Source organism: Arthrobacter sp. P4_H3 (assembly GCF_056400885.1).
Genome location: NZ_JBFUKK010000021.1, coordinates 1 through 57,054, shown reverse-complemented (window position 1 = coordinate 57,054; position 57,054 = coordinate 1). Strand labels below are relative to the sequence as shown.

The 57,054-nt window shown below is 63.1% G+C and carries 52 protein-coding genes and 4 pseudogenes (1 of these 56 only partly in view); 30 read left to right on the top strand and 26 right to left on the bottom strand.

The genetic code is table 11. The annotated features are described in order from the left end of the window. From AC1DRE_RS21195 to pntB, 13 genes are all read left to right on the top strand, one after another. Positions 1-170: the 3' portion of a LysR family transcriptional regulator gene (locus AC1DRE_RS21195; protein WP_476986474.1), read on the top strand. 733 nt of this gene lie to the left of the window's left edge; 170 of the gene's 903 nt are visible here — the last part of the coding sequence; its start codon lies beyond the left edge, outside the window; it ends in the stop codon at positions 168-170. Between the two features lie 286 nt (positions 171-456). After that, positions 457-2,679, top strand: a complete 2,223-nt coding sequence (locus tag AC1DRE_RS21190) for an acetate--CoA ligase family protein (RefSeq protein WP_476986473.1) — start codon at positions 457-459, stop codon at positions 2,677-2,679. Positions 2,680-2,681: 2 nt separating this feature from the next. Further along, on the top strand, positions 2,682-4,256 hold the full coding sequence (locus AC1DRE_RS21185; RefSeq protein WP_476986472.1) for an acyl-CoA carboxylase subunit beta: 1,575 nt from the start codon (positions 2,682-2,684) through the stop codon (positions 4,254-4,256). Positions 4,257-4,268: 12 nt separating this feature from the next. Beyond that, on the top strand, positions 4,269-5,654 hold the full coding sequence (locus tag AC1DRE_RS21180) for an acetyl-CoA carboxylase biotin carboxylase subunit (protein WP_476986471.1): 1,386 nt from the start codon (positions 4,269-4,271) through the stop codon (positions 5,652-5,654). A 2-nt stretch (positions 5,655-5,656) separates the two neighbouring features. Continuing rightward, complete coding sequence (locus tag AC1DRE_RS21175; RefSeq protein WP_248760868.1) at positions 5,657-5,878, top strand: biotin/lipoyl-binding carrier protein; 222 nt, start codon at positions 5,657-5,659, stop codon at positions 5,876-5,878. Between the two features lie 4 nt (positions 5,879-5,882). Next, positions 5,883-6,899 (top strand): NADPH:quinone oxidoreductase family protein, encoded by a 1,017-nt coding sequence (locus tag AC1DRE_RS21170; RefSeq protein WP_476986470.1) that lies wholly within the window; start codon positions 5,883-5,885, stop codon positions 6,897-6,899. Between the two features lie 72 nt (positions 6,900-6,971). Next, positions 6,972-8,093: an ABC transporter substrate-binding protein gene (locus AC1DRE_RS21165; protein ID WP_476986469.1), complete on the top strand. Its 1,122-nt coding sequence runs from the start codon at positions 6,972-6,974 to the stop codon at positions 8,091-8,093. 8 nt (positions 8,094-8,101) lie between these two features. Beyond that, entirely contained in the window at positions 8,102-9,175 is a 1,074-nt protein-coding gene (locus AC1DRE_RS21160) for a phosphotransferase family protein (RefSeq protein ID WP_476986468.1), read from the top strand. Continuing rightward, complete coding sequence (locus AC1DRE_RS21155; protein ID WP_476986467.1) at positions 9,176-10,417, top strand: acyl-CoA dehydrogenase family protein; 1,242 nt, start codon at positions 9,176-9,178, stop codon at positions 10,415-10,417. A 176-nt stretch (positions 10,418-10,593) separates the two neighbouring features. Further along, a complete protein-coding gene (locus tag AC1DRE_RS21150; RefSeq protein ID WP_476986466.1) occupies positions 10,594-11,610 on the top strand; it encodes a PDR/VanB family oxidoreductase in 1,017 nt (338 codons plus the stop codon). A gap of 12 nt (positions 11,611-11,622) precedes the next feature. After that, positions 11,623-12,840: a cytochrome P450 gene (locus AC1DRE_RS21145; RefSeq protein WP_476986465.1), complete on the top strand. Its 1,218-nt coding sequence runs from the start codon at positions 11,623-11,625 to the stop codon at positions 12,838-12,840. A 659-nt stretch (positions 12,841-13,499) separates the two neighbouring features. After that, on the top strand, positions 13,500-15,056 hold the full coding sequence (locus AC1DRE_RS21140; protein ID WP_476986464.1) for a Re/Si-specific NAD(P)(+) transhydrogenase subunit alpha: 1,557 nt from the start codon (positions 13,500-13,502) through the stop codon (positions 15,054-15,056). Continuing rightward, positions 15,053-16,525 carry a Re/Si-specific NAD(P)(+) transhydrogenase subunit beta gene (pntB, locus tag AC1DRE_RS21135; RefSeq protein ID WP_476986463.1) on the top strand — a complete coding sequence of 491 codons (1,473 nt, stop codon included), beginning with the start codon at positions 15,053-15,055 and terminating at the stop codon, positions 16,523-16,525. The genes AC1DRE_RS21140 and pntB overlap by 4 nt, the downstream gene beginning before the upstream one ends. A gap of 475 nt (positions 16,526-17,000) precedes the next feature. Here the strand turns inward: pntB and AC1DRE_RS21130 are convergent, their stop codons facing one another. Continuing rightward, a complete protein-coding gene (locus tag AC1DRE_RS21130) occupies positions 17,001-19,190 on the bottom strand; it encodes an amylo-alpha-1,6-glucosidase (RefSeq protein ID WP_476986462.1) in 2,190 nt (729 codons plus the stop codon). Between the two features lie 653 nt (positions 19,191-19,843). Between AC1DRE_RS21130 and AC1DRE_RS21125 the strand changes: the two genes are divergently transcribed. Beyond that, entirely contained in the window at positions 19,844-20,128 is a 285-nt protein-coding gene (locus tag AC1DRE_RS21125; RefSeq protein ID WP_476986461.1) for an antibiotic biosynthesis monooxygenase family protein, read from the top strand. Between the two features lie 512 nt (positions 20,129-20,640). Next, a pseudogene (locus AC1DRE_RS21120) lies at positions 20,641-21,435 on the top strand (DDE-type integrase/transposase/recombinase); the annotation flags it as partial. Between the two features lie 50 nt (positions 21,436-21,485). Here AC1DRE_RS21120 and AC1DRE_RS21115 read toward each other — a convergent pair. Beyond that, a pseudogene (locus AC1DRE_RS21115) lies at positions 21,486-22,430 on the bottom strand (thiamine pyrophosphate-binding protein); the annotation flags it as partial. Positions 22,431-22,528: 98 nt separating this feature from the next. Next, entirely contained in the window at positions 22,529-23,047 is a 519-nt protein-coding gene (locus tag AC1DRE_RS21110) for a cupin domain-containing protein (RefSeq protein ID WP_476986460.1), read from the bottom strand. 198 nt (positions 23,048-23,245) lie between these two features. Between AC1DRE_RS21110 and AC1DRE_RS21105 the strand changes: the two genes are divergently transcribed. Then, positions 23,246-23,791: a MarR family winged helix-turn-helix transcriptional regulator gene (locus AC1DRE_RS21105; RefSeq protein WP_476986459.1), complete on the top strand. Its 546-nt coding sequence runs from the start codon at positions 23,246-23,248 to the stop codon at positions 23,789-23,791. Between the two features lie 211 nt (positions 23,792-24,002). On the opposite strand, the gene AC1DRE_RS21100 is transcribed toward AC1DRE_RS21105, so the two are convergent. From AC1DRE_RS21100 to AC1DRE_RS21035, 14 genes and pseudogenes are all read right to left on the bottom strand, one after another. Then, on the bottom strand, positions 24,003-24,803 hold the full coding sequence (locus tag AC1DRE_RS21100) for an aspartate dehydrogenase domain-containing protein (RefSeq protein WP_476986458.1): 801 nt from the start codon (positions 24,801-24,803) through the stop codon (positions 24,003-24,005). Positions 24,804-25,061: 258 nt separating this feature from the next. Beyond that, positions 25,062-25,379, bottom strand: a pseudogene (locus AC1DRE_RS21095) (RidA family protein); the annotation flags it as partial. Positions 25,380-25,455: 76 nt separating this feature from the next. Continuing rightward, a complete protein-coding gene (locus AC1DRE_RS21090) occupies positions 25,456-25,764 on the bottom strand; it encodes a hypothetical protein (protein WP_476986457.1) in 309 nt (102 codons plus the stop codon). 11 nt (positions 25,765-25,775) lie between these two features. Next, on the bottom strand, positions 25,776-26,864 hold the full coding sequence (locus AC1DRE_RS21085) for a Rieske 2Fe-2S domain-containing protein (RefSeq protein WP_476986456.1): 1,089 nt from the start codon (positions 26,862-26,864) through the stop codon (positions 25,776-25,778). A gap of 3 nt (positions 26,865-26,867) precedes the next feature. Continuing rightward, a complete protein-coding gene (locus AC1DRE_RS21080) occupies positions 26,868-27,086 on the bottom strand; it encodes a recombinase-like helix-turn-helix domain-containing protein (RefSeq protein ID WP_476986455.1) in 219 nt (72 codons plus the stop codon). Continuing rightward, positions 27,079-27,606, bottom strand: a complete 528-nt coding sequence (locus AC1DRE_RS21075; protein WP_476986454.1) for an alpha/beta fold hydrolase — start codon at positions 27,604-27,606, stop codon at positions 27,079-27,081. The genes AC1DRE_RS21080 and AC1DRE_RS21075 overlap by 8 nt, the downstream gene beginning before the upstream one ends. Positions 27,607-27,698: 92 nt before the next feature. Next, positions 27,699-29,363 (bottom strand): thiamine pyrophosphate-binding protein, encoded by a 1,665-nt coding sequence (locus AC1DRE_RS21070; RefSeq protein WP_476986453.1) that lies wholly within the window; start codon positions 29,361-29,363, stop codon positions 27,699-27,701. 88 nt (positions 29,364-29,451) lie between these two features. Continuing rightward, positions 29,452-30,240 carry an SDR family oxidoreductase gene (locus AC1DRE_RS21065; protein ID WP_476986452.1) on the bottom strand — a complete coding sequence of 263 codons (789 nt, stop codon included), beginning with the start codon at positions 30,238-30,240 and terminating at the stop codon, positions 29,452-29,454. A gap of 87 nt (positions 30,241-30,327) precedes the next feature. Next, positions 30,328-31,071 (bottom strand): SDR family oxidoreductase, encoded by a 744-nt coding sequence (locus tag AC1DRE_RS21060; RefSeq protein WP_476986451.1) that lies wholly within the window; start codon positions 31,069-31,071, stop codon positions 30,328-30,330. Next, on the bottom strand, positions 31,068-31,883 hold the full coding sequence (locus AC1DRE_RS21055; RefSeq protein WP_476986450.1) for an alpha/beta fold hydrolase: 816 nt from the start codon (positions 31,881-31,883) through the stop codon (positions 31,068-31,070). Before AC1DRE_RS21055 ends, AC1DRE_RS21060 begins: the two co-directional genes overlap by 4 nt. Beyond that, on the bottom strand, positions 31,867-32,862 hold the full coding sequence (locus tag AC1DRE_RS21050) for a VOC family protein (protein WP_476986449.1): 996 nt from the start codon (positions 32,860-32,862) through the stop codon (positions 31,867-31,869). The genes AC1DRE_RS21055 and AC1DRE_RS21050 overlap by 17 nt, the downstream gene beginning before the upstream one ends. A 27-nt stretch (positions 32,863-32,889) precedes the next feature. Continuing rightward, positions 32,890-33,924, bottom strand: a complete 1,035-nt coding sequence (locus AC1DRE_RS21045; RefSeq protein ID WP_476986448.1) for a PDR/VanB family oxidoreductase — start codon at positions 33,922-33,924, stop codon at positions 32,890-32,892. Positions 33,925-33,927: 3 nt separating this feature from the next. Continuing rightward, the gene (locus AC1DRE_RS21040; RefSeq protein WP_476986447.1) at positions 33,928-34,275 is read right to left on the bottom strand and encodes a RidA family protein; all 348 of its coding nucleotides are present in this window, start codon (positions 34,273-34,275) and stop codon (positions 33,928-33,930) included. Positions 34,276-34,319: 44 nt separating this feature from the next. Further along, on the bottom strand, positions 34,320-35,882 hold the full coding sequence (locus AC1DRE_RS21035) for an aldehyde dehydrogenase (protein WP_476986446.1): 1,563 nt from the start codon (positions 35,880-35,882) through the stop codon (positions 34,320-34,322). Between the two features lie 415 nt (positions 35,883-36,297). Between AC1DRE_RS21035 and AC1DRE_RS21030 the strand changes: the two genes are divergently transcribed. Continuing rightward, the gene (locus tag AC1DRE_RS21030) at positions 36,298-37,578 is read left to right on the top strand and encodes an MFS transporter (RefSeq protein ID WP_476986445.1); all 1,281 of its coding nucleotides are present in this window, start codon (positions 36,298-36,300) and stop codon (positions 37,576-37,578) included. A 371-nt stretch (positions 37,579-37,949) separates the two neighbouring features. Further along, positions 37,950-38,237 (top strand): SRPBCC family protein, encoded by a 288-nt coding sequence (locus AC1DRE_RS21025; protein ID WP_476986444.1) that lies wholly within the window; start codon positions 37,950-37,952, stop codon positions 38,235-38,237. Between the two features lie 447 nt (positions 38,238-38,684). Here the strand turns inward: AC1DRE_RS21025 and AC1DRE_RS21020 are convergent, their stop codons facing one another. Continuing rightward, positions 38,685-38,978 carry a nuclear transport factor 2 family protein gene (locus AC1DRE_RS21020; protein ID WP_476986443.1) on the bottom strand — a complete coding sequence of 98 codons (294 nt, stop codon included), beginning with the start codon at positions 38,976-38,978 and terminating at the stop codon, positions 38,685-38,687. A 170-nt stretch (positions 38,979-39,148) separates the two neighbouring features. Here AC1DRE_RS21020 and AC1DRE_RS21015 point away from each other — a divergent pair, with 170 nt between their 5' ends. The 9 genes from AC1DRE_RS21015 to AC1DRE_RS20975 all read left to right on the top strand — a co-directional run bounded on the left by AC1DRE_RS21015 (position 39,149) and on the right by AC1DRE_RS20975 (position 47,533). Next, the gene (locus tag AC1DRE_RS21015) at positions 39,149-39,499 is read left to right on the top strand and encodes a hypothetical protein (RefSeq protein WP_476986442.1); all 351 of its coding nucleotides are present in this window, start codon (positions 39,149-39,151) and stop codon (positions 39,497-39,499) included. Beyond that, entirely contained in the window at positions 39,496-39,624 is a 129-nt protein-coding gene (locus AC1DRE_RS21010; protein ID WP_476986441.1) for a universal stress protein, read from the top strand. Before AC1DRE_RS21015 ends, AC1DRE_RS21010 begins: the two co-directional genes overlap by 4 nt. A 231-nt stretch (positions 39,625-39,855) precedes the next feature. Then, positions 39,856-40,929 (top strand): extracellular solute-binding protein, encoded by a 1,074-nt coding sequence (locus AC1DRE_RS21005; RefSeq protein ID WP_476986440.1) that lies wholly within the window; start codon positions 39,856-39,858, stop codon positions 40,927-40,929. Beyond that, positions 40,926-42,002 carry an ABC transporter ATP-binding protein gene (locus AC1DRE_RS21000; protein ID WP_476986439.1) on the top strand — a complete coding sequence of 359 codons (1,077 nt, stop codon included), beginning with the start codon at positions 40,926-40,928 and terminating at the stop codon, positions 42,000-42,002. Before AC1DRE_RS21005 ends, AC1DRE_RS21000 begins: the two co-directional genes overlap by 4 nt. Before the next feature lie 17 nt (positions 42,003-42,019). After that, entirely contained in the window at positions 42,020-43,783 is a 1,764-nt protein-coding gene (locus tag AC1DRE_RS20995; RefSeq protein ID WP_476986438.1) for an ABC transporter permease, read from the top strand. A 7-nt stretch (positions 43,784-43,790) separates the two neighbouring features. Beyond that, a complete protein-coding gene (locus tag AC1DRE_RS20990; RefSeq protein WP_476986437.1) occupies positions 43,791-44,675 on the top strand; it encodes a glycerophosphodiester phosphodiesterase family protein in 885 nt (294 codons plus the stop codon). Positions 44,676-44,685: 10 nt separating this feature from the next. Then, complete coding sequence (locus AC1DRE_RS20985; protein ID WP_476986436.1) at positions 44,686-45,753, top strand: LacI family DNA-binding transcriptional regulator; 1,068 nt, start codon at positions 44,686-44,688, stop codon at positions 45,751-45,753. Positions 45,754-46,050: 297 nt separating this feature from the next. Continuing rightward, the gene (locus AC1DRE_RS20980; RefSeq protein ID WP_476986435.1) at positions 46,051-46,344 is read left to right on the top strand and encodes a hypothetical protein; all 294 of its coding nucleotides are present in this window, start codon (positions 46,051-46,053) and stop codon (positions 46,342-46,344) included. A 10-nt stretch (positions 46,345-46,354) separates the two neighbouring features. Further along, positions 46,355-47,533, top strand: coding sequence for a cation:proton antiporter (locus AC1DRE_RS20975; protein ID WP_476986434.1), 1,179 nt, complete (start codon positions 46,355-46,357; stop codon positions 47,531-47,533). Between the two features lie 196 nt (positions 47,534-47,729). On the opposite strand, the gene AC1DRE_RS20970 is transcribed toward AC1DRE_RS20975, so the two are convergent. Further along, positions 47,730-48,950, bottom strand: a complete 1,221-nt coding sequence (locus AC1DRE_RS20970) for an MFS transporter (protein WP_476986433.1) — start codon at positions 48,948-48,950, stop codon at positions 47,730-47,732. 102 nt (positions 48,951-49,052) lie between these two features. Between AC1DRE_RS20970 and AC1DRE_RS20965 the strand changes: the two genes are divergently transcribed. Continuing rightward, entirely contained in the window at positions 49,053-49,622 is a 570-nt protein-coding gene (locus AC1DRE_RS20965; protein ID WP_476986432.1) for a TetR/AcrR family transcriptional regulator, read from the top strand. Here the strand turns inward: AC1DRE_RS20965 and AC1DRE_RS20960 are convergent. Both AC1DRE_RS20960 and AC1DRE_RS20955 read right to left on the bottom strand, forming a co-directional pair. Next, on the bottom strand, positions 49,608-50,240 hold the full coding sequence (locus AC1DRE_RS20960) for an NAD-dependent epimerase/dehydratase family protein (protein WP_476986431.1): 633 nt from the start codon (positions 50,238-50,240) through the stop codon (positions 49,608-49,610). The two genes, AC1DRE_RS20965 and AC1DRE_RS20960, sit on opposite strands and share 15 nt — an antisense overlap. Positions 50,241-50,266: 26 nt before the next feature. Beyond that, on the bottom strand, positions 50,267-50,542 hold the full coding sequence (locus tag AC1DRE_RS20955) for a hypothetical protein (protein ID WP_476986430.1): 276 nt from the start codon (positions 50,540-50,542) through the stop codon (positions 50,267-50,269). 271 nt (positions 50,543-50,813) lie between these two features. Between AC1DRE_RS20955 and AC1DRE_RS20950 the strand changes: the two genes are divergently transcribed. Further along, the gene (locus tag AC1DRE_RS20950; RefSeq protein ID WP_476986429.1) at positions 50,814-51,395 is read left to right on the top strand and encodes a carboxymuconolactone decarboxylase family protein; all 582 of its coding nucleotides are present in this window, start codon (positions 50,814-50,816) and stop codon (positions 51,393-51,395) included. A 5-nt stretch (positions 51,396-51,400) separates the two neighbouring features. After that, the gene (locus tag AC1DRE_RS20945; protein WP_476986428.1) at positions 51,401-52,300 is read left to right on the top strand and encodes an RNA polymerase sigma-70 factor; all 900 of its coding nucleotides are present in this window, start codon (positions 51,401-51,403) and stop codon (positions 52,298-52,300) included. A gap of 828 nt (positions 52,301-53,128) precedes the next feature. On the opposite strand, the gene AC1DRE_RS20940 is transcribed toward AC1DRE_RS20945, so the two are convergent. The 5 genes and pseudogenes from AC1DRE_RS20940 to AC1DRE_RS20920 all read right to left on the bottom strand — a co-directional run. Beyond that, positions 53,129-53,896 carry an SCO1664 family protein gene (locus AC1DRE_RS20940; RefSeq protein WP_476986427.1) on the bottom strand — a complete coding sequence of 256 codons (768 nt, stop codon included), beginning with the start codon at positions 53,894-53,896 and terminating at the stop codon, positions 53,129-53,131. Next, complete coding sequence (locus AC1DRE_RS20935) at positions 53,896-54,447, bottom strand: DUF3090 domain-containing protein (RefSeq protein ID WP_476986426.1); 552 nt, start codon at positions 54,445-54,447, stop codon at positions 53,896-53,898. The genes AC1DRE_RS20940 and AC1DRE_RS20935 overlap by 1 nt, the downstream gene beginning before the upstream one ends. A gap of 24 nt (positions 54,448-54,471) precedes the next feature. Beyond that, positions 54,472-55,164, bottom strand: coding sequence for an MSMEG_4193 family putative phosphomutase (locus tag AC1DRE_RS20930; protein ID WP_476986425.1), 693 nt, complete (start codon positions 55,162-55,164; stop codon positions 54,472-54,474). Positions 55,165-56,299: 1,135 nt separating this feature from the next. Continuing rightward, positions 56,300-56,668, bottom strand: a complete 369-nt coding sequence (locus tag AC1DRE_RS20925; RefSeq protein ID WP_476986424.1) for a hypothetical protein — start codon at positions 56,666-56,668, stop codon at positions 56,300-56,302. A gap of 104 nt (positions 56,669-56,772) precedes the next feature. Beyond that, positions 56,773-57,054 (bottom strand): annotated as a pseudogene (locus AC1DRE_RS20920) (CoA ester lyase); the annotation flags it as partial.

Here is a 57,054-nt window from a genome sequence, read left to right as displayed (position 1 = left end):
CGAACACGCTGCTCGATTCGACCATTAGCGGAAACGGCGTCGCGCTCGTACCGCTTCCCTACGAATGGGCGCATGCCCGTACATCCGCCATCGTCAGGAAGGACGAGGCCAGGTCCTCGGCCGTGCAGGCGTTCCTTCGCCTCCTGCGGGAAGTGGCCAAGACCATCTAGCGGCCGTAGGGGGAGCGGCGCCCCGCCGGTCCCACGGCGGCTGGCGCCTTCCACGGTGCCCCCACCCGGCGCAGGTCCAAGGGGTTCCTTGCACCCGCCCGCCTGCAGCGTGATCCCGACCGCATTGCCGCGGTTCGAGCGGACCCATGGCGACCTTCCGATAGCGCAGGGGTATCACCCTGCCAGCGCGGACGAGCTTCCCAGGGCCGTGCTGGCTGGCGAGACTGAAGTCACACCGGGAGTGAGAGCTTGCCTCCCGGATCCGACCTTCAGTGAGGTGCCCTAGTTGTTAGTTGAAACAGCCCAGCCGAGTAGCGCCGACACCATCGTCGAGTTCATCGCACAGGCCAGGAACAGAGAATCGGCCATGTTCACCGAAGCAGAGGGAAAATCCCTGCTTTCGGCATTTGGGATCGATACGCCCCAAGGCGTCGAAATTTCAGTGGGACAGGAGCTTCCGGTCCACCTTCGCGAACCGTTGGTCGTCAAGGCGGTCTCGGCGACGCTCGTGCATAAGTCCGACGCCGGTGGAGTCCGTGTGGGCGTTTCCCGCGCCGAGCTCGGCGAAGTTGCGCTGCAGATGCGCGGGAGCCTGGCCGATTTCGGGCACGAACTCGATGGCGTGCTTGTCGAGGAGATGGTGCCGGCCGGCCACGAAATCATCGTCGGCGCGGTCCGTGCACCCGGACTTGGGTGGACCGTCATGGTCGGCCTTGGCGGCGTCCTCGTAGAGGTCTTCGAGGACGTGGCCTTTGGCCTCGCGCCCCTGTCGAACAACCAGATCCTGGACATGCTGCAGGAACTGCGCGGCATGAAGGTGCTCAACGGCGCACGCGGCGGCGTGAAGGCCGACATCCCGGCGCTCGTGACGCTGATCTCCCGCCTCGCCGGCCCCGAAGGCCTGCTGGCGTCCCTTCCGGATGATGTTGTGGAAATCGACCTCAACCCCGTGATCGTTTCCGACACCCGCGCCGTGGCCGTGGATGCACGCTTCGTTGTTGGCCGTCTTGAGGTCGACGACGGCGCAACCGCTGTTCGCAAGGATGGCCGCGCCACCGACTTCTCCCTGCTGTTCCAGCCCCGCCGCATCGCGGTCCTGGGTGCCAGCGGCAAGCGCCCGAACCTCGCCAACCGCTTCATCCGCAACCTCCGCGCCGGCGGCTTCGACGGCGCCATCATCCCGGTCCACCCGGCCGCTGACGAGATCGAGGGCCTGCCCACCATCGCCTCGCTGGCCGACGTGGACGAACCCATCGACTACGCCTTCGTGGCACTGCCCGGCGCACGCGTCGCCGAGGCTCTGGGCCAGGGCGCCGGCAACGTGCGTTTCGCCCAGGTCGTCTCCAGCGGTTTCGGCGAGGTCGAAGAAGGCAAGAACCTCGAAGCCACACTCGTTGCAACCGTGCACGAGGCAGGCATCCGCCTCATCGGCCCGAACTGCCTCGGCACCCACGCCTCGGCCGGGAAGCTGTCCTTCGTCCCCGAAGCCCCGCTGACCCCGGGAACCACCGCCGTGGTGTCGCAGAGCGGCGGGCTCAGCGTTGACATCCTGCGCGTCGGCGCCTCCAGCGGCATCGACTTCCACTCAGTGGTCAGCATCGGCAACAGCGCCGACGTCAGCGCCGCCGAGCTCGTCGCCTCCCATCTGGGCAATGACGAGGTCCACGTCATCGGCCTGTACCTGGAATCGCTCAGCATTGCCCGCGAGGTACTGGACGTGCTCAGCTCCGCCGAAACCCGCAAGCCGGTCGTGCTGCTGGCCGGCGGACGAACCAGCGGCGGATCGCGTGCGGCCACCAGCCACACCGGCGCTCTGGCAGGCAACCACCGGCTGTGGCCGGCCATCGCCCGCCAAGCCGGAATCACCCTGGTGGATTCGCTCACAGACTTCGCCACCGCCCTGCACGCACTCTCGACGGTCGACCTCAGCGTCAAGCCGAACGGCAACGAGGCAGTCCTGTTCGGCAACGGCGGCGGAGCCAGCGTGCTCGGCGCCGACGCCCTGGACCGCCAGGGCATTGCCACCACGCCGCTGCCGGAAGCGGTCATCGCCGAACTGGAATCCCTCAAGGTTCCGCCGGGCAACGGGTTCCACAACCCGATCGACGTGCCGGCCGGAACGCTGGCCGTCAAGAGCGGCGGCGTGGCCGGGGACATCCTTAAGGTCGTCCTGGCTGGCAGCGAACCCGCAGTGCTGATCACCCACCTGAATGTGGGTATCATCCAGCGCAACCTCGGGGCCACCCACGGCGATGTGACGGGAACCATCATCGACTCGATCGCCGCGGCCCGCGACGAATCACCATCAAACACCCACCAGCTCCTGGTTCTGAAGTCCGACGGCAGCGCCGGAACCGGCGACATGGTCAAGGCCTACGCCCAGCGCGCACGACAGATCGGCATCCCGGTCTTCGGGGCCTTCGAAGACGCGGCACTGGCCTCACGGGCAGTGCTCGAACAGAGCAAGCAGATCCACCAGGCGTCGCTTGGCGCAGACGGAAGGCAGTAGAGATGACAACCGAAGCAGTCAAGACCGGCGTGGTCGACATCGAGGAAGCCAAGCTCACCCGCGAGCAGGAGCACGAGAAGAAGCGCGCCGCGGCGTTGGCCATGGGCGGTACCAGGAAGCTTGAGGCCCGGGCCGCCAAGGGCGAACTAAACGCACGCGAGCGCATCGCGCTGCTGCTGGACCCGGGAACCTTCCGCGAGAGCGGGTTGTTCGTGACCTCGGCCGTTCCGGCGGACCGCGACAAGACCCCGGCCGACGGCAAGATCACCGGTACCGGCGAGGTTGACGGCCGACGCGCGAGCGTTGTCGCCTACGACTTCACTGTCAAGGGATCATCCTCGTCCCCGATCAGCAACAAGAAGATGGCCCACTTCAAGGAACTGGTCGTCAAGACCGGCCAGCCGCTGGTCTACCTCTCCGAATCCACGGGCGTTCGCATGCCAGACGCCATGGGCGGCACCGGCATGGGCAGCGCCAGCGGCAAGACGCGCTTCCTACGCCAGCGTGAAAGCCCGTGGGTCTCCGCGGCCTTCGGCTATTGCTTCGGTTCGGCCGCCTGGCACACTATGGCCTCCGACTTCGCGGTCTTCCGCAAGGGGGCCGTGCTCGCCGTATCCAGCCCCAACCTGGTCGCCCGCGCCACCGGCCAGCAGGTCGACGCCCAGGAACTCGGCGGCTGGAAGATGCACGCCGAGGTCACCGGCTTCGCCGACGCCGTTGCGGACACCGACGAGGAAGCGATCGAACTGATCCGCCGCTTCCTCTCCTACCTGCCCTCGCACAATGGCGAGACCCCGCCTCTCGCGCCGGTCCCCGCCGGATCCGGCGAGCGTGCGGAGGAGATCAAGTCGATCGTCCCCGAGTCCCGAACCCAGACCTACGACGTGCGCAAGGTCATCGACATTGTCGCCGACACCGGCTCGGTGTTCCCGATCAAAGCCCGCTACGGCAAGTCCCTGGTGACCTCGCTGGCCCGCATCGGCGGCCAGTCCGTCGGCATCATCGCCAACAACCCGATGCTCAAGGGCGGCGCGCTTGACGGTGCCGCCTGCGACAAGGCAACCAGTTTCCTGGTCCTCTGCGACTCCTACAACATCCCCGTGGTCATGCTCGTCGACCAGCCCGGCTTCCTGATCGGCCTCGAGGCCGAGCGGAGCAAGGTTGCCGGCAAGATCATCAACTGGATGAACGCTCTCTCGCTGGTCACCGTGCCGAAGATCGCGGTCACCATGCGCAAGAACTACGGCCAGGCCCTGATCAACATGGGCGGCGGCGGCACCGCCGACGCCACCGCCGGCTGGTGGTCTTCCGAGGTCAGCTTCATGGATCCGACCTCCGCAGTCTCCGTGGTCCACGGCATCACCCCCGAAAGCGATCCGGAGATGTACGAGTTGCGCCTCGCGGAGATGAACAAGGGCACCGCCGCCTATGACGTGGCCCAGGTCTTCGGCTTCGAACAGGTCATCGATCCGTCCGAGACGCGCGAGTTCATTCTCGGCGCTTTGAAGGACCACTACCGGGCCCGGAGCAACGGCGTGGGCGAACACCTGTTGCGCACCTGGCCGACGAGCTTCTAAGGAGGGATCACCATGAATTCATTTCCGGAAAGCCTGCTGATCGCCAACCGCGGCGAAATCGCACGACGCATCATCAAGACGGCAAACCGCCTCGGTGTCCGCACTGTCGCCGTCTACCATAAGGTCGACGCCGGCCTGCCGTACGTTTCCGAGGCCTCCCTGGCCATCGAGCTCAAGGGCGACGTGCCCGTGCAGTCCTACCTTGACCGCGGGCAGATCATCGCGATCGCCAAGGAAGCGGGCGCCACCGCCATCCACCCCGGCTACGGGTTCCTGGCCGAAAACGCCGGGTTCGCCCGCGAGGTCGCCGACGCCGGTCTGACCTGGGTCGGCCCCTCGGCCGACGTCATTGACGTGATGGGCGACAAGGTCGAGTCCCGGCGGGCCGTCGCGGCTGCAGGCGTGCCGATCAGCGGCGACGCGGGTGCGGCCCTGAAGACCGGCGATGAGGCCGTCGAGGAAGCAGAACGCGTCGGCTACCCGGTCATGGTCAAGGCCTCCGCCGGCGGCGGAGGCATCGGCATGGCCGTGGCCCACGACGCCGACGAGCTGCGCAAGGCCTTCGAGAACACCAAGTCGATGTCCGAGCGCAGCTTCGGCTCCGACCGCGTCTTCGTCGAGCGCTTCGTCGAGTCCGCACGCCACGTCGAGATCCAGGTCCTAGGCCTGAAGGACGGCACCATCGTGGCTCTGGGGGAGCGCGACTGCTCCACGCAGCGCCGCCACCAGAAGCTGATCGAGGAATCCCCGGCGCCGCACCTGGCCCCGGAAACCCGCGCACGGCTCATCGAATCGGCCATCGCGGCCGCAGGCTCGGTGGGCTACCGCAACGCGGGCACCGTCGAGTTCCTGCTCGACACCCGCACCGGCGACTTCGTCTTCCTCGAGATGAACACCCGCATCCAGGTGGAGCACCCGATCACCGAGCTCACCCACGGTGTCGACCTGATCGAGCAGCAGCTGAGCATCGCGGCTTCGGGCACCACCACCGCGGACTTCAACCCGGTGTTCCGCGGACACGCGATCGAGCTGCGCATTTGCGCCGAGGACCCGAAGAAGTTCTTCCCGCGCCCCGGCCCTATCGACGGCTGGATCGAACCAAGCGGCGAGGGAATCCGCGTGGATTCCGGCTACGCGGCCGGCACCGAGGTCACCCCGCACTTCGACTCGCTGATCGCCAAGGTCTGCGCGTACGGGGAAACCCGGGAAGAGGCACTGGCACGGGCCATCAAGGCTTGCGAGGACTTCGAGATCGAGGGACTGGTCACCAACCAGCCGTTCCTCGAAGAGATCCTCGCCGATCAGGAATTCACTGATGGACGTTACGACACCGGACTGGTGGAACGCATCCAGCAACGACTTAAAGAACAGGCCAAGCTGGCCAAAAGGAGCGCATGAAAATGGCAGAGACAATTCAGGCAGACATGGGTGCAAGCGTATGGAAGATTCTCGTGGCGCCGGGGGACCGGGTGGAGGAGGATGACGTCTTCATGATTCTCGAAGCCATGAAGATGGAAATCCCGGTCACGGCGGAGGACTCGGGCACTGTTCTGGCCGTCCACGTGTCCGTGGGCGACGTAGTCGCTCCAGGGCAGCCGCTGATCAATTTCGAGGCGGAATAAAGGCATGTCGATCCCCAGCACGTTGAAAGCGTGGTCGGTCACGGAACTCGGTGAACCGGTCGATGCCCTCCAACTCGTTGAACGCGCAGTGCCCGAAGCGGGCGAAGGCCAGGTGGTCGTGCGCGTCCTCGCCTCGGCGGCGAACTTCCCGGATGTGCTGATGTGCCGCGGCGTCTACCAGGTCAAGCCTGAGCTGCCCTTCACCCCCGGACGCGAGGTCTGCGCCGAGGTCGTCGCCACCGGTCCGGGCGTTACCCGCGCAGCGCTGGGCGACCGGGTGCTGGGCCTGACCACACTTCCGCACGGCGGATTCGCCGAGTACGCGTTGATGGACCAGGACAAGGTGCACCAGGCCCCGGCCTCCCTCGATGATGCGCAGGCTTCCTGCCTGTTCATCGGCTACCAGACCGGCTGGTTCGGTCTGCGCCGGCTGGCCCGGATCCAGCCAGGCGAGACACTGCTGGTCCATGCCGCGGCAGGCGGGGTGGGCAGTGCGGCCATCCAGCTCGGCAAGGCCGCCGGCGCCCAGGTGATCGGCGTCGTCGGCGGCGAGGCCAAGGCCGAATACGCCAGGAAGCTCGGCGCCGATCTGGTCATCGACCGCCGCACGCAGGACTTCGTTGAGCAGGTCAAGGTGTTCACCGGCGGCAAGGGCGCGGATGTCATCTACGATCCCGTCGGCGGCGAGACCTACCAGCGCTCAACCAAGTGCATCGCGTTCGAAGGCCGGATCATTGTCGTCGGCTTTGCGGGCGGGGAGATTCAGTCTGCCGCCCTGAACCACGCACTTGTGAAGAACTACTCGATCATCGGCATCCACTGGGGCCTGTACAACACCAAGAACCCGGCGGCGGTCGATGAATGCCACCGGGAGCTGACCAAACTGGCGGACGCGGGAGCCATTAACCCCTTCGTCAGCGAAAGGTTCACGTTGGACGGCGTACCCGCCGCACTTCAGCGGCTCGCCGACGGTAAAACCGTGGGCAGGGTCGTCATGGAACACGCCGGGAGCAACCGGTAGCCACGTTGTTTCAATGCGGGCAATGAGGACCGCAAAGGCCGTCAGGCACGAATCAACCACACAGGAGTAATAATGTTTGAGTCACAGAATGGTGGATCGCCCTTCAGGGGTCCGCGGACGTTGGACAGCGCGCTATCGCGGCGTTCGCTGTTGCAGTATTTCGGCCTCGGCGCGGCGGCGATTGGCTCGGCCTCATTGCTGACGGCCTGTGGGGGCGGCGGCGGTTCGGCTTCCGCTGGCGAGGCGCAGAAATTCGCCGTTGCCGCTTTCCCCGGCGACGCGTATTTCCTTGATGCAATTAATCTTGCCAACAACGATTACGCCAAGCACCAGCTCGAGGTCCCCAAGCACCTCAGCCCACAAAGCGGCGTCCAGGCATACCAGCTGCTTGTCGCCGGCGCCGTCGATGCATACGCATCGGACACGCTCCTGCTGATGGCAACCCACGCGAACAGTTCGAAGGGCAAGCGCCCGCTTCTCGTAGGGTTCCGGACGGTCGAAACAACTTACGGGATCGTCGGCAGCAAGAACTTCAGCTGGCCCGGGCCCGAGGCGAGTTTCGAAGAGAAGATCGCGTCACTGAAGGGCAAGAAGGTTGGTGTCTCGTCCGTTGGCGCGGGTGCCGACCTGCAACTGAAGCTTGCCCTTGAGCTGGCAGGCATGAAGTACAGCGACGTCACTGCCCTGGCCGTGGGCCCCACCGCGCAGGCGATTCCTAACCTGAATGCCGGGCGGATCGATGCCTACGTCACCGTCCAATGGACTGCCACGCGCTTTGTCGCCCAAGAGACCGGCGGGAAGATCCTGATTGACTTCGCCGAAGCGAACGTGCCCGAGCTGATGCGCAACCAGGCCGTGGTCGCGATGGGCGTCCGCGAGGAAATGGTGCTGCAGCATCCGGAAGTCGTCCAGAACTGGTTGGCTGCCCAGGACGATGCCAGCAACTGGGTCATCAACAACAAGAAAGCCGCGGCCGATCTGCTCAACACCTCCGGGCTCGGCGGCAAGGCGCCAGACATCGCTGCGGCCTACGTCGAGCACTATGCGAGCGAGGTGGCACCCAAGCTCCAGCCGACGTTCAAGGCAACGAAGGAGACCGTGGACCGCATGGCCGAACTTGCCCTGCGCTTTGGCAGCGTCAAGGAGGGCGACATTACCTATGAGGCGCTCGTCCCGGAGTTCGCCCGGGCATGAGTGATGTGATGAAGACAGCAAACGACGGCGGCGTGGCGACGCGCCAGGGATCGCCCACCGGGCTCGACCTTGACCGTCTGGGGGATTGGTTGGCCGGGGAGTGCCCCGGACTCGTTGAGGGGGAGCTTTCGGCCAGCCTGATCCAGGGCGGAAAATCGAACCTGACGTATGAGGTCACCGACGGTGTCCGCCAATGGATTGTGCGCCGCCCACCGCTGGGCACAATCATGGCCACCGCCCACGACATGCGCCGCGAGTACACGATGGCCGATGCGCTTCGAAATACAGATGTCCCGGTGGCGAGGATGTTTGCCTATTGCGGGGACAAGGACGTCCTGGGTGCAGACTTCTACATCATGGAGCGGATCGAAGGCGTTCCATACCGTTATGCCGACGAGATCAAACCGCTCGGCGAGGCACGCACGGGGGCTATTGGGACCGAGCTGGTGCGTACCTTGGCGAAGCTGCACCGCGTGGATCCCGCCGAAGTTGGCCTGCATGACTTTGGCAGGCCCGAGGGCTTCCTCGGTCGCCAGGTGAAGCGCTGGAAACAGCAGCTCGATGCATCCTTCACCCGTGAACTTTCCGGAGCGGACAAGCTTTACGAAAAGCTCGTTGCCGCTGTGCCCGCCGAGTCCGCCTCGGGAATCGTCCACGGCGATTTTCGCCTGGACAACGTGTTGATGGGCGCCGACGACCTGCCGGCCGCAGTCATCGACTGGGAGATGGCCACGCTCGGGGACCCGCTGCTGGACTTGGCGCTGATGCTGATCTATCAGCGGCGCGCACGCATCGTGGCAGCTCGGGCGTCGACGGACCCAGCCACCTACGACGTGACCATGGCGCCGGGCTACCCCTCTGAGGACGAGATCATGGCGCTGTACGAGGCAGAGAGCGGCCGCTCTCTTGACGGATTCGGCTTCTATCTGGGACTGGCTTGCTTCAAGCTGGCAGGCATATCCGAAGGCGTCCGCTACAGACACATCAACCGCCAAACTGTTGGCGAGGGCTTCGAAGACAGCGGCAGCACTGTGCCTTTGCTGCTGGGACTCGGGCTCGAATCACTAAAGGAGTATAAGTAGATGGATTTCTCAACGGACGAGCGGACCGAACTCCTGAAGAAGGAGCTTGTCGACTTCATGTACGGGCACATCTACCCGGCCGAAGCGGCCTACCAGGAAGAGCTGGACAATCTCGAGAACCCGTACGCGTTCTCGGAGTCCCCGATCCTGCAGAAATTGCGCGCTGAAGCGCGCAGCCGTGGCCTGTGGAACCTGTTCCTGCCCGGCGAAGGAGGGGCCGGGCTGACCAACGTGCAGTACGCCCCGCTGGCCGAAATCACCGGCCGCAGCCGCACGCTTGCCCCGGCTGCACTGAACTGCGCGGCCCCGGACACCGGCAATATGGAATTGCTTGCCGAGTTCGGCACCGAAGAGCAGAAGGAAAAGTGGCTCAAGCCGCTGCTCAACGGCGAAATCCGTTCGGCCTTCGCCATGACGGAACCCGCCGTCGCCTCCTCGGATGCGACAAACATCGAGACGTCCATCGTGCGTGACGGCGATGACTACGTGATCAACGGCCGCAAGTGGTTCATCACCGGTGCGATGAACCCGAACGCCAAGATCCTGATCGTCATGGGCAAGACCGACCCGACCGCCGATCGCCACCGCCAGCAGAGCCAGATCCTGGTTCCGCGCGACACCCCGGGCGTGAACATCAAGCGCGGCATGAAGATCCTCGGCTTCGAGGACACCTACAACGGCGGCCACGCCGAGATCGTGTTCGAAAACGCTCGGGTCCCGGCGACAAACCTGATCGGCGGGGAAGGCGATGGATTCGCCATCGCCCAGGCCCGTCTGGGCCCCGGCCGCATCCACCACTGCATGCGTGCCATCGGCATGGCCGAGCGTGCCATCTCCATGATGTGCGAGCGTGCCGACAGCCGTGTTGCCTTCGGCAAGCCGCTGAGCGACCAGGGAGTGATCCGCGACTGGATCGCCGAGTCCCGCGTTCGGGTCGAACAGCTGCGCCTCATGGTGCTCAAGACAGCCTGGCTTATGGACACCGTTGGCAACAAGGGAGCCCACACCGAGATCCAGGCCATCAAGATCGCCACCCCTTCCACCGTTGAATGGATCCTCGACAAGGCGATCCAGGTCCACGGTGCAGGTGGCCTGTCGCAGGACTTCTTCCTGTCCTCCGCGTTTGCCTATGCGCGCACACTCCGCTTCGCCGACGGCCCCGACGAAGTCCACAAGAACTCGTTGGCCCGCAACGAACTCAAGCGCCAGCGCGCCCGCCGTGAGGCCCGCGCCAACACCTAAGATGGACCAAGGCGTTCACAGTCCCTCCCACCACGATTCGTGGTGGGAGGGACTTTTTCGTGCCATCCTCGTTTGCCTGCGATTGCTGTCAAGTTCCCGCGGATGTGTACGTGGCTATCGCCTTGATAGGTTATGTGAGATTGATTACAGCGGTGCTTTGCGCGGATGATCATTGTATGCCTACTAATGCCGCTTCGCTCACGGTCGACGCTTCGTCGGCCTCCAAGCCCGCTGCCGGTCACCCTGGGATCCAGTCCCTCCGGGTCGCGCGGAAGGATGTCATCGCCGATGGTGTCGTGCGGTTGCGACTCGAGGAGCCGCACAACGGCCGCGTCCCTGACTGGACACCCGGTTCACACATCGAACTGGTGCTCCCCACCGCCGATTCCGGCGCCCTCTCGCGCCACTATTCCCTGTGCGGCGACCGCTGGGACCCGCAGGCGTATGAGGTCGCGGTCCTGAACGAACCGAACTCCAAGGGCGGCTCCCGCTACATCCACGAGCGCCTCGCCGTCGGAGACATGCTCACCGTGGGAACCCCGCGTAACAACTTCCACCTGTCCCAGGCGACCCGTTACGAATTCATTGCCGGCGGCATCGGGATCACCCCGATCATGACGATGATCGTCGCAGCCGAGCAGCTCGATATCGATTGGCACCTGCACTACGGCGGCCGCACGCGTGCCTCGATGGCCTTCATCGACGAGCTGGCCCAGTACGGCGACAAGGTCACCGTCTGGCCGCAGGACGAGCTGGGCCACCTGAACCTCACCTTCCTGAACGAAGCCGTTGACGGGGGCCGGGTCTACTGCTGTGGGCCGGAGCCGCTATTGAACGCGGTGGCCGGCGCTGCATCCGCATGGCCGTCCTGGGCGGTGCGCTTCGAACGCTTCGTTCCGGCAACGCTGCCGGACCCGGTGCGGACCGAGCCGTTCGAACTCGAACTGGCACTGTCCAAGAGGTGCATCACCGTCGGGACCGACGAAACGGTGCTTTCGGCCTTGAGCGATGCCGGCGTCCCCGTGCTCTCATCGTGCAACGAAGGCGTGTGCGGCACCTGTGAGGTCAGCGTCCTGCGGGGTACGCCGGAGCACCGTGACTCGCTGCTCAATGACGCGGAGCGCGCCAAGAACGACCGAATGTTTGTATGTGTCTCACGCGCGATCACCGATCGCCTCGTGCTGGAACTTTAGGAGCTACCCACCATGTCGACAGTGACGAAGTGCCCCGTTAACCACGGAACCATCCCGGTCCTCCACGATGACCCGTTCTCGCCGGAAATCCTTGACAACCCCCTCCCGTTCCAGGAGCGCCTGCGCGAGGCCGGTCCCGTGGCCTTCCTGTCCAAGTACAACGCGTATGCGATCGGACGCTACGAGGACCTCTCGGCCGCCGTCGCGAACTGGCAGGAGCTGATCTCGGGTTCCGGCGTGGGCCTCAACGAGCCGTGGCGTGCCCGGGGACTGCTGCAGATGGATCCGCCGGAACACGACGCGCCACGCGAAGTGCTGCAGGCAATCCTGTCCTCGCGGGTGCTGCGTTCCATGAAGGACACCTGCATGGAGGTGGCCGGAGGCCTGATTGATGACCTGCTGGCAGGGACAGCCTCCGGCGAGCAGATCGAGATCGACGGGCACCGCGACCTGGGTTCGAAGCTCCCGGTGAACTTCTTCCCCGAGGCTTCCGGCATCTCGGAGGAGGGCCGCGAAAACCTGGTGCCGTATGCCGACCACATCTTCAATGCGCTCGGCCCCGACAACGAGCTGGTGGAGCAGGGCAAGTGCAAGGCCGCCGAATACACCGAGTGGGCCACCGCCAAGTGCCAGCGGGACGCATTGAAGCCCGAGGGCTTCGGTGCCGACATCTGGGCCGCCGCCGACCGCGGCGACATCCTGCACGAGCAGGCCCCGCTGCTGACCCGCTCACTGCTCTCGGCCGGTGTGGACACCACCGTCTACGGGATCTCCGGCATGCTCTATGCCTTTGCCTCGAACCCGGAGCAGTGGGAAGCATTGCGCGGGAACCCCAACCTGGCGCGCCTTGCCTTCGACGAATCGCTGCGCTGGGAATCCCCGGTCCAGCAGATCTTCCGCAAGACCTCGAGCGATGTCACCATCGGCGGTAGCACCATCCCCGAAGGCAGCAGGGTCATGCTGTGCTTCGCGGCGGCAAACCGCGATCCGCGCCGCTGGGAAAACCCCGACAAGTTCGACCTCTCCCGCGACCCGTCCGGGCACCTGTCCTTTGGCATGGGCATCCACCAGTGCGTGGGCCAGCACGCAGCCCGCCTGCAGGCGGCGTCACTGCTGGAACAACTGGTGCCCCGGATCAAGGGCATCGAACTGGCCTCGTCGATCGAACGCCATCACAACAACACCCTTCGTGGCTGGGATTCTGTGCCCCTGCGGTTGACGCTCGCCTAAGCCACGGACAAGCAGGACCACCCCGGTCGGATGATCTACTGCGATGCAGAGCCTGAAATCCGGCAGGGGATCAAGGTATTTGATCGTGGGGGAAGGCGGCGTCGGGAAGACCTATTTCCTGACCGGGATGATCTATGTGGCGTGCCCTATTGGTCCGAGGCGCCCGGCCGTCTGGCGGCATCGCCAGGCGAAACAAACTGACGGCCCAGTTCTTGTAGGGACCGGACAAAATCGTGCGACCAGTCTGAAACTATTGTCGCCCGTGAGGGATATCCACACACCCCAGCCTTTCCATGGTTTTCTTTGGAAAGCCTCTTGGAAGTGCTGAAAAGTAGTGAGCAAGGAGAGATTCACCGCATCGGGACACCGGCCGGGACTGCAGCGAGGCAGTACCGGCAGCGTGTGGCCTGGCTGTGGTTCGAGTGATGTCCCGTTCCATAGCGCCGTACGCGGAATCTCGGTGCTGAGAAGTAGTGCGCTCAAGTCAGCGCGCCAGACATCGCGGGGCCGCGAGACAGCACCTTTGGGACCGCGGCCCCGTAACCCCGAGATGTTCAACGGCCAACGTCTGCAGGCTTCCTGGGGATTCAACATAAGTCGGTACGCCCGGACGGCGGATTCCCGTCCAAGACATACTTCATGATGAAAGAGAGCAACAAATGGCCTGTATTGGGATTGTGGCCGAGTTAGGTCGCGAGACGAGGGTGGCGGCGACGCCTGTCACCGTCAAACAGTTGTTGGAGTTGGGCTACGAGGTTGTGGTCGAGAAGGGTGCGGGGGAGTCCGCTTCCTTCAGGGACGAGGACTATGCTGCAGCGGGCGCCCTGATTGTTGGGGCTGATGAGGCGTGGGGCAGCGAAGTGGTGCTGAGGGTGAACCCGCCCACTTGGGAAGAGATCAGCCGTCTGGCCGACGGGGCGACGCTGATTGGTTCGTTGAGCCCGGGGTTGCGACCGGACTTGGTGGAGGCGTTGGCGGCGCGGCCGATCACAGCGTTGGCTTTGGATGCTGTGCCTCGTATCTCGCGCGCGCAGTCGATGGATGTTCTGAGTTCGATGGCGAACATTGCCGGGTACCGTGCCGTGATTGAAGCTGCGCATGAGTTTGGCCGGTTTTTCACGGGCCAGGTGACCGCTGCGGGCAAGGTTCCGCCGGCGAAGGTCCTCGTCGCTGGGGCCGGGGTTGCGGGCCTGGCGGCGATCGGTGCGGCGTCCAGCCTGGGCGCTATTGTGCGGGCGACGGACCCGCGGCCCGAGGTCGCCGATCAGGTGAAGTCGATCGGCGGGACCTACCTCAAGGTTGAGGTCGCCGAAGAGATGAAGTCCTCCGACGGGTATGCCAAGGCGACCTCCGAGGCGTACAACGCCCGTGCTGCGGAGATCTACTCCGAGCAGGCGGCTGATGTCGACATCATCATCACCACCGCCCTGATCCCCGGGCGTCCGGCACCGAAGCTGCTCACGGCCGAGGATGTGGCCGGCATGAAGTCCGGCAGTGTGATCGTTGACATGGCTGCCGGGCAGGGCGGGAACGTGGAAGGCTCGGTCGCCGGGGAACGGATTGTCACGGAGAACGGTGTGGTGATCCTCGGTTACACCGACCTTCCGGCCCGGCTCCCGGCCCAGGCCTCCCAGCTGTACGGGACAAACATGCTGAACCTCCTTAAGCTCCTGACGAAGGAGCAGGACGGCCAGCTGCGGATCGACTTCGACGACGTCGTGCAGCGCTCAGTGACCGTGGTGCGCAACGGGGAGAAGACCTGGCCGCCGCCACCGGTCCAGGTCTCAGCCGCACCCGCGGTGAAGGCCAACGCCGGGCCGGCCGCCGAAAGCACTGCGCCGAAGAAGAAACAAGGCCTCAGCCCGGCCGGTAAGGCCGGGCTCTTTGCAGGGGCCATCGCGGTGCTGTTCGGGATCAACGCGGTCGCCCCGGCGCCGCTGCCGCAGCACTTCACGGTGCTGATGCTCTCGATCGTGGTCGGGTTCTACGTCATCGGGAAAGTGCACCACGCCCTCCACACCCCGCTGATGTCGGTCACCAACGCCATCTCAGGGATCATCGTGGTCGGGGCGCTGCTGCAGGTCACCTCCGACAACATCGTCATGCAGATCATTGCCGCCGTCGCGGTCCTGCTGGCGAGCATTAACATCTTCGGCGGCTTCGCCGTCACCCGGCGCATGCTCGCGATGTTCTCGGCCGGGAAGGCCCGTTCATGAGCGCCGTCACCGAAGCAGCAGCAACACTTACGAGGAGCTTTACCGTGTCTGAGACCGTCTCCGGTCCGTTGACCGCCGACTCCATCGCCGGGGCGGCCTATATCGTCGCGGCCCTGCTGTTCATCCTCAGCCTTGCCGGGCTGAGCAAGCATGAAAAGGCCCGGGCAGGGGTCATCTACGGCATCACCGGGATGGTCATCGCCCTGGCGGCCACCGTCTGGCTGACCCTGCAGGGCGCCTGGGGCACCGGCCATGGCCTGACCGGATTGGTCCTGCTCCTGGCTGCGGTGCTGGTCGGCGGAGCCATCGGCCTCTGGCGCGCCCGCGTGGTGGAGATGACGGGCATGCCCGAACTCATCGCGCTGCTGCACAGCTTCGTTGGCCTCGCGGCAGTGCTCGTGGGCTGGAACGGGCACCTCGAAGCCCCGGCCCTGTCCCCGGACCTGACGGCTGTCCACCATGCCGAGGTGTTCATCGGGGTCTTCATCGGTGCGGTGACGTTCACCGGCTCGATCGTGGCGTTCCTGAAACTCTCCGCCCGGATGAAGTCCTCACCGCTGATGCTGCCGGGGAAGAACGCGATCAACCTCGGCGCCCTCGCCGCGTTCGTTGCCCTGACCGTCTGGTACGTCAACGACTCCCAGCTCTGGCTCCTCTTACTGGTCACCCTCCTCGCCCTCGGGCTGGGCTGGCACCTGGTGGCCTCGATCGGCGGCGGCGACATGCCCGTGGTCGTCTCCATGCTCAACAGCTACTCCGGCTGGGCCGCCGCCGCGGCGGGTTTCCTGCTGAACAATGACCTGCTGATCATCACCGGCGCCCTGGTCGGCTCCTCGGGCGCGTACCTGTCCTACATCATGTGCAAGGCCATGAACCGGTCCTTCATCTCCGTGATCGCCGGAGGGTTCGGGATCGCCGCACGCACCGGAGCGGACACCGACCATGGCGAGCACCGCGAAATCACCGCGCAGGCCACCGCCGAAATGCTGACCAACGCTTCCAGCGTGGTTATCACCCCCGGTTACGGCATGGCCGTCGCCCAGGCCCAGTACCCCGTGGCTGAACTGGCCCACCAGCTCCGCGAACGCGGCGTTAACGTCAGGTTCGGGATCCACCCCGTCGCCGGGCGCCTGCCCGGGCACATGAACGTGCTCCTCGCCGAGGCAAAGGTCCCGTATGACATCGTCCTGGAAATGGACGAAATCAACGAAGACCTCGGCGACACCTCGGTGGTCCTCGTCATCGGGGCCAACGACACCGTCAACCCCGCCGCGGCCGAAGACCCGTCCAGCCCCATCGCCGGTATGCCCGTCCTGCGGGTGTGGGAAGCCGAGAACGTCGTGGTGTTCAAACGCTCCATGGCCGCCGGCTACGCAGGAGTCCAAAACCCGCTGTTCTTCCGCGACAACTCCCAAATGCTCTTCGGCGACGCCAAACAACGCGTCGAAGACATCCTCCGCGCCTTCTAAGACAAAACCCCTCCTGACGTGTCCCGCTAGCCAAGCCGTACTACTCCGCCCGCATATCAATGGTCTCGAGACACACACCCCCCGGATCACACAATGAGAGGAAGACACGATGCGCAGACGACGAGTTCCCATCGACATCCCTGCTCGGAGGGGTTTTAGAATCAACTTTCTGAAACGGATTTCATACCCGGAGGAAGCGCCCTCACCAGCGCGCGTTTTCGACATCGACGAACTGGCTGCCTCACCGTGGACCGGTCTTCACCATAGGCATGAGTTCTTGCTCCACCACAGGCACGAATTGCTTGAAGAATCCGTGGAGTAGAACGTCCGGGAGGACGTCCTGATCAATTGATGGTGACGTGAAAACGGACTGCGAAGCGGGGTGATCCGCCCCTTCGGTGCGCTGCAGGCTGGAACTGCTCAATAATTGAGGAGCCGCCCCCAGCCTGCAGCGCAAGGGACTCATCATCGTGTCTCAGCCAGGCCTTTCGCCTGGCCATCTCCTTTTCCAATCGCTTTTGCGGCGGTCCGCCTGATCCACGAGTTCGGTCATCCATGGCCGGTGCCCGTGGTGGAAGACTATTCCTTCGGGAAGCCCATACACGGTTGGGACGGAATTGGTGATGTCGATGGTGATCCGGCCGCCCGCCAGGGGTGCGTTGGTGATGTGCAGGTCGCCGAAGGATTCCGGGAGCACGGGATCCATCCACAGGCCGCCGCGGGACACGTGCGCGTCGTACCGCATCAGGCTGGTCACTAGCCGGATCGGTGCAGTCGCCGCCCAGGCCTGGGGTGAGCAGGCCGTTGGATAGGGGACAGGGGCGGGGAGATGCTCTCGGCTGAAGCCGCAAAACAATTCCGGTAACCTGCCTCCGGAGTAATTGGCCGCCTCCATCAGGGCCGTGGCGATCCGTTGTGCCTCCACTACGAAGCCGTAGCGCAGCAGACCAGCCGCGATGATCGCATTGTCGTGGGGCCAGACTGAGCCGTTGTGGTAGCTGGCGGGGTTGTAGGCGCCCATATTGCTGGCCAGGGTGCGCACTCCCCATCCGCTGAACATCTCCGGTGACATGAGCCGCTCGGCCACCTGCGGCGCCTTGTCCTCGTCGATGATGCCGAGGAATAAACAGTGACCCATGTTCGAAGTGCAGGCATCGACTTGCCGCTTCTTGCCGTCGAGAGCGATGGCGTAGTACCCGCGGTCGGGAATCCAGAACTGCTCATTGAACCGTTTTTTCAACTGCGCCGCCCGGTCAGTGAGCTCATCCGCTAAAGCCGTATCACCGGCGTCGTACGCCATCCATGCGCGCGATACATACGCGCTGTAGACGTAGGCCTGCACCTCGCACAGTGCGATCGGCGGCTCGGCCAGGGTCCCGTCGGCGAAGTTGACGCCGTCCCAGGAGTCCTTCCAGCCCTGGTTGATCAGCCCCTGTGGGTTGAGGCGCTCATACTCGACGTACCCATCGCCGTCCTTATCGCCGTAGTCCCGGATCCACTCCAGCGCACGGTCCGCGTGAGGCAACAGCGCCGCGATGGTTTCCTTGGCGAAACCCCAACGGCTCACCGATCCCAGTACCGTCACGAACAGCGGGGTGGCATCGACGCTGCCGTAGTAGGCCGACTTGCCGCCCAGGGAAAGCCCGCTGGAGACATCGAGCCTGATCTCGTGCAGGATCTTGCCCGGCTCCTCCTCGCTCATGGGATCCACGACGCTGCCCTGGCGGTCTGCCAGCGTCTGCAGAGTGCCCAGGGCCAGTGACGGATCCACCGGCATCGCCATTACAGACGCCCACAACGAGTCCCGGCCAAACAGGGTCATGAACCAGGGCGCCCCGGCGGCGACCACCACCCGGTCCGGATGGTCCGGGTCCTCGATGCGGAGGGCGCCCAGATCGTCGTAACTGCGGCGCAGGGTCCGTTCGATCGAGGCGTTTCCCATGTGCAGCACCGGGATCTTGGCCACCCATTCCCGTCGGCGGCGGTCCCGGGGGGACAACCCGTCGGCGTCAGAATGGACGAATGCCGCCACCGGCCCGGTTCCATCTGCGCCGGACACCACGGTCAGGACGGTGCTCCAGTGGCCGTGCGGCGGGACGGACACGTGGTACGTGAGGCCCTCCGGCGTAATGTTCGCTCCGGGGGCCTCGATCGTGACGCCCTTCCTGACGTCCTGCCAGGAAGCCCGGATGGCCAGCGTCTCGCCGTCGGCCTGGCGGGTTTCGTCCCAACGCCGCTGGATCCGTGCCTCTTTCACCTCGAAGACGTCCGCGAAGTCCGCCTCGATGTTCAGGGTCATCAGGCATTCGGCCGGCGCCGGGGAATAGTTGCTGACGGTGATCTGCTCGTGGATTCCGGCCCCTAGTTCGCGCAGCCGCTCGACGATCAGCGGGCTGTCGGCGTAGCTGTCCGAGCGGGGAACGCGGCCGACGAACAGTGCCCGGTACGGCGCCATCGTCTCCGCTGCCAGCGGCTCAATTGGCTCGCCATCAACGGTGAGCCTCCAGGCAGACAGGATGCGCGTGTCTTGGACGAAGAGACCGTGAGGATGTTCGGAGTGCATATCCCCGTTCGGCAAGGAGATGCAGAACGATGATCCCTCCACCAGAGTGACCGCCCCGGGCCCCAACGGCCCGGCCGCGGTATCAGCATTCCACCCAGCCATCCCGGCCCCCTAAACAAACCGACGCCGCGTAGCCCCGCCCTGTGGGGCGCTGACGTCGCTGCCAATACTTCAATCGACGCTACTCTTGCTGTCTCCCCTGAGCCAGAGCTTGGACAGTCGATGCCCGCGCGCGGGGGAAGCGCGCATTCGCGCAAGACGGAAGGCCCTTTCAACTGAGGGAGACGCCCCGGTCTATGTTTGTGGTCGACTGAGACTGCCTCAAATTAGAGGAGACAGCATGGATCGCGGTATGGGCAATGCTGACTATTTAGATTGACCTAACGACGCCGGCTCCGGATCTGATTCCGTTGCGGGACGGGACGGCGCCGAGTGTGTTCGCGGCTTTGGACCGGTGGTTCCGGATCCTGGCCGGGGCACCGACGTATGTGCTGTCGGACAACGACAAGACGCACCATGGCCCACGTTGCCGGCCTGACGCTGCCGGAGCGCTACAAACAGTCGCTCCACGAGGAACACGGACGGCAGACCACCCCTGTGGTCGAGGTAAGGACCGCGGCAGCAGATTTCACCAGTCTTGCACTTCCACCAGCCCGGGTCCTTACTAGTGGGAGGAGGCGAAGCCTTCCGAGCCTGCCACCAACCGCTCGTGTGGCGTGGAGGCTTAACCAACGGCTATCGGAGGACGAAACACAATGTTCGCTCGCGTCAGCACGTACCGGCCCGCTCCTGACAGCACGGGAGCACCTTCAGAAGAAACCGTCAGCCAGGTGCTGGGCCTGCCAGGATGCAGGGGGATCTATTACCTACTGGGAAAAGAAAACACCTCACTCTCGATAACTCTTTGGGATGACGAGGACGCACTTGCAGGCAGCCGTCAGGTTGCGGATCGTATCCGCTCCGCGACCAGCGCGGAGCAACACATGGAGGTCCTTGGAGTCGACGAATTTGATGTGCTAACCCAGCTCCTTAAAGATTGACCGTCCGTCGAGAGTTCTGTGCGAATCTGCTGAATTCGCACACCCGATTGGAAGCCTCACGTGAGTTGTCAGAGCGAGCATGTGTGCGTCTTGAAGGTCTTTATTAGTTGGTCGCAGCCAGCCCCGACGCCCACGCATTCGGAGCGGCAAGTTCGTACCTATGTCCGAAGGCTGCCTGCCGTTAAGTTGGGACAAGAGGTTCGCCGGCTGAACTGCCGCAATCGTCCAAGAGCGTTCCGCGCCCTGCACTGATAGTCCAAGTCGCATGCGCATCACGCCTGACTCTCAAGGCAGCAGTCCTTGGGCCAGCCATGATCTCAGCCGTCAAGCTTGCCGCGGCCATGCCGAACCCTGAGTTCTATGAACGCCAACGCCAGAGGCGATCAACCTGGAATATTCTCCGATAGTTGCGCAACTACGACGAAACGCTTGACGGCGACCTTATCTTGCCGTGTGGGTTTTGCCCTTCTTGCAGCAACTGATCGAATCCAGTGGCTGCTCGCTGCGCACTGATGATCAACAGGTGGATGGCATTGCCCAAAGCTTGGTGTGCTCGGCAGTGGCCGGATGATCCACTGGGTGGTGCCGTGACATCGTTCTGTAACGAGCATGGCATCTCCCGTAAGACGTTTACGTGTTGTTGGGCCGGGCCCGGGCCGAGGGCCCGGCCGCGGCGTTGGAACCGCGGTCCCGCCGGCCGCGCACGAGCCCGTCCAGGATCAGTGACGAGGCCCAGGAGCAGGCACTGCGGGTGCGGGCGGCGTTGGAGCGCTCGGGCCTGGACCGCGGACCGATCAGCGTGTTCGAGAAGATGAATTCCATGGGCCTGGAACCGGTGCCCTCGGTCGCGTCGCTGGCCAGGATCTTCCGTCAGAGCGGTGTCGCAAGGCTGGAGCCGCGGAAGAAGCCCCCGGGCCGCGTATCGCCGGTTTGTTTACCCTGCCCTGAACTGTCTGTGGCAGTTGGATGCGACCGAGTACGTCCTCACCGGTGGCCGTAAATGCGCGATTTTCCAGCTCATCGATGACCACTCCCGTTTTGCGGTCGCCTCCCACGTCGCCGCCGGGGAAACGTCTGAGGCCGCGATTGCGGTGGTGAAGAAGGGCATCACCGCGCACGGGGTGCCGCGGAAACTGCTCACGGACAACGGGGCCGCGTTGAACCCTTCACGGCGGGGCCATCAGGGCCAGCTCCTCACGTACGTCACCTCCCTGGGGATCGAGGCGGTCACCGGGAAACCGTACAAACCGACCACGCAGGGAAAGAACGAACGCTTCCATCAGACCCTGTTCCGGTTCCTGGACAAATGAGGTGTGTCAAGCTGGTACGAGACTGGACCTGACCTGCCTCGGAGCTAGGGGTCGATCGTGACAAGAAAGTTCTTCTTGGTCCAGTCCTGACGGCACAGGACCCCGTCGGTGATGACATCACCCGGAACGGTACCGACAAAGATCAGCAGGTCCGTCTCTTCGAGCAGGTCATAAGTGGGGCAAGGGCGACCGTAGCCGATAGGACCGACATAGGACGGGGAACTGAACGAAACGGTCCCCTGCGTCCGCCATTCCGTCGCTGCGGGATTGTGGTGCTTTTCCAGCCAGGCGGTGAGCTGGTCGGCACCCTACTGCGTCCAGTCATTTCCACCGGTTGACGAACAGCGGCTTGCACGATGCTGCCAGGGCCGCGGCCAGGGCACCGGAATCCACTGTGGTCATGCCTCCGGTGGCAACAGGGATCGGCGGGTGAAGCTCGGCGGGGATCTGTTGCCTGATGACGTCCTCGGGCGGCCCGATATCGACGGGGCCGGGCCGGCCGTTCATGGCTGCGAACATGGCCTCGGCGACGATCTCGGAGGCACGCTCCGCGTGATCCAGAACCATGACCCGCTTAGCACCGGTGTCGAACCAGGCTCTAATGTCGAATTCCTGGAAAGCTTCACGTTCACGGTGCGCGAAAGGAACCAGCCCCACCAACAGCACCATCGGCGTTGAATCCTGCCACGCCGTGTGCAGTCCGACGTGAGCGTTGGCCGCGCCCGGGCCACGGGTAACCATGGCAATGCCAGGCATCTGGTTCATCTTGCCGTCAGCTTCGGCCATGTAGGTGGCCCCACCCTCGTGGCGGCACACGATGGTCTCGATCGTCGAGTCGTGAAGCCCGTCGAGTACATCCAGGAAGCTCTCGCCGGGGACTACGTGTGCCGCCTGATGCCGTGTGCGACAAACGAATCAACAATGACGCGTCCTGCTGATTTGTGGGTTTGCCCGTCCTGGCTGACTGGGACGGTTTCCACTGGCGCGGTCAGTTGCTCACCGCCTTGTTCGCTAGGGCGGCGATTGCCCTCCCTAGGTTGTGTTCCGGGTTGCGCTCTAGCTGGTACCCGCGCTTCTTGGAGGAACATTTCTAGCGAGTGACTCCGTGCATCTCGGAGGTCGGCGGGTAGAAGGGAATCTCCGGCTTTTTCGCACCGATGATTACGCAGATCAGCGCGTCGTCTTCGCTGACAGTGCGAAGGCTCCGCGGTACGCCTGCAGGAACACGAATGAGGTCGCGGTAGCCCAAAACACGGCTGGCCTTCTTGGTGCCGTCCTCGACATCATGGACGCTGAACTCCACCTGTCCCTCGAGGACAAAGAATACTTCTTCGACGTCAGGGTGAGTGTGCTCAGGTCCTACGCAGCCGGCGGGCAGGACCATGTTGGAGAACGTGAAGTGTTCGGCCTGGAGGATGTTGTTGTCATCCGAGTGGTCCCCGGTCGCTCCGGAGCCGATGTAGCGGACCTGGCCGCGCCGGAATTTGTCTCCCATTTTCGTCTGGAACTTCAGAGTGTCGAAGTCAACGACGCGGCTCTCACTGGACGCGATAGACGAATCGATGAGCTCTTCAAGATCTGTTGTTGGTGCACTTACGGTTTCGCTCATTGTTAAACCTCTCGGACTGGGGCGATGTATACCAAGGAAACGTAGCCAAGCTAAGGAGCAACTCCCTCGACTCTAACTATCTCAACACTAAGGTAAATTCGATCAAGTAACAAGACCCTGAGTGGAACCAGTCTGAGTTAATTGATTGCTGGAAAGGTCAGTGTTAAGATGCACTATCGATATCTAAAGGACAGGGCCATGCCTGACGAAAAAACTGAAGCTGACGCTATCGACCGTATTCTTGCGGATTGGTTGCGCGAACGGCCGGACTTGGATGCAAGCTCGATTGGCGTCCTCGGGCGGCTCTTGCGGCTGGCTAATCAGGTCCGTGCTGTCGAAAGTTCCTACTTTGATGAGTACGGGCTGACACTTGCATCCTTCGATGTTTTGGCTAATCTGCGCCGCTCCGGCCCACCTCACCGGAAGACAGCCGGGGAACTCGCGACCTCCTCCATGCTCACGACCGGTGGTATCACTTTCCGGCTGGACAGGATGGAGGAGCAAAACCTCATCGAGCGAGTTCGGACTCGCGAAGACCGGCGGGTTGTCTACGCCCAGCTGACCGCTCATGGGAAAGCTGTTATCGATGAGGCATTCGGTAAGCATTTAGACAAGCAACGTCAGATGTTGAGCGGTCTGACTTCATCGGAACTGGATCAACTCGCAGCGCTGCTCAAGAAGGCAGAGGCATCGGTGGTCTCATCTGATGTCAATGCGCTGGAAGCGGCCGGCCAAGACTCCTGAAACTCCTGCGTCTTCGCGTCCGTGCTTGGCTGTGCATCCTGGCATTCGCGGTTACCGGGTCTGTCTACAGGAGGATCGGGGCATAAGGTGTAACAGAGTCTGACCTGCCGGCACTCCTGGCACGTTTCTGACCGGGAGGATCCGCGGATGCGCGGGGAGGCTTAGTGCCCGATGCGACGCAGGGGTCAGCAGTTCGGGGCCCTTGCTGCGCTCATATCAGTCCGCCCCGGCCACCGATAATGGATTCCAGGGATCGTAGTACGGCGAACGGCACTACTCCACTCGTCCTCGGATTGTCCTCAGAGGGCTTGTTGCGGATTTCGAATCGGTACTCCCCGATGTTTCCAGAAGCTTCAATGACGTGGCTGGTCAGTTCCGCTGCGGGGTCTGCCCTTACTCTGACCGTCACAGCGTCCCAGTTGTTAACAGCGATAGCAACGGCGGCGCCAGCGTTTAGAGACTTGGGGAACAACAGCGCGGCTTCAGCGGCCGATCCTTCATAAACGTCCAGTGGGCCACGAGCATTGCGTATCTCCTCAACCAAAGCCTCGTTCATCCAGGGCTGGACAAGGGAGCCCGGCAACTTCGTCGTCGTAATCGTGACTTTGTCATAGCCTTCCGCACGGGCGCCTGAGGACAAAAGGTCAAGGCCGCCAACTGCGCCGGATGTCAGGAAGAGCCGCCCCGGCCCGGCGGCGTTGAGCTGCTTTGAGAATTCTCTATCTGCCAGGGCGCCAATAGACGTCACGAGCAGGTCAACACCCGCCCGGAGCACAACCTCGGCGTGCTCGACGAGTGCTTCCTGACCTGCACACTCGACCAGTAGATCGCAACATTCCAGGGCCTCCGCCAGGTCCAGCTGTTTCACCGAGATATTACTGACCGGGCTTCGGGAGATAATTCCTTCCAGAACGGCCCCTGCGACCCGTCCCTCAGTAATCCCGGCGACGACGGGCACTCCAATGGCGCCGTAACCGATAACTCCGACACGGCAGGTGCGTGCTGACTTCATGATGTCCTTCGAGTCTTGATTGGGTAGTTGGATCCGCTCGCGCGTGTGGTTGACGAAACGCGGTGAGGAGAATGTCCTCGTCACGCTCGAAGGCACTTGTGCTCGCTCGAACACTGAACTACCGGGTGATTTACGCGCTGTTCAGCGCTTGGGGGAGAGACTTGGTTTCCCTCCGAAAGCCGGATTGCTGACGACAATCCGGCTTTCGGAGGGGCAGAATCCGGGAGGCCGTGTCCACCCAGCCCCTGGCATCTGGCCCTAATCCTGGTGACCAGCGCCGATAATGCCTCGTGCTTCGATTTCCACCGTTAGCCCATCTTCAACGAGACGGCTCACCTCCACCAGGGTGGAGCACGGAAAGTCGCCCGAGAACACTTCGGATCTTGCCTTGCCGACCAGGGCTTTATCGGAGATGTCGGTGAGGTAGATGCGCAGCGTGATGATGTCATCTACTGTGCCCCCGCATGCTTCGGTAAGTTCTTTGACCCTGCGGAAGGTCTCCCGCGACTGAAGATAGGTATCGTTTCCACCGACAATGCCGCCGCTACCGCCGGCATGCATGCCGGACAGGAAAAGTGCTGCCCCTGCAACCGTGCGTTACTGAACATCTTTTCGCGCGGAGGCTCGGGGACTGTCGCCGCTTTCACCCGGCTCAACGACTTACCCGTTCGTTGGACTCCCGGCGCAGGCGTTCGCGCACTGGCAGGAAGTCATACGTCGGATAGAACTCGGTGGAAAAGACACCCCAGGCCCGCCGTTCCAGCTCGACGTTCACGGTATTCAGCAGATGAGCCGGAAGCCGCAGAGTGACTATTTGACCTACACCCATGGCGACTACCCAAGAGACGATCTCACAACCTTCAGGCGGGAAGCCGTTCCACCAGTCCCGTTCATCCAGTCCGGCTTGAATCTGTTCCAGGTGCTGGGACTGATCATGCCGCAGAAATACTGTCAGCAGCATGGAGTCATTCATTACAGCCCGTCACCCCGGAGGATAGCGGCCTGCTTTTCTGCGTCGGCTTCGTAGACGCGCCTGATCCGCGCGACGCCGAGGTCGTGCTGGTAGAGGTGTTCGTCTTTGTCAGCGTCGGCGGCAAGTGCTTCGAGGACTTCCCGGTCCTGTTCCAGGACTGCCCAGTGCTTTTCTTCAAGGGTCGTCTTGTACATGAACCGCCAGACGTCGCGCTCCCAGTCCGAGACGGTGCGGGTGCGCCAGTGGAAGATGGCCGAGTTGTTTGCGTCAATGGGAGTGGCCATGCCGACGATGCCAAAAGTTCCGCCGGGTCCTGCGGACTCGGCATACGGGATTTCCAGATCGACGTAGTCCATGGCCTCGCGGCAGTATTCGACCCAGTCGAAGTTCACGCCGCGCTGGTCCGTCTTCTCAAAGAAGAAGCCTCGGTCAGTTTCGCGGATTCGGAAGCGGGCGCTGGTGTCTCCACCGAACATGGAGTGTGAGTCGCGGTGGAGGAACGCGCCGTGCATCGGGTCCAGGACGTTGTCCATGTAGAAGCGCCAGGGCCCCTTCCACTCCGCGAAGTTCGAGAACCAGGAAACCTCCGGATTCGCCAAGCGGTCCGGCAGCTTGAACTCCGTTACCTCGGAGTCGGCTGTCAGTGGCATGAACGCGAAGATGGTGTCGGCTGCTTCTGCAACTGCCAGCGAAGTGGTAACGGTTCGGCCCTCGAGGGCACATCCGGGCATGCCCGGGACAGAAATCACCGTGCCGTCTCCATCGACCTGTACGCCGTGATACTTGCAGGCAACACGGTCTCCGAGGTGCTGACCGACTGAGAGGGGGGCACTGCGGTGGGGGCAGCGGTCCTCGAGCATGCGAATACGTCCGGTGGCGTCGCGGAACAGCAGCCAGTCCACACCCAGGCGCTTAACCTTGACCATGTCCCCAACGCCAACGAAGCGCGAGGGGTAGATGGGGTACCACCGGTCTCGCAGCCCCATGGCTGCCAGTTCTTTGGCATCGACTTCGTGGCGGACGCCGACGACGTTTTTTGTCTTGGTCTTCCCGGTGGTCGGACGAGCGGTTTGCGTTGTAGTTGTCATTTCTTATTCTCCCAGTCGTCGCATTTCGGCGCGGAAACGGGCTTCGTCCCACGGTTTGCCATCCGGAGCATTGAGACCAAGGCCGTTCAGACCTGCAACCATCCCTGGCAAATCTTTTGTGCCGCCGCCGAAGACCTCGCTCAGTGCCCCTGCTAGTTTCTTCTCGTAGGGAGTTGCGGGCCTGGTGAGGGCCTGATTCGGTTCTAGGTACTGTTCAGGCACGGAAGTCCTCCTCTGGTTCGGCGAAGGTGTGCAGGCCTTCGGCGATGTTCATAAATGATGTGGCCCACTCGTTGAAAGAGTCGGCCCGTGTTCGGTGCGCGGGGACGGCGGTGTTTTCGATGATGACGAAGACGCCGTTGTCGATTCCTCCGGCGATGCTTTGCGGTTCGGCAATGTCGGTGTCTGCCTGCGGCACCGCGGCGATGACCAGCGATGGTGCCTGAACGAGTTGGAGCGAATGTGCATATCCCTCGATGGAGGTGTCCACTTCCGGGTCTGCGAGAATCAGGCTCTTGACCAGCTCGGGATGACGGCCGGCCAGCACGATGGTGGCGTAGGCGGCCCGTCCGGAGGCCACCAGGTGCACGGGGGTGACCCCGCCGTCCTGGAGTGCTGCCGCAGCACCTGAGACCCACTCTTCAAGCTGGTCTTCGGTGACGGTGGCACCGAGAAAGGCGCCATCGAAGTTTTCCCAGGTTTGTGCATCGTAGGCAGCGACCTGCCGGCTATACCACTCCACGGCTCCGGTGCCGTTGTGAAGGCAGACGACACGGTGCCGGATTTGCCCTATGTCCGGTGGTGGACTGTCCAAAGTCAGTGGTTCTGTCAGTGCTATTTTTTCCTCGTCCCTCTAGTGGTTCCGGCTGGGATATGCACCGGCGGCACGAACGGTCCCGGCGCCGGGTCCAGGGCTGTGACGTCAATTTCGATGACGGCCGGTCCCCGGACCGCCAACGCTTCTGCCAGTGCCTGATCGAATTGTCCGGAGCCGCTGACCCGCCAGAACGGCAGGCGTAGTGATTGGGCCAACAGGTCAAAGTCCGGAGTGTAAAGATCCACGCCAGCTTGGGCGAAGCCGTTGGCTTTTTGCATGTTCCGGAGGACTCCGTAGCCGTTGTCGTTGAAGACCAGCACTACGCACCAGGCGCCCGAGCCTCCGAGTGAGGCGAGCTCACCGAGGTGGACCGCCAGTCCGCCATCACCGACGATCACCGCGGTGGGGATCCCGGGCCGGGCGCAGGCGGCGCCGATGCCCATCGCAAGTCCCTGTCCGATGCCGCCGCCGAGCGGGAAAATATTGGTTTCCCGTGAGTAGATCTCCAGCAGGCGGTTGCCCCATTGGCTGGAGGGGATTGTTACGTCGCGGGCGATTACGGATTCGCGGTCAAGCCGCCGACGAAGGCTTTCGCAGATCTCGGCGTACCCGCCGATGTATTCGGTCAGGGCGGCCCGGACGTTGCGTCGGGTCGCGCGTACCCGCTCGGTCCAGCCGGCATCGACGCCGGGGGCGGGGAGTTTCGCGATGATTTGCTCGAGCAGGACTTGGGAATCACCTTCCAGCCCGACATCGGCCGGGTAGACCCGGCCGATGGCTGCAGGATCGATGTCTAGCTGGATGTGTGTGCTGGGCAGTGCCATAGAGTAGTGCTTTGTTTCATTGGAGCGGAAGTGTGTTCCAACACTCAGCAGCACGTCCGCGTCCGCCAGGAGCGCTGCGGCCTCGGGGGTGGTAGCGAAGTTGCCGATCACCTGGTCATCATCTTCGGGTACGACGCCTCTGCCGGAATTGCTGGTCAGTAGCCCGGCGCCGAGGCGGTGCAGCAGCTCAGCCAGGGCTGTACCGGCACTCGCGGCTCCACCGCCTGCCCAGATGAGGGGCGTTTTGGCCTGGGAGAGCATTTCAACGACTTTGGCCAGAGCTTCCTCGTCGATGGAGGTTTCAGGCTGGCTGGGGGAGTCCGCCGGGCGCTGTTCCTCGGGCAGGGCCAGGTACTGCAGGTCGATGGGCCATTCCAGGCTGGCCGGTGTATAGGGGGCGGTCAGCAGGTGCGCGATAGCTTCTTCCAGATCTGCTTCGGCATCTTTGGCGTTGAAGATGGTCCGCGCGTAGCCCGATACTGCGTGAAGCATCTGCAGCTGTCGTGGGACCTCATGGATCACTCCGCGGTTGCTTCCGAGGAATTCACTGTCAATTTGGCCGGTGATATGCAGCACGCGGCTGCCTGCGGTCAGCGCCTCCACCATGGACCCGGCAGCGTTGCCGGCGCCTGTTCCGGTGCTGGTGAGGGCGACGCCGAACTTGCCCGAAGCGCGTGCGTAGGCGTCCGCCGCGTTTACTGCCGCGGCTTCGTGGCGGACGGCGACGAAGTTCAGTTCCCGGTCCACGGCCTCGATGAGGGGAAGGTTGTGGATGCTGATCACCCCGAAGGCGGTGTCAATGCCGTGCCTGCGCATTACCCGGACGAGGATGTCACCGCCGGTTGGGTTTTGGGGCATTTTCGTTCCTTGTTCCATGGACATGTCTTATCTCTTTCGTAGATCAGGGCCGGGCATGCCGTTGAGCGTGAGCCGGATGGCAGGTGCCTTACACATAGCGGCCTACACCGCCGCCGACGTCGATCGTGGCTCCTGTGGTGTAGCCGCTTAGCGGGGACAGAAGGGTAAGAATGTGGAAGGCGACTTCTTCGGCTGTGCCGAAGCGGCCCAGCTTTACCCCCCGGTCCTTGGTGATCTCGGCGCTCCACTCCGTGAAGTCCAGGCCGCTGCCTGACTGCTCGAATCGCCGGCGCCACTGGCCGGTGTCGACCAGGCCGAGCAGCACCGAGTTGACCCTGGTACGGTCCGCGGCGAGATCTTCAGACAATGAGTGGCTCAGGTTCAACAACCCGGCGCGCGCGGCTGAAGTAGCGGCCAGGCGCAGCTCAGGTTGGCGGGACAGGATTGCATTGACGTTGACCACTGAGCCGTGCGGCGACGCGGCCAGGGCAGCCCGCGCCGAGCGTACGATGTTCAACACACCGAAAATTTTGAGGTCAAATTCTTCGCGGAACTGCTCGTCGGACGTCTCATCCAAGGTAGCCATGAGGGAGCGGCCGGCGTTGCACACCAGCCCGTCAACAGCCCCGAAGCTTTCCAAGGTCCCGGCGACGAACGCGTCGGTGGCTTTGCGGTCGGTCACGTCGCAGGTGGCCAAATAGATGGAGTTTTTATCAGCCCACGCAAACTGATCGAAAGCCGCCGCGAGGCGCCCGGCATCACGGGCGCAGGCAGCTACCTTCGCGCCTTCTGCAAGCAGGTAACGGGCGGTAGCCAGGCCGACGCCGGAACTCGCTCCCGTCACAACGACGGTGCGGTCCTTTAATTGCAGATCCATCTGGTGGTCTCCTTGATAATCAGCCGGAGCCCGGCGTCCTGGGGTATTTTTCGGGAAAGGGGGATGTTGTGGGTGGTGTTAGCTGACTCAGTGCCCCATGACAAAGCCGCCGTCAACGATGATGTTCTGACCGGTAATGAACGCTGCCGCGTCCGAGAGCAGGAACTGGACGACGCCCGAGACATCCTCGGGCACCTGATCCCTTTCCAATACCCTTGTCTCTTCGTAGAGCCGGTAGCGGGAGGCCGGCACGGACTCGGTTGCCTCGACCCTGGTCAGGCCCGGGGAGACAGCATTGACCCGGACCCCGGCTGCTCCCGCATCCCGGGCCATGGTCCGGGTCATTGCCAGGACTGCGCCTTTGGAGCTGACATAGTGGACCAGGCGCGGCGAGCCGTATAGCGCGGCGTCGGAGGCGACATTAACGATGGCGCCTGTCTGCTTTTGTGCCAGCTGTGGATAGAGGTGCTTGCTCACCAGCCAGGTGCCGAAGGTGTTCACCGTCATGACCCGCTGGAAGAAGTCCTCTTCAAGTTCCCAGAAGGTGTCCCCGCCAACGCCGTCGGCAAGAGCTGCATTGTTGACCAGGCCATCTGCCCCGCCTAGTTCCTGAACGGTATCGGCCAAAGCCGCAACGGAGTCCTTGTCCGCGATGTCGGTGATGATTGCCGTTGCATCAAAGCCGCGTTCGCGCAGCGTATCTGCTGCACATTCTGCGAGGTCGGCGTTTTTCTCAGCGATGACGATGCGGTCGCCTCCGGCTGCCAGCCGTTCGGCGATACTGAATCCCAGCCCACGTCCAGAGCCTGTTACTACGATCAGCCGTGTCATGAAAGCCTCTTCCAAAACTCTAGAATCGACGACGCCATCTCTGCCGGCTTCTCCTGCACTGCGGCATGGCCTGCACGGGGAATGATCTTGAAAGAAGCGTCTGTTATGGATTTGGCGAGAATCCGGGATTCAGCCACACCGGTGACTACATCGTCTTCGCCGACCAAAACCAGTGATGGTACCTGCAGGGACGACAGCACATTCGATGTGTCGGTAGCTGCCATCATGGCCGCTGCCGCTGTGTAACCGGGCAACCGGACCGCCGCCATCTCGGACCTGACCGCCGCGGCTGTCGCAGCATTCGTTGCCGGCGAGACCAGCCTGGACGCGCGCCGGTCGGCAAACGCTTCTGGCCCCAGTTCAGCCAGTTCCGGGACGCGAGCCAGCATCCTGTCCACCGACTCACCGGTAACGGCCGAGCCTCGGGTGCTGTCCGCCAGCACCAGGGAGCGGACAGCACCCGGTTCCTGCGCTACCACTTTGGTGGCGATGACTCCTCCCCACGAGGTCCCAATCAGGTGTGCGGGACCAAGGGCAAGGGAAGTCAAAATCTGCAGGACGAGCCCGGGATGGTCGACCGGACCCAGCGGATCCGCGGACTCCCCGTACCCTGGTGCATCCCAGCAGAACGTGCGGTAGCCGGCCTCACTGAGCAGCTGTGCCAGCGCCCCGCAGGATGAGGCGTTACCCCCGATGCCGTGCATCAGGAAAACAGGCGCTCCTTCACCACGGACGACCAGGGAGACGCCGTGGAGGGAAATACGGCTGCCCAAGCTTCGGGTGGCGGGACCTGCCTCAGTGGGCAGCTGCATGACTTACCGAATCTGACGACGGAACAGTGAAGTAGTCCGCGCTGCCCGGGACGACGAGGGAGCGGTAGCCGTCATCGGGGATTCCGGCCATCGCAGTGCGAACGTTGACCGTGGGGGGCCCGGCGGTTCCCCACTGGTCCGACAGTTCCGGGGTCCGCTTCCAGGTGCGGCACAGCCAGCTGTCCTCATCAACCTGCGCAACTTCCGAGGTGTACTCACAAACCAAGCCAGCAGGGTCGGTGAAGTAGGAGAAGGTGTTATCCCCGGGACCGTGGCGTCCCGGTCCCCACTGGGGGGCGATACCGTGGGTTTTGAGGGACCCGATACCACGCATGAAGTGGTCGATGCTCTGCATTTCGTAGGCCACATGGTTGACTGCTGTCCACGGGGCCTGGTTGAAGGCGATGACATGGTGCTCGGAATTGCACCGCAGGAAGGACATCTGGTGCTCGGACCAGTCCGAGACCCGCATGCCCAGGACCTGGGTGTAGAAGGCGGTTGCCCGGTCAATGTCGATCGTGTTCAGCACGACGTGGGCAATTTTGCGCGGGATTGCCCGGCGTCCGGATGGCTCCTGGCTGACGACCGCGTGAACGTCAGCGGACAGCTCTACGAGCCTTCCCTCGGGGTCAACCAGCTGCAGGCCGTATCCGCCGGCAGCGTCGTCCAGGGGTCCGGGTTCACGGAAGAGGGGAATACCCAGAGCAGCGAGCTTAAGGGCTGCCTGGTCCACCTCCTGGGGCGTGGCGAGTGCGAAGGCGACGCCGCCAAGCGCGTTCTGCTGGCCCTTTTCCAGCTTTAGAATGTGGTGCTCGGAGCCGGTCCCGCGGAGCCAGAAGCGGTCGCTGTCCTCCTCGACGGTGGAAAGGCCCCAGACCTCGTGGTAGAAATCCTTGGCACGTGCCGTTTCCGGTACCTTCAAGGACACCGAGCGAAGGGATCGCAACTTACAGACAGGCTCTGCTGCGAAGAAATTCATGGGGCTACCTTCTTACTTTTCGAGGGTTTAGAGATCAAGAATCAGTTCGGCCGAACTGCAACGCGAGACGCATACGAACATGGATTTGTTTGCGGCCTGCTCGGCCTGGGTGAGGAGAAAATCACGGTGCTCCACGTCGCCGCTGATGACGCGTGTTTCGCAGGTACCGCAGATTCCTTCAGCGCAGGAGCTGGGAACGTCGATGCCTGCGTTGTTGAGGGCATCAAGCACAGATATGTCAGGCCCGACGGGGATGCGTTGGCCGGTGCTGTTGCACACCACGTCAAATGCTGATTCGCTCTCCACCGGGACCGCAACTTTTTCTGGTGCCTTGAACCGCTCGATTCGAAGCTGCGCTTCGTCCTGCATGGCCCCGGCAACGGCTTTCAGCAGCGGTTCCGGACCACAGGCGTAAACCAGTGCATCCGGGCTCAGGGTTCCGACAGCGGCGGCCAGGTCAGGGTAGCTGCCGTTGGCTTCGTCGTCGGCGTGGATGGTGATCCGGTCCTGGGGCAGGGTGTCGATCTCGGGAAGAAAGGCCATACTGGCGCGGGACCGGCCGGTGTAGAGCAGCGACCAATCCGCGCCTGCTGCATGCAGTTGCCGCGCCATGGAGATGATCGGGGTGATGCCGATCCCGCCGGCGACCAGCACGTAGCGTCCGGCGTCTTCGAGCACGAAGTTATTGCGCGGGCCTTCTACCTTAAGGAGTGCTCCCACCGGTAGACCCTCATGGACGTGTTGGCTGCCGCCGCGTGAGTCGGGAGTCCGGAGCACAGCTACCGTCCAGCTGGTCGAATCCAGTGGATCGGAGCACAGCGAGTACTCGCGTATGAGCCCGTTGGGCAGGTGAAGGCTCAGGTGGGAACCGGGCTGCCATTGGGGCAGCTGTGCTCCGGACGGGTCAGCGAAGGTAACGCTGGTTACCCCGTCCGATTCCCACGTTTTTTGCTGGACCCTCAGGTTCCGTGCGGTGGGCTCCCCGGTCGTTGCCCGGTCAGTGGTCGGATTCTGCTGGGGTGATTCTTCCGGTCCCCGTGTGTCCAAAGTGACGGTAGTCATGATTCACTCCTGGCCCCGGTGGGCAATGGCTTCAATTTCCACCGTGGCACCGTACGGCAGCGCAGATACTTCCACGAACGTCCTTGCCGGCCGGGGAGCGGTGAAGAGCTGTTCGTACTGGCTGTTGGCTTCTTCGCGCAGGGTCAGGTCCGTGACGAAGTAGGTGGTCTTGACGATGTCCTGCATGGACATGCCGATGGTCGCCAACCGTTCCGAGAGCCTGGTTGTAGCGGCCTCGATGGCCTCGATTCGGCCACTAACGGGGATGTAGTTTTCATCGACGGACAACGCCCCGGACACGAAGCCGAAACCCCCGGCCTGGTATGCCGGACTGTAGGGGTGAGCACTCACTGACTTGCCTTTCGTGGGGGATGGATTGGAATATGCTGCGGATTTCATGCGCCGACCCAGGGGAGTGGGGCGCCGGAAAGATCGACGTATATGCTCTTTTGGCGCATGTAGGAGCGGATACCGTCCCTGCCTTTTTCGGTGCCCAGCCCGCTTTCTTTGATCCCGCTGAAGGGGGTGGCGATGCTGAATTGCTTGTACGTGTTGATCCAGACGGTGCCCGCAGCAACGGCGCGCGCAATGCGCCAGGCCCGCCGGTAGTCGGCCGTCCAGATGCCGCAGGCCAGACCAAACACACTGTCGTTGGCCTGGGCCAGCAGGTCAGTTTCATCATCAAAGGGAAGAACCACAGCCACGGGACCGAAGATCTCCTCCTGGCAGATCAGGTCGGAGTTGGCCACGCCGGCAATGATGGTCGGCAGGTAATATGCGCCCTGCTGCAGCTCCAGCTCCGCCGGCCGTGCGCCGCCGCACAGGATCTGCGCTCCCGCTGCCCGCGCATCCTCAACCATTTTTTCAACCGAATCCCTGTGGGCATGGGCAACAAGAGGTGCAACCTGTGTGCCTGGGTCGGTTCCTGGACCCACCCGCAGGGATTGGGCTCCTTCGACTAAGCGTGCCAGCACGGCGTCATAAATGGTCCGTTGGATGAATACCCGCGAACCGGCGATGCAGCTTTGGCCGCTGGAGGAAAAGATTCCGTAAAGCACCCCGGCAATGGCTTGATCCAGATCCGCGTCCGAAAAAATGATGGTTGGCGATTTCCCGCCCAGTTCCAGCGTGATTGGCATGATCTTCTCGGCTGCGATGCGGCCCAGCTGCCGCCCGGTCGAGGTGCCGCCGGTGAAGGAAACCTTGCCGACATCCCTGTGCCGTGCCAGAGCGTCCCCGACGGTCCTTCCCGGGCCGGGAAGGACCGAAAGCAGGCCCGATGGCAGTCCTGCCTCGTCACAGATCCTTGCCAGCAGCAGCGACACCCAGGGTGCCCAGACCGGCGGTTTGATCACGACGGCGTTGCCCGCGGCAAGGGCCGGAGCAACCTTTTGCGCGTCGCTGGCAATGGGCGAGTTCCACGGTGTAATGGCAGCCACCACACCGATGTGCTCATAGGTGGAGATACTCAGGTAGTCACCCCTCGGCGGGGTTAGCGCATCCTCCATGGTTTCAAGGGCCGATGCGGTGAAACGGAACGTGGCCGCAGCGCTAATGGCCAACGCCCGGGTTTCCTTGAGCGTCTTACCGGTGTCCTGGGTTTGAAGAACGGCGATCCGGTCAGCATTGGCTTCCAGAGCCGAACCGATCCTGTGCAAAACAGCAGCGCGTTCGTGCGGTAGCTTACGGGCCCAGCCGGACTCTTCAATGGCCGCCTGGCCGGCCGAGACCGCGGCATCAACATCGTCAACGGTGGCACCATGGAGCGTCGCGAAGACCTCAGAAGTTGCGGGATTGACGGACTCGATCAGTGCCCCTGCGCCCCGGGCCCAGACCCCGCCAACGTAAATCTCGTCCAGCGTGTCCACGCCGGGTTCAAAGCCGCGGAAGGGGATATATCCTTCGGAGTCTGTAGCGGCCGGCCGTTCTACGATGCCCGCGCTGCTCTGCGTTGTCATCTTCAGGGTCCACCAATCTTTATAGTCACTCAGGCTGCCGCCGACGTTGTTCGCGGCTGTCCCGCAGTCGCGGAAGCGACCGAAATGTGAACTAGGTCATGCCAAAGATATAACAGCACTAAGATACTTTGTGTCAAGGCAGTGGGGTCTTGATCTTTAAGCGCTAAGGAGATAGAACTAACACAACGCCATGATCTTCACCACACTTAAGCACCTCGCCAGCCCCCGCCCATATGGGCGGGGTGACGGTGAGAGAGCACGTGTCGTGCGTGAACGGAGAAACCGCCATGACGTAGCCGCCGGCGACGACGCCTGGGCCTCGTCCATGGCCTTGACTCGCGAGCCGCCTACGGGCGGGTGGCATGCCCCCGCTTCGAGAATGTATTCGAAGCCCTCACAACCTTAAGGATGTCCGATGGACACGATGAGCGAACCCAAGAAGCAGGAAGAGACCAAACCGAATTGGTGGGTACTTTGTCTGGCGTGTGCGGCCGTAGTGCTCGACGGATACGACACGGTCGCGTTGGGCGTGTCCATACCGGCGATCGCCAAGGACTGGGGTGTTCAACCCTCGCACTTTACTGCTGCCCTCGCGCTGACCAGCGCAGGAGTGGCTCTGGGATACCTGGCGGTAGGGCGCCTCGTGGCCAAGCTGGGCACTAGGAACGTCATTTTTTCAGCGGTCTTGGTGTTCACCCTGGGTTCATTGCTGACAGCATGGTCCGGTTCAATTGTGGAGCTGACGATTCTACGTTTCGTGACCGGCCTGGGACTGGGTGCCGTGCTGCCAGCCGCTGTCGCCCATGCGACCGCAGTCAATCCCGCTCGGTTGCGTCAATCGATTGCGGTGGTCGTAATGACGGGCATCTCCCTCGGGGCGCTGATCGCGGGGCTGGCCGGGAGCGCCATCGTGGGCGCATTCGGGTGGGAATGGGTGTTCATTACCGGAGCTATCGCCTCTGCCGTGCTTCTGCCGTTCCTGTGGTTCGGACTGTCCGGTAGCCCGGTATCGAGCACACCCATTGAGGCGGCCGAGGCCAAGCACCATGCGTCGGTTGCGCGCCTGTTCGATGCTTCCGTACGAAGCAGAACCCTCCTCCTGTGGGCTTTTTCGTTCCTCATCTTCGCCTCGTTCTACGTGTTCTCCTCGTGGTTGCCAACACTGCTCACCAGCTACGGCTTCAGTGCCGGCCTAGCACCACTGGGGTCGGCGGCCCTGGGCATAGGAAGCATCATCGGTGCCGGCGTACTAATCCTCGCATCGCGTCGCTTCCGGATGACGTCCGTTCTGGCTGGAACCTCGGCAGTAGCGATCGTGTTCCTTGTCATCTCTGCATTCCTCGGCCCGGACAAAGCGCTGCTGCTGATGGTCTTCGGTGGCGTCGGCCTCGGACTTCAGGCCGGCATGATCGGCCAGGCCGCGTTGGCGGTGACGCTGTACCCCCAAGCAACGGTGACCGCCGGTGTCGGCTGGGCGGCTTCAATGGGCCGACTCGGATCGGTTGTCGGCCCGATTTTCGGCGGCGTCCTAATCGGAATCGGCGTGGATACCAGCATCATCGTTCTCTCCGTATGCGTGCCCGTGATCATCGCTCTGGTATTGGTGCTGATTCTAGGACGGATCACAGCAGCCAAAGCGACGGTTCCGACGTCATTACAGCCGGCGAAATCGCCCCTCACCGCGCCTCGGACCTAGCGTAGACCCTGCCCTGCACTGCCCCTTCGACACCCGACCGCAGGGGCAGTGCAGGAGGTTGAATTCTAGTACTCCTGCCGTCAGTGGAATGCCTCCCGGGACGCACCTGGGGAAAGAAGAAGAAAGTCCTGGCGCGCGGCCCACAGAATCACGGCCATCGTCAACACCGTCGCGCGGGAGATCGAGAAGTAACACCTACCCGCACCACTCGACCATTGGATTGGCAGCACCCCGCTAGCGCGCGCATCGAGGATCTGGCGTAAAAAGAGCTGGCGTGCCATGGGCCAGCAACGAGTTCGGCTTGCTGCCGCTCTGGGCGTGCTGGGCGCTGGCACCCCTATGAGTGACTCCTCAGGATTGACGCCCTAGAGGTGAGACGGTTTGTCTACGCCCGGTCCTCCACCGTGTGGGACATCATCGCCGATGAAAGCAACTACACCGTCTGGGACTCGGGAATAACCCGTATCGAGGGTCAGATACGCAACGGCGGCACCATCAGAATCCGAACCCTGACCAACGGACACCGAAGCTTCCGCCTGCGCGTCCAACAGATCCCCGGAGAGATGATGACCTGGACCGGCGGCCTGCCACTGGGCCTATTCACAGGCGTGCGGACGTTCACACTTTCTCCCCGGACGGGAAGACTCACCTGCGGGTGAGAGAAGAATTCAGCGGCCCGGTGCTGGGACTGATCTGGAGGACTGTACCGGACCTCGGACAGGATTGTGCCGGCTACGTCAACGCCGTGAAGGAACGCGCGGAACTGATCGGCTGAACTCTCCCGGACGTGACCGGCACCGGTAGCTCAAGCGGGCGCGCAGCGGCCTGTTAGCCGTGACGTTGATGAACTCCAGGGCTGCGTCCGCGACGTCGCGTCAGCCGTGGTCGATGGTCAGTGAATGGCCCCGATCGGGTATTTCCTTGATCTCGGTGAGTCCGGAGTTTCCGCAGCCGGACGAGGCGGCGGGAGTCAGACGCCCCGCATCGCCCGTGGAGTCAGGAAAGTCCGGTCGCGTAGGTGAACCATTCATCGTCGATGCCCAGGCGATGCCGCTCGTCGGGGGTATCCGCGTACACGCACCATTCAGTTAGCCCTTCTTCGGCGACTATCGCTGTCCATAGGGCGTGCCCGTCCAGAGCGGAGACTCCCGGACACACGGTGTGGCCGACGATGGTGACCCTGTTACCGCGAGTAGGACGGCTTCAAAGGTGTTTCTGTACCCCGCGTAGGAATCGAAGAAGCCGCGCCAGGCTTCAGTGCAGGCAGCCTTGCCCGTGACGGCGGTTCCGGCCGTGTCGATGAACGTGTGGTTGTTGGCCATCAGCTGCACAAGGCCTGTCAGGGCGCCTGCGTTGATGCGTTCGTTGAACCTAACGGCTATGGCGGCGGCGTCATTCATGCCGGAACGGTACCACCGTTGGGGTATTCGTTGACGGTCAGCGACGTGGGCCAGCCGGGATTACGGGTACAACTCGGAGCCGACGGTGGCTATTCTGTCGCTTGTGGAAGTCGTTCAGCTGGGGCCAGCGCGGATAGCGTTCTGTGGGGCAGGCGGGGTCTGGCAGATTCATGCCCGATGAGGGTTGGCCGGACGGCCCGGTTGTTGTAGGCGCGGCTTGGGACTTTTCGGCGCAAATGGTCGTGGAAGCATCGGGCCTCGCTGCTGGTTTGGGACTGCATCTTGTCTGTGCGTTCGTGGATCCTGCCAGCTACCTGACGGAGTGGGAGCCGGGCGGCGCCAGCGCAGCCGTTTCCCTGGATCCCGCCGGAAACGAAGAGACGGATTTTCCTTCGGGCCAGGTCCTGCGGCGGCTTGAAGCCATCCTCGGATCGCCGGGCCGGGAATGGTCATTCCGCGTGCTCAACGGTGACGTTGCGCTGCACTCGGGCGTCTGGCGAAAAGCGCCGGCGCATCCTTGATTATCGTAGGCGGCCACCGGCCCGGCATCCGTGCCGCGATGGACCGCTTCCTCGAAGGTTCGGTGTCCGCCGCCCTGGTCCGCTCACAGTGGCGGCCGGTCCTCATTGTTCCCAGCCGTGCATAAGGGGACTCCGGTCGCCGCATTCCGACGCGCTCAAGGGGGCCGTTTCTGGGAAGCAGTCGCACGGGCCGTCAGAGTTCGCCCCTCGTTCATGCGTCGTTTCCAACCAAGACACAGGGGTCGATCAAGGTCGGAATGAAAGCGCGATCATCAGGTCCCAATGCCAGGCGATGAAAGCGCGATCATTTGCCGGGTGCCGCGAAGGCACACCCCCTGAATCCAAATGGAGCATCCATGAAGTCCCCCAAGTTTCTCTTCGGAGCGGCGCTGGCCGTGGCTGGAACTGTCCTGCTCTCCGCATGCACACCTCCCGCCTCATCACCTGCCGGGCAATCTGCGGGCAGCAGCAACGAGTCGCTGGTCATCTACAGCAACTCGGTGTCCGACGGCCGCGGCGACTGGCTCAAGCAGAAGGCCGCAGAGGCCGGTTTCGCGCTCAACATTGTGGACCTCGGTGGCGGCGATGTGATGAACCGCCTGTCCGCGGAGAGAAACAACCCCGTCGCGGACGTAACTTTTGGCCTGAACAATGTCTACCTGGAAAAGCTCAAAGCCCAGAACGTTCTGGAGGCCTACACGCCCTCGTGGGCCGGCGACGTGGATGCGTCCCTGGGTGATGCGGACAAGCAGTTCTGGCCAATCGTGCGCGAGCCCATCATGCTCGTCTTCAACAAGGGCGCCTATCCGGATGCCGCCCAAGCCCCCTCGGACTGGACGGATCTTTCGAGCAAGGATGCCTTCAAGGGCAGGTACGAGGTGCCGACATCGCTCGGTGGCGCCACGACGCAAATGGTGCTCGCCGGCATCCTGGCCCGATACGCCGACCCCAACGGTGAACTGGGCATCAGCCAGGACGGCTGGAATGCGGTCAAGGGCTATTTCGCCAACGGAAGTCCCGCCGTCAAGGGTGAGGACCTGTATGCGCGCATGAAGGCCGGCAAGGTTGATGCGGGGCAAATGTGGCTGGCCGGCAAGGCAAGCCGCGAGACCCAGTACGGCGTCCAGACCCAGGCGGCGCAGCCGGCCGTGGGCGTGCCGTTTGCCGTCCAACAGGTTGCCCTGGTCAAGGGATCCACGAAACAGGAAACGGCTGAGAAGTTCATTGACTGGTTTGGCAGTGCCGACGTCCAGGCCCAGTGGTCGGTGAAATTCTTTACCGCCCCCACGAATCTGAAGGCCGCAGCAAATGCCAACCAGGATGCCATCAAGCAGACCGATGCATTCAGCCGGCAGAACATCGATTGGGCTCTGGTGGCGAAGAACATTGACGCCTGGGTGGAAAAGATCGATCTCGAGTACCGGAAATGATCACCTTCGAAAATATTGACGTCAACTTTGACGGTTTCAACGCCCTCCCCGAATTCAACCTGACCATCAAAGAAGGCGAGTTCTTCACGCTGCTTGGCCCATCGGGCTGCGGAAAATCCACCGCCCTGCGCACCTTGGCAGGATTTATCCAGCCGCTCGCCGGAGACGTATGGATCGATGGTCAGCGCGTCACCAACCTCCCGAGCCGACGCCGTGAGATTGGAATGGTCTTCCAGAACTACGCACTCTTTCCCACGATGTCGGTCGAAGACAATATCGCCTTCGGACTCAAGGTCTCCGGCGTCTCCAAGGCAGAGTCGGCCCGCCGCGTCGCCGGGATCGCAGAGGCGGTAAACCTGACACAGAACCAATTGGTCAAAGGAGTCGCCGAGCTGTCCGGTGGTCAGCAGCAGCGGGTGGCGATCGCTCGTGCCCTCGTGCTGCGCCCCAAGATCCTGCTTCTGGACGAGCCGCTGTCCAACCTTGACGCCAAGCTCCGCCATCAACTGCGCATCCAGCTCAAAGAGCTGCAGGAACACTTTGGCATCACCACCGTCTACGTCACACACGACCAGGACGAGGCCCTCACCATGAGCGACAGGATCGCCGTCATGAACCAGGGCCGCATTGAGCAGGTGGGGACTCCTGCCCAGGTGTATGATGCATCGGCCACCGAGTTTGTCTGCAATTTCATCGGCGAAAACAACCGCCTGACTCCAGGGTCCCTGGGCGCGCTCCGGTCCGCAGGCGCCACACTGCTGGATCCGGAGGCGGAGTCCTATGTCCGCATCGAAAAGACCTGCATCACAGCCTCCGACCGGCATCGAGCGAGGACGGCCCCCGATGCCGGTTTGCGCGCAACGTCCGGAGCAGCGGGCCGGGCGGTTCTTCCCGGTGTCGTACGGTCGAAGCAGTACCACGGCCTCTACAGCAGTTACCGGGTGGAAGCGGCCGGAGGATTGTTCAAAGGCATCATCCAGGAGTACGGGCATCCGGGTTTTGTCGTCGGCGACGCCGTGGATTTGGCCATCGACTCACGTGACGTGCTGCAGTACGCGGGGGCCGGACTGTGAACGGCTCGGCGCGGCTCATGCTGAGGTCACCGCTGTTCGTGGTGGTCACCCTGGCAGTCCTGTGGTTCTCGGTGACCTTTTTGATTTACCCGAACGTTCGGCTGCTGGGAACCGTGTTTTTCCCCGAATCGGGATTCTCGCTGCGGGCCTTCCAGCGGCTGGCCTCGTCCGAACGCGCCATGGCTTCGCTGCGGAACAGCTTCGTGCTGGCAGCGGTCCTGTCCGTGACGGTGAACATTGTGGGCATCTTCATTGTGCTGGCCACACGCTACTTCGACGTCAAAGGCGCCAAGATCCTGTGGATCGGCTACGCCACGACCCTGGTCTACGGCGGCATAGTGCAGGTGGCCGGCTACAAGATCATCTACGGCGAACACGGCTTCATCACCAATGCCATTGCCGGGGTGTTCCCCGACATGGACAGGGCATGGTTCACCGGGATGGCGGCGGTGGTGTTTGTCATGACCCTGGCCGGCACAGGGCACCACCTGTTGTTCATGAGCAATGCTTTGGCCCGGGCGGACTTCCAGACGGTGGAGGCGGCCCGGATGATGGGCGCGTCCGCAGGGACGGTGCTGTGGCGGATTGTGCTGCCCACCCTCAAGCCCATGATTTTTGCAATCACCATCCTGACCTTTCTGGGCGGGCTGGGGGCACTGGCCGCCCCGCAGGTGCTTGGCGGCACCAGCTTCCAGACCATCACACCCATGATCCTGACATTCGCCAATGCGCCGTCGTCACGGGATCTGGCGGCCACGCTGGCCATGGTGCTGGGGGTGTCCACCATCGTCCTGCTGGCCGTGCTGAACCGGCTGGAAAAGGGCGGCACGTACTTTGCCGTGTCCAAGGTGTCGGCGGCGATGCAGACGCAACGTATCGAAAACCGGGTGGCGAACGCCGTCGTTCATGTGGTGGCCTACGTCCTGCTCGTCATGTATGTGGTGCCGCCGCTGCTGATCGTGGTCTTTTCCTTTACCAATGCCGCGGCCATCAACAGCGGAACGCTGGGCTGGGACAGTTTCACGCTGCGCAACTATGCGGTGGTGTTCAGCGACTATGCCGCCTTCTGGCCGTTCCTGGTCAGCATCGGCTACGGTGCCATCGCCTCGGTAGTGGTGGTGACCGGGCTGATCTTCGTCGCGAGGATGGTGCAAAGGTACCGCAACAGGATCACAACGGTGCTGGAATACGTACTGCACATTCCCTGGATCTTGCCGTCCACGCTCATTGCGCTGGGACTGATCGTCGGATTTGACCATCCCGAGTGGCTGGTGGGCGATGTGGTGCTTACCGGAACAGTGGCGATCCTGGCGATCGCTTACATTATCGGAAAGATCCCCTTCACCCTGCGGATGCTGAAAGCCGCCTTCGCCGGAGTGCCGGACCAGCTGGAGGACGCGGCGTCCATCCTCGGCGCCAAGCCCCTCGCCATCTTCCGCCGCGTGCTGCTGCCCATTGTGGCGCCGACGGCAGCGGCGATCGCGGCGCTGAACTTCAACCATCTCCTCGATGACTACGACACCGCAGTTTTTCTGGCCCACCCGCTGTACCAGCCGCTGGGCGTTGTCATCAAGAACGCCACCGGCGAGGACACACTCACCGACGCCACGGCATTGACGTTCGTCTACACGGTGCTACTGATGGTCATCACGGGAACAACGATGTGGCTGGTCTACGGGCGGGGAACGGGCAAAAAGAAGAACAAACCCGTCCAGGGCCCGAGGGCCGCGGAAGTGGTGACCGCACCGCGTGCGTCGCACAAGCAATTGCAGAAAGTCTAGGAAAACCATGTTTGGACGTCAGAAATTTGCAGGCATCAATGCCCCGCTCAACGCGGCATTCGCGGGCAGGCTGCCACTGGTGGCAGTGCACCGCGGAACGGGACTGGGATGCGTGGTTGAAAACACCCTGCCAGCGGTGACCGCGGCGCTCCGGCAGGGCGCCGAGATGGTTGAGATTGACGTGGTGGAGTCCACCGACGGCGAGTTCTTCCTCTTCCATGACGGCTATGAAGGCATGCACTTTGGTCTGCAGGAAAACATCCGGACCATGGACAGCGACCAGATCCGGGCACTGCAGTACCAGTGGGCGGCCAGCAGCAGCGCGAGGTACGGCGTGGCGACCCTGGCTGAGGTGCTGACGGCCCATCCGGATGCCCTGTTCAACGTGGACAGGTCCTGGTGGTTCTGGCCCCGCTTGTTGCCGTACCTGGACCAGTTCCGGACGCCGGGTGCCAAGGTGCTCAAATCCCCGGTGACCGAGGAATATCTGGGTCTGCTGGCCAACCATGGGGTCAAATACCCCTACGCCCCGATGGTCCGCTCCCATCAGGAGGTCCTCCAGATTCTAGCCGCCACCGAAGTGAATGCTGTTGGCATGGAGCTGCTGCCCGATTCCGAGGACCACGAATTTGCCTCCCCGGACTACGTGCCGTGGCTGCATGACCAGGGCATGTTTGCACTGGTCAACGCCATCAACCTGAGCAATGGAGTTCCCTTGTTCTGCGGCTGGGACGATGAAGCATCAATCTTTGCGGGGCCGGAGGCTGGCTGGGGGAGGCTCATCGCCCATGGCGCTGACGTCATCCAAACGGACTGGCCGGGGATGCTCGTGCCGTACCGCAATGCGGTAGGGACCTTCCATGGCACACCGTTGGCCCTGGACGCACGCTAGGTTGGATCAGGTGAACAACGTCAGAACCGCCGATGGCTCCAACACCGAGGACGACGGCGCCACTCTTGAACCGCTCCAGGTGCGGATGGACGACGTCGCCCAGCTGGCCAAGGTTTCGCGCGCCACGGTGTCCCGCGTTCTGGTAGGGCATCCACCGGTCTCCGACGCGACGCGCGAAAAGGTGTTGAACGCCGTCCGCGCGCTGGGCTATGTGCCCAACATGATGGCACGCGGACTGGCCACCCGGGCCTCTGACCTGGTGGGCTTGCTCCTGCGCGATCCGCGCAACCCGGCCTACGGGCTGCTGCACTCGGAGATTCAGGCCTCGGCGAGTGCGCATCGATTGCAGCTTGTCACCGCGGTCCCGCACTGGGCGGAGGCGGCCGACGACGAGCTGGCAGCGTTGCGGAGGCTGTTGGGGTTGCGGGTTGGCGGTCTGCTGGTCTCCACCGGAGTGGTCAAGGCCCGCGACCTGGAGCCGTTCCTGGACAGCGTCCCGGTAATTTCGGTGGGCAGGGTGGAGGACCACCCGGGAATCTACGGCGTGTCCTATGACGAGGACACGAACGGTGCCATCCTGGCAGACCAGGTGGCCGCCGCGGGCCACCAGTCGGTGGCCGTCCTGCTGACCGGACCTGCCGTGTCGACAGCGGAAAACCGCCGGGGGCGCTCCATGGCAGCGCGCCTGGAGGGCTATGGCATCCACGTTGTCCGGGTTGCGGCGGACACCTTCGGGGCAACGGAAGAAGGAAGTGGGGACATTGTCCAGCTCGTCCGGGAGCGCCGGGTCACCGCGGCGATGTTCCCGAACGATGCGCGGGCCCTGAACTTCGTGCGACATGCACGGGCCTCGTCCCTGGACGTGCCGGTCGATGTGTCCGTCACCGGTTGTGACGGGGTAGCCATGGGCATGGACCTTCTGGGGTTGGCAACGCTTCGAATCCCGGTGGAAGCCGTGGCCCGCCGTGCCTTGGAAGTCCTGGGGGACTTGATGCGTGACCGCTCAGCGCCCGTCCGGCACGAACTCTTCCCCGGTGTCTTTACGCCTGGAAGGACGCTGGCACCGCCCCGGCACTGATCACCAGCCTCGGCGCTCCCTGGCGCGCAGAGGATCGTGGAGTGGCTGTTTGTTCCTTTTGAGGCGTCAGGGTGGACTCCGGGCCTTCTGCCCAGCATGATGAAGCCGTGATCACTGAATATTCTGCAAGCGGGGTGAGGCCGCGGCGGGCACTGACGGTTGGTTCCGCTGTGGTGGCCCGGTTGTTTCGTGATTTCAACAGCGAGTTTTCGACGACGAGTCCGGGCGTCGACCTTTCCAAGATCTCCCGGCCGGCGCTGCCCAGGTTTGCCGGCCGATACCGCTGGAGTACAACGCATGCCTGACGAAAAGAAGGGTGAGGTCCACTGGTTGCCGCAGCCCGAGGAGCAAGATTATCCGGGCGCGGCGGACTATCTTTCCTTACTTGAGTCCGACGACGTCATTGCCACCATTGTCGCGTCGCTCAGGGTCGCCCCCATCCAGCACCGCAAGGCCAAGGACATTCTCCGGGCCTCGAGGCTGGTGCTGCTGCCCGAGGACAACGCCCATGTGGCCTCGAAAACACCGACATTCCACTCAAACTGGCTGATGCGCCCCGGTAACCACGCAAGCCAACAGCAATGCCGGTAGAAGGAGGTACGTGTCGTTCTTTCAGCTTTCGCTGATCGCCGCGGTCGCGCTCCTCGGGCCGCTGTTGGCGCTCCCCCGGAAATGGCACCTTCCCGTGGTGCTGGGGCAGTTGCTGGCTGGAATCGCCATCGGGCGCACGGGTCTGGGCATGGTGGACTCCTCGGATCCCACGTTCACTTTTGTGGCCGACGTCGGGTTCGCCCTAGTCATGTTCGTCGCCGGGACGCATGTCCCAGTGCGGGACGTAGCCATCCGCCCCGCACTGGGTGCTGGCGCCCTGCGTGCCGGCATCGCCGCAGTGCTCGCGGCCGCCGCCGGAGCCGTCATTGCCTTTGCCTTTGGCACCGGACATGCTCCCCTTTACATCGTTCTGCTCGCTTCCTCTTCAGCAGCCTTGGTCCTGCCGATCGTCGACTCGCTGCGGCTGAAAGGACCGAAGGTCCTGACGATGACGGCGCAAGTGGCGGTAGCGGACATCGCCTGTATTGTGGCGCTTCCGCTTGCTGTCGACCCACCCAATGCACTGAGGGCAGCCGTCGGGGCAGCCGTCGTTGCGGCGTGCGCCGCGGTTTTGTTCTTTGCGCTTCGCTGGCTGGAGCGCAGCGGCACGCGCGGACGGGTGCATGACATGTCCGAGGACCGGAAGTTCGCCCTGGAGCTGAGGATCCAACTTGCCTTGCTCTTCGCGCTCTCCGGGCTTGCCGTCGCGGGCCACGTGTCCATCATGCTGGCCGGGTTCTCCTTCGGCCTGGTGGTCGCAGCGGTGGGCGAACCCAGGCGACTGGCTCATCAACTCTTCGCAGTCAGCGATGGCTTTCTAGGGCCGGTGTTCTTCGTCTGGCTGGGGGCATCACTGGATCTGCGCACCCTTGCGGGAAGCCCCAGAATGATTCTCCTAGGGATTTGCCTTGGTCTGGGGACTCTGCTGGTCCATGGAAGCCTGCGGCTACTCGGCCAGCCCCTGCCGCTCGCGGTGCTTGCAGCGTCCCAGTTGGGAGTGCCGGTTGCCGCCGCCACTATCGGCTCCCAATTGCATTTACTGGAAGCCGGAGAAGCCTCGGCCATGATCCTCGGAGCCCTCATCAGCATCGCGGCAAGCGCCGCCGCGGGCTCACGGGCCGCCCGCACGTTTAGGCAGCCGGCCCCGGCACCGACGGGCAACCCGTCCGGCCCGACCTTGGCTGAGTAGTTCGCCTAAGCGGCACAACTCCGCTAGTCTCTCAATGCTGTTGGGCCAGGGCCATGAAGCCAAACGCCAGCGCGAGGGGATCACTCTAGCGAAGGCCCGCGGCGCCGGTGGTATGCGCCAACGGGCAATGATCGCCCTCGCACTTGCCAGCCGTCCCAGTCTCCTGTTTGTTTTGCGCGCGCCTGGAACTGCGGTATCAGGCGATCGAATGGGCGGGGACTGGCACCGGCTCGGTATCCCGACGGAGCCGTGCCACTTGGATAAGGATTGCCGGGACTGCGAAGGTAATGATGGCGGCCGCGTACCACTGCAAGGTCGGGACCAGCCCCAGCACGGGGACCAGCTGGCCGGCGATGATGACGGGTATCCCGAACGCCAGGTACGCGACCGTGTAGATGCCCGAAAAGACGCCGGCGCGTTGGTGAGACTGAATGTGCGGGGCTATTAGCCGGAGCTGGCCGCCGAATGACGCGCCGAAGCCGATACCTCCGAGCGCCGCACCGATCCAGACGGCGGGCAGCCACGGCGCGCTGATTCCGAGAAGGACCACGATCGTTCCGAGGAGGGTAAATGATGTTCCAACTAGGGTGCTGCGACGGGCAGGGTGCCGGTTGAAAACGAAGCTTGAAATAGCGGCCGCGAACGGGCCGAGGAACGCCGTGAAGCCAGCTACCAGGCCGCCGTCCAAATTGAACTGAAGACGAAGCATCCCGGGTGATAGCCCGAGGAAGAAGGCAGGGAACATCCAGCCTGCGATATGCACGGGAATGCCTGCGGCAAACTCACCGCGGACATTGCCCGGGAGTCCAAGGCGGGGAGTCAGCGACCGAAGCGCTCCGGGCCGCTTTGCTGCAGTTTCGGCTGTAAAGCTGACGAAGACGATGGCCAGAACCATGACTCCAGCAAGGATGGTGAAAACAAGCGTGTTGGCGTCAGGAGTGAACTGAACCGCGGCGCCGGTCAGCAGAGCGCCGACGCCGAGACCTCCTGCGACCGAGGCGCCGGCCAGGCCTCCGGCGAGCTTCTTGAGGTGGGCGGGTGCCTGCTCAGCGATGGCAGCGCTGAAGACGCTGGTCGCAAATCCCGTGGCGAGACCCTGGAAGGCGCGGGCGACGATCACCCAGGTGATTGTCGGGGCGATGAGGAACACAATCATGGAAGCGAGCTCACCATAAAGGGCGGCAAGCATGACCGGCCGGCGGCCGACATGGTCGGAGAGTGAACCGCCGATCAGGAGCGCCACTAACAGGCCAAGGGCGTAGATCGAGAAGGCGATGCTGAGCGCGCCGGCTGAGAACTGCCACTCCTGCTGGCGAAGCGAGAGCAGGGGCGTCGGGGCTCCGGCGGCGAAGAAAAACGCTGCAAAAACTGTGGCGAGACCGGCAAATGAGACGGTAGGGGAAATTTTGGGGGACAACACGAGCTCCTTAGACAGAGTGGTCTAAACCTTCTTAGTTAGACAGATCTGTCTAACTAAGTCAATACGAATTTAGACAGATCTGTCTGATAAAGTGAGGGCATGACCTCAACCCGGGTTCCCGCAAGGCAACGCCTCCTCGATGCAGCGGACAGGCTGTTCTACGCCGAGGGAGTCCATACTGTCGGGATCGACAGGGTCATCGAGGAAGCCGGCGTTGCCAAAGGCTCGCTCTTCTACAACTTTTCGGGCAAGGACGAACTTGTAGCCGCATATCTCGCGGGCTGGGACCAGCGGCGGCGGGATCGGATTGCCCGGCACCAGCAGGGGCTGGATGACCCGGTCGACAAATTGCTGGCAATCTTTGATGCCTTGCAGGAAGCGGTCCTGACCCCGGGCTACCGGGGTTGCGCGTTCGCTAATGCCAATGCCGAGGCCCTCCCGGGCAGCGTGGAAGCCAGTGCGCTGCGCGCGTTCCGCGACTGGCTCGCCGACGTCATCCTGGCGCAGACCGAAGAAGCAGGCTTTCTATACGCCGCCGATGTGGCGGCCCGTCTCCGGTTGCTCTACGACGGAGCAGTCGCCAACTCACAACTCGACAAGCACCCGGACGCCGTCCGGTTGGCCAGGGAACTCGCACAAATGGTCCTGGACACCTCACCCCGGGCCTGAGGGAAAAGGGCGACCATGGCGCCGGGGCTCCAAAATGCCAGGTCCCCGGGCTGTTAGATTTTCTGGAACTGGTTTTTCGCTGCCCATCGGGCGTCGGGGGAGATGCCTTGAGGTCCACGGCAAGGCCGCCTGGACGGAAAGGTCTGTAAGTTCCTGGACGCGGAGGCTTTGGGAGTGGCCGCCGGTGCCCCAATACGTATTAGCCGGCCCACGAAGGGGTGCGATCGCAAATTCGTGCATACCTTCGTCGAAACGGATGGCCGGGGACCAGCCCATCTCGCCTTTGATCAGCTGCGAGGACGCGGTGATGTGCCGGACGTCGCCCAGCCTGTACTCACCGGTGACGACGGGGTCGGGGCCACCACTGAAGGAACTCAGGGCCGAAGCCACGTCCCCGATGGTCCGGACTTCGTCGGCGCCGACATTGTAGGCACGGAAGCCTGACAGCCGTCCCGCCGCGATGGACTCTGCCGCGGCAATATTCACGGCCGCGACGTCACTGACGTGGATGAAGCTGCGCCGCTGGGCACCGTCTTCGAACACCCGGGGTGCCTCGCCGCGGGCCAGGGCGGACCGGAAAATTGACGCAACCCCGGCGTACGGGGTGTTCCGCGGCATCCGCGGACCGTAAACGTTGTGGTACCTCAGGGCGATGGCAATGCCGCCGGTGCTGCGCGCGCCCAGATGGCGGCGAGGTGCTCCTGGCTCAGTTTGGAAGCCGCGTAGACATTGCGCGGGTCCAGTCGGGCATCCTCGGTGACCATCGCGGGGGCTAGGATGTTGCCGGTGACGGGGTTCCGGGGGTCGAAAATTCCGGCGTTGAGGTCCTCCGGCGTGCGCGGACCGGGGCGGACCATGGATCCCGTATCCGGGTCCGTGTAGGCCCCTTCGCCGTAGGCCACCATCGAGGACGCCAGCACACGACAAGGACCAACGCTGCAGCCATTCCTCGGGGTCCGCCATGGGAGCACCGTATACGTCGATTCTGACGTGGAAAGGGAGGGCTGACTGCAATTCGCCCATCCTCCATCTGGGCATAGTGCGGATTGCCGGGGCGGCAGCGCGGTTGACCCATGGCCGCGCCGCTGTACCCGGGCGTTTCCCAAGCAGTTTCACCTCGTTGCTGTCACAGATCGGGCGCGGGCGGTGTCTTCATGTCGTAGGACCCAGAACCGACCCGCAGGAGGAGTCATGACCACGAGGATCCCGGCAGCAGAGATCACCGGTTTTTACGGCGCACTCATCAAGAAGTTCAGCGCGAAGATGTTCGGCAAAGTCCCGGAATCGCTGGGTGTCATGTGGCATAACCAGCCCGTTCTCAAGGCGTCCATGGGCATGGGGCAGAAACTGCAGAAGTGGAACAGCTGCGATGAGTCGCTGAAATCCTACGCCCACATGGCCGTGGCATCGCTGATCGGGTGTACGTGGTGCCTGGACTTCAACTACTTCATGGCGCACAACCACGGCCTGGACCTGGACAAGGCTCAGCAGATCCCGTGCTGGCGCGACTCCGGGGTCTTCACGCCCCTGGAGCGGGACGTCCTGGAATATGCCGAGGCCATGAGCACGACTCCCGTAACCGTCACGGACGAACTTGCTGCCCGACTGCTCGAGCAGCTCGGCGCAGCGGCCCTGGTAGAGCTGACCAGCGTCATCGGCTACGCCAACCTCACAACCCGCAGCAACGTCGCGCTGGGCATCGAGTCCGAGGGATTCGCGGATGCCTGCGGCCTGAAGCCGCTCGCGGTACCAAGCGGGCGCGGAGTAGCCTGACCGATATGGGCAGCTCCGGGACCACCGACAGATTGGACCTTTTCGTCGCCCACCGAAGCCTTCTCTTCACTGTCGCTTACGAGATTATTGGCTCCGCCGCGGATGCTGAGGACGTGGTGCAGGAGGCCTGGCTGCGGTGGTCTGGCCTTGGCGCCGGGGCCCGTGCGGAGGTGCGTGACCCGCGGGCCTATTTCGTCCGTATCGTCTCCCGCCAGGCGCTCAACCGCCTCCGCGCGTTGTCACGACGGCGGGAGGATTACGTCGGGGAATGGCTACCTGAGCCTCTGCTCACTGTGCCGGATGTCGCCGAGGATGTGGAACTGGCCGAAAGCGTTTCGATCGCCATGCTCACGGTTCTCGAATCGCTCACGCCTGTGGAGCGGGCGGTCTTCGTACTGCGGGAGGTTTTCGACGTGCCCTACGAGGAGATTGCCGAGGCCGTGGGCAAGTCAGCGGCCGCCGTGCGCCAGATCGTCAGCCGTGCGCGCTCTCATGTGGCCGCGCGGCGCCCCCGCATGCGCGTGGACCGCAGCGAGCAGCAGGCAGTCGTCGAACGGTTCCTGGCGGCGGTCACCACCGGGGATGTGCAGGGCTTGATGGACGTGCTGGCGCCTGATGTCGTACTCATCGCCGACGGCGGCGGCGTCGCCCAGGCGGTTCGGGTGCCGGTGTACGGCGCGAAGAAGGTGACAAATCTGCTGCGGTCCTTCCCGCAGGCCGCGCTCAACCCGAAAATCGCTCTGCTCTGGCTCAACGGCGGCCTCGGCATCCGGATCGACGACGAAGCAGGCGGTCCGTCACTCATCAGCCTGGTGGTGGAGGACGGCAGGATCGCACGGATCTTCGCCATGCGGAACCCGGACAAGCTCGGCCACTTGGAGGAGGAGACCCGGCTGGCGCGCTAGCCGCTCAGACCCTCTATAGCGATCGCGGCGCCAGTCGTAAGGCGGTCCAGGGCATCACGGTGGCATGCAGCCCAGTGTTCACAAGGGCTGGAATGCAGTTCGAGTCCCACCTCGGGCACGCATAACCCCTCGTCAGAGGGGTTTTTGCCTTAATGTGTGGACATTGACCTTCCGAGGGGACCTCTGACACTGGCCGCGGACTCTGTGTGGCGCCGCGGTGGCCTGTTCGGTTGTGTGGGTGGCGGGGTCAGGGGCCTTGGCCGGTGGGCCCTCCGCCTGCTCCGTATTGGGGCTATGCGTTCCTCTCTCGGTTCCTTGATGTTGTCCGTGGGCGGCCAACACTTATTCATGGTTCTGGATTCTGTGCGCAGCATGATTTCTTCAGGATCTTATTGGGCGGACTGTTCTTGCGGTCTAGGGGAGCGGCGTCAGCCAGTTTGTCCGGCCAAAGGGGTGTGGACAGTGTCCGCACTTAAGTCTGCTTTTTGTTGCCACTCATGCGTGCTTCGCTCCTAGGTTCTCGTGCCATATGAGTTCGTACGAGATTTACCCTGCCCCTAGTCGCCGAACGACCAGATGACCACCCGTGCCAACTGCGGTTTACTGGCAATATATGCGGTGTTATCGGCGTTTGGGCAGCGAATTCCCGGTGACAGTTGATGTCTCTCCCATCGCCCAAGCCTTCTGAACAGAGGGTCGCCGGCCGGGGCCTGGCTTCTAGGAAAATCGCCAGCCGAGCTCGCACTCAGGAAGGATCAGCTCCGTCGCCACCTTAAGGGACATGCCATCAACGTGACACAGCATGCGAAGCCCGTAGCCGTAATTCCCTCAGAAGAGCGGCCAGGGCACCGCCGACATCTCACCGCTTGGAGCCGGAAACCGCCCTGCCAAGCGCAACCGGGCGCAGCGCGTGGCGAGCGAGGCGATTTCTTCGGCGCTGAGCAAGTTCGCCAGGTTTCGGCCCAGTTCAGCGTGCAGTCCTTCAGTGACTCGTTCGATGCCGTCGCGTTCCTCGGCGGTCAGAGCGTCTCCCAGCCATCCCCACAGCACCGTGCGCAGCTTGTGGTCACGGTGGAAGGTGAGCCCATGGTCCACGCCGTGCCGGTGTCCATCCGTCATGGCAAGAATGTGGTCGCCTTTGCGGTCGGCGTTGTTCACGACGGCGTCGAACACCGCCATGCGCCTGAGCGCCTGAGAGTCCTCGTGGACGAGGGCGACCATCCGTCCGTACTCATCCTGACCCTCAAGGACTTGTTTCCACCCGGTCTCCGGTACGTCGTCCGCCGCAAGGAGGTCCACTGCGTTCTGGTCGGGGTCTGACTCCTGCCACAGCTGCACCATTCCTTTACCTAATGGACCGTCTCGCAGCCATGTGCGTGGCACCACGTTCCAGCCGAGGACCTCAGAAACCAGGTAGGCGGCGACCTCCCGGTGGGCAAGGAAGCCGTCGGGAAAATCCCACAGCGGTTTCTCCCCGGCTATGGGCTTGTAGACAACCGTCGTGTCGCCGATGTTGCCCACGAAGGTAGCGTTCGACGCCGTCGTGATGCGCCCGGTGAGGATCAGCTCGTCAGCCAGCAGGTCGGGTGCCGGCATCAGGCCTCGGGAAGGGTGCAGATGTGCCTGTCGGCGTCTACGGGATAACCGCAGAGCGGGCATGCGGGACGCCCGGCGCCCACCACCTCTCGGGTCCGCTTGGCGAATGCCCGGGCGGTGCCAACTGGCATCCGCACCAGCAACATTTCGGGCACGTCAGCGCCGTTCTCAGCCAGCGATTCGACCTCATCAGCATCGACTTCGGTGATCGGGTATGCCTCTATGACCACCTGCGCTGTCGTCGGGTCCCAACCTAAGGTCATGGCTCCGGTGCGAAACTGTTCCTGGACTGCCTCGAGCGGGTCATTGTCGACGAGTTCGATGGGAGTGCTCATGGGAACGCTGAAGGGGTTGCCTTCGAGGGAAATTAGCTGATCGAGGATTTCGTCAATCTTCTCGGCGAGCTGGGCTGACTGCTGCTTCTCCAGTGCGATGCTCACAATTTGCTTACCCGTGCTTACCTGCAGGTAGAACGTGCGCGCCCCCGGAACGCCGATGGTGCCGATGACGACCCGGTCAGGCCAGGCAAACTCGTGAACAAGTGTAGGCATGTCAGTATTTTAGGCACATGAGGTCTACTGCGCCTTTTGCCCTGCGCCGCCGCCGACTTGCGCATCGCCGGTGTTGATGCCGTTCGACAGCCACGACAGATCACCCGCGTCGGTGTTCGTCGCATAGACGGTCGGCCGAACAGCACCATAGTGGACGATCGATACGGAGGCAGGGCCCACGTTTATACGCTGGAACAGGTCAAGGTGCATGCCGAGGGCGTCGGCGATGATTGACTTGATGATGTCACCGTGACTCACCGCCACCCACACGGCCCCTGGCCCGTGCTCGGCTTCGAAGGCTGCATCGTGGCGTCGAATCGCTGCCACCGACCGGGCCTGCATCGCGGCCATGGATTCACCTCCAGGAAAGACGACGGCGGACGGTTGCGACTGCACAACCGGCCACAAATCCTCGGTCGCTAGATCACTGAGCGTGCGGCCCTGCCACTGGCCGTAATCGCACTCGGTGAGATCGGGATCGGCCGGCGCAGAAGGATTGCCAGCCTGGCGATCGAGGATGAGCCGGGCGGTCTGCTGACAACGCTCAAGAGGGCTCGACACCACCCCGACTACGGGCACGGCCGCGAGCCGGTCTCCGGTCAGAGCCGCCTGGTCGCGCCCGATCTGATCCAGGCTGACGCCGACTGCCCGACCTGCCAGCAGCCCAGTGGCGTTAGCTGTGGTGCGGCCGTGCCGCACGAGAATAACTGTCGCCATCCCCCCAGCCTAACCACCCGGTCGATGGCGGTGTGAACCGTACCGGGTCGCGCGTCGAACAGGCAGATAAAGCACTGGCGGAACCCTTCAAGCACGCCGACGCGCCCAAAGCGCCCAGGCTGACTCGGCAAGCATGGACCAGCTCATGGACGACGCAGCCAAACACTTTTGGTCAAGCCCCGGGCTTTGTGCAGACGTCTTTAATTGGAAATTGAGAGCAGTACCGGGGCGGGATGGCACGCGTGGAGCTGCTGGTATCCGTCTGGCGGGATATGGCCAATCTCGCCGTGGAGACGTGGGGAGAATAGAGTGTGGACAGTGACCGCACTTTGGGTCACGGATTGGGCTGTACCGGTGCCGGACTGGCCCGGATTCCTTATGTTTCCGGGGGAGCGCACTGTTTGCAGGGGTTGGAATGCAGATGTAACTTTCTTCCGGGCTGTCGTGGTTTGGTTGATCCGTCATACGTGGCCAACTCGGCCGCGCGGCCCATATATATATATGCATCTCTGAGTCTGATCTTCGAAGGTCCATGAGCCGGCTGGCGTGGATGACCGGAAACGGACGGTGGATCAGCGCGGGTTTATGGGAAAACGGAGTAAGTTCCGCAAGGCGAGAGTTGAAATATATTGACCCGAGACAGGGGCCACCCTATCGGTGGCACAGGAGGAAGCGTCTCGTTGTCATGTGTCGCTAGCCGCCCTCGATTTCGGTGTCGTTGCGCAGTCTTACGTGACACATTTGCGGGTGATGGGGATGAGCTCCTCTTCATACGTGAAAGCAGGAGGACCGCCGACATGGGCCCACACGACGCGCTACCCAAGGACCGAATCGGTGGTGTCAGGTTGCGATCTGAGAGGTTCCCAAGACAAATGTCAGAAAAGAAGAATCTGGACTCAACTCTTGCGGCCTTCGGCCGCGGGCCTGACGTCAGTTGGGGTGTAGTTCAAGCTGTTGTCCGGTCCGCTGCAAGGGACACAAGTCGCGCACGAGGCGGGTTGCAGGACCTGCTCAATGAAACATCAACGGTCCTTGAAAGTCTCACCGTCTTGTGTCTTGCTGCCTTGTCTCCCAAGCGGCTGTTGGTATTACTGTCGCCAAGCAGTGCTGCGACACAGTCAAAGTTGGACATGACCTAGCGATGCGTCGAACGCGCGTCTGACGAGTGCTGGGGATGTTGACTATTGCCGGACACCCTCGGGCGTCCGATGAGGGTGGATGTGTACTTGGGAAAGATAACGGGAAAGGTGGCCGTGCTGGCGTCGTCGGGATGGTCTTTGTAGTTCCGGCCTACGCAGAGGATCTTCCCGGCCCGTGGTGACGCCGCGCGCAGGGTGACTTCGGACAGGGGAACCGGTGATTCGGTCAGGCGGGCGGCACTGACAAGGACGCTTGCGGATGTTTCCGGTCCGACGTCGGTGAGCCCGGCCAACGGGATGATGTGGTCGCCGTGAACTTCGCCGATGAAGTTCTGTCCCTTGTATTGGTAGTTTGCGTAGGCCATTCGTGTTCTCTTCCTGGTCGGGGTTTCTAATTTACGGCAGCGTGGTTGTGCGCAGGGGCTCGTTCGTTTGCCTTGGGCGCCCACGCAGGCCGGGGGCGAGGGCGTTAGAGCGCCGGCTGCACGCCGAATGCTACGGCGAGTTTCATGATCTTTTCGGCGCGGCCCAGGCGGGGCAGGTCGGAGCCGTCGCGGATGACGCGGCCGTTGGCTTCGAAGTCGGCCATGAAGTCCGTGGCCCACGCGACGTCGGACGGCGTGGGGCTGATGACCTCGTTGATGACGTTGGTCTGGTCGATGGCCAGGCACAGCTTGCCGGTCATGCCCATCATCACGGTGATGCCGGTCTGCTCGCGCAGGATGGGGTGGTTGGTTCCCACCTTCCCACC

Coding starts and splice junctions, on each gene's coding strand:
- AC1DRE_RS20960 (WP_476986431.1), bottom strand. CDS start 50,240: ATGCCGCGGAACACCCCGTACGCCGGGGTTGCGTCAATTTTCCGGTCC.
- AC1DRE_RS21015 (WP_476986442.1), top strand. CDS start 39,149: ATGCCCGATGAGGGTTGGCCGGACGGCCCGGTTGTTGTAGGCGCGGCT.
- AC1DRE_RS21150 (WP_476986466.1), top strand. CDS start 10,594: ATGCCTACTAATGCCGCTTCGCTCACGGTCGACGCTTCGTCGGCCTCC.
- AC1DRE_RS20945 (WP_476986428.1), top strand. CDS start 51,401: ATGGGCAGCTCCGGGACCACCGACAGATTGGACCTTTTCGTCGCCCAC.
- AC1DRE_RS20980 (WP_476986435.1), top strand. CDS start 46,051: ATGCCTGACGAAAAGAAGGGTGAGGTCCACTGGTTGCCGCAGCCCGAG.
- AC1DRE_RS21140 (WP_476986464.1), top strand. CDS start 13,500: ATGGCCTGTATTGGGATTGTGGCCGAGTTAGGTCGCGAGACGAGGGTG.
- AC1DRE_RS21035 (WP_476986446.1), bottom strand. CDS start 35,882: ATGACAACGCAGAGCAGCGCGGGCATCGTAGAACGGCCGGCCGCTACA.
- AC1DRE_RS21060 (WP_476986451.1), bottom strand. CDS start 31,071: ATGACACGGCTGATCGTAGTAACAGGCTCTGGACGTGGGCTGGGATTC.
- AC1DRE_RS21105 (WP_476986459.1), top strand. CDS start 23,246: ATGCCTGACGAAAAAACTGAAGCTGACGCTATCGACCGTATTCTTGCG.
- AC1DRE_RS21070 (WP_476986453.1), bottom strand. CDS start 29,363: ATGCCCCAAAACCCAACCGGCGGTGACATCCTCGTCCGGGTAATGCGC.
- AC1DRE_RS21085 (WP_476986456.1), bottom strand. CDS start 26,864: ATGACAACTACAACGCAAACCGCTCGTCCGACCACCGGGAAGACCAAG.
- AC1DRE_RS21000 (WP_476986439.1), top strand. CDS start 40,926: ATGATCACCTTCGAAAATATTGACGTCAACTTTGACGGTTTCAACGCC.
- AC1DRE_RS20925 (WP_476986424.1), bottom strand. CDS start 56,668: ATGGCCTACGCAAACTACCAATACAAGGGACAGAACTTCATCGGCGAA.
- AC1DRE_RS20940 (WP_476986427.1), bottom strand. CDS start 53,896: ATGCCGGCACCCGACCTGCTGGCTGACGAGCTGATCCTCACCGGGCGC.
- AC1DRE_RS21090 (WP_476986457.1), bottom strand. CDS start 25,764: ATGCTGCTGACAGTATTTCTGCGGCATGATCAGTCCCAGCACCTGGAA.
- AC1DRE_RS21145 (WP_476986465.1), top strand. CDS start 11,623: ATGTCGACAGTGACGAAGTGCCCCGTTAACCACGGAACCATCCCGGTC.
- AC1DRE_RS21020 (WP_476986443.1), bottom strand. CDS start 38,978: ATGAATGACGCCGCCGCCATAGCCGTTAGGTTCAACGAACGCATCAAC.
- AC1DRE_RS21055 (WP_476986450.1), bottom strand. CDS start 31,883: ATGCAGCTGCCCACTGAGGCAGGTCCCGCCACCCGAAGCTTGGGCAGC.
- AC1DRE_RS20995 (WP_476986438.1), top strand. CDS start 42,020: ATGCTGAGGTCACCGCTGTTCGTGGTGGTCACCCTGGCAGTCCTGTGG.
- AC1DRE_RS20930 (WP_476986425.1), bottom strand. CDS start 55,164: ATGGCGACAGTTATTCTCGTGCGGCACGGCCGCACCACAGCTAACGCC.
- AC1DRE_RS21125 (WP_476986461.1), top strand. CDS start 19,844: ATGTTCGCTCGCGTCAGCACGTACCGGCCCGCTCCTGACAGCACGGGA.
- AC1DRE_RS21170 (WP_476986470.1), top strand. CDS start 5,883: ATGTCGATCCCCAGCACGTTGAAAGCGTGGTCGGTCACGGAACTCGGT.
- AC1DRE_RS21160 (WP_476986468.1), top strand. CDS start 8,102: ATGAAGACAGCAAACGACGGCGGCGTGGCGACGCGCCAGGGATCGCCC.
- AC1DRE_RS21155 (WP_476986467.1), top strand. CDS start 9,176: ATGGATTTCTCAACGGACGAGCGGACCGAACTCCTGAAGAAGGAGCTT.
- AC1DRE_RS20935 (WP_476986426.1), bottom strand. CDS start 54,447: ATGCCTACACTTGTTCACGAGTTTGCCTGGCCTGACCGGGTCGTCATC.
- AC1DRE_RS21100 (WP_476986458.1), bottom strand. CDS start 24,803: ATGAAGTCAGCACGCACCTGCCGTGTCGGAGTTATCGGTTACGGCGCC.
- AC1DRE_RS21045 (WP_476986448.1), bottom strand. CDS start 33,924: ATGACTACCGTCACTTTGGACACACGGGGACCGGAAGAATCACCCCAG.
- pntB (WP_476986463.1), top strand. CDS start 15,053: ATGAGCGCCGTCACCGAAGCAGCAGCAACACTTACGAGGAGCTTTACC.
- AC1DRE_RS21180 (WP_476986471.1), top strand. CDS start 4,269: ATGAATTCATTTCCGGAAAGCCTGCTGATCGCCAACCGCGGCGAAATC.
- AC1DRE_RS21175 (WP_248760868.1), top strand. CDS start 5,657: ATGGCAGAGACAATTCAGGCAGACATGGGTGCAAGCGTATGGAAGATT.
- AC1DRE_RS21065 (WP_476986452.1), bottom strand. CDS start 30,240: ATGGATCTGCAATTAAAGGACCGCACCGTCGTTGTGACGGGAGCGAGT.
- AC1DRE_RS21165 (WP_476986469.1), top strand. CDS start 6,972: ATGTTTGAGTCACAGAATGGTGGATCGCCCTTCAGGGGTCCGCGGACG.
- AC1DRE_RS21110 (WP_476986460.1), bottom strand. CDS start 23,047: ATGAGCGAAACCGTAAGTGCACCAACAACAGATCTTGAAGAGCTCATC.
- AC1DRE_RS20950 (WP_476986429.1), top strand. CDS start 50,814: ATGACCACGAGGATCCCGGCAGCAGAGATCACCGGTTTTTACGGCGCA.
- AC1DRE_RS21050 (WP_476986449.1), bottom strand. CDS start 32,862: ATGAATTTCTTCGCAGCAGAGCCTGTCTGTAAGTTGCGATCCCTTCGC.
- AC1DRE_RS21130 (WP_476986462.1), bottom strand. CDS start 19,190: ATGGCTGGGTGGAATGCTGATACCGCGGCCGGGCCGTTGGGGCCCGGG.
- AC1DRE_RS21030 (WP_476986445.1), top strand. CDS start 36,298: ATGGACACGATGAGCGAACCCAAGAAGCAGGAAGAGACCAAACCGAAT.
- AC1DRE_RS20990 (WP_476986437.1), top strand. CDS start 43,791: ATGTTTGGACGTCAGAAATTTGCAGGCATCAATGCCCCGCTCAACGCG.
- AC1DRE_RS21005 (WP_476986440.1), top strand. CDS start 39,856: ATGAAGTCCCCCAAGTTTCTCTTCGGAGCGGCGCTGGCCGTGGCTGGA.
- AC1DRE_RS20965 (WP_476986432.1), top strand. CDS start 49,053: ATGACCTCAACCCGGGTTCCCGCAAGGCAACGCCTCCTCGATGCAGCG.
- AC1DRE_RS21185 (WP_476986472.1), top strand. CDS start 2,682: ATGACAACCGAAGCAGTCAAGACCGGCGTGGTCGACATCGAGGAAGCC.